This is a genomic window from Paenalcaligenes sp. (assembly GCF_030152715.1).
Taxonomy (GTDB): Bacteria; Pseudomonadota; Gammaproteobacteria; order Burkholderiales; family Burkholderiaceae_B; genus Paenalcaligenes; species Paenalcaligenes hermetiae.
Map to the genome: position 1 here is coordinate 1 of NZ_JASLIX010000052.1, position 53,626 is coordinate 53,626.

The 53,626-nt window shown below is 48.3% G+C and carries 54 protein-coding genes and 1 riboswitch; of the genes, 33 read left to right on the forward strand and 21 right to left on the reverse strand.

Annotated features, from left to right (window positions below; translation table 11 throughout):
* Positions 1-481, forward strand: a 481-nt coding sequence (locus tag Q1V74_RS04355; RefSeq protein ID WP_300647220.1) for a glycosyltransferase family 4 protein, incomplete at its 5' end; no start/stop codon positions are given.
* A gap of 62 nt (positions 482-543) precedes the next feature.
* On the opposite strand, the gene speE is transcribed toward Q1V74_RS04355, so the two are convergent.
* Positions 544-1,776 (reverse strand): polyamine aminopropyltransferase, encoded by a 1,233-nt coding sequence (gene speE / locus Q1V74_RS04360; protein WP_260651025.1) that lies wholly within the window; start codon positions 1,774-1,776, stop codon positions 544-546.
* A gap of 218 nt (positions 1,777-1,994) precedes the next feature.
* Positions 1,995-2,564: a TMEM165/GDT1 family protein gene (locus tag Q1V74_RS04365; protein ID WP_260651024.1), complete on the reverse strand. Its 570-nt coding sequence runs from the start codon at positions 2,562-2,564 to the stop codon at positions 1,995-1,997.
* 7 nt (positions 2,565-2,571) lie between these two features.
* Positions 2,572-2,753: riboswitch (yybP-ykoY riboswitch) on the reverse strand.
* Between the two features lie 160 nt (positions 2,754-2,913).
* Here Q1V74_RS04365 and dsrO point away from each other — a divergent pair.
* The 5 genes from dsrO (at position 2,914) to Q1V74_RS04390 (ending at position 9,068) form a co-directional block, all read left to right on the forward strand.
* Positions 2,914-3,681: a sulfate reduction electron transfer complex DsrMKJOP subunit DsrO gene (gene dsrO, locus Q1V74_RS04370; RefSeq protein ID WP_300647221.1), complete on the forward strand. Its 768-nt coding sequence runs from the start codon at positions 2,914-2,916 to the stop codon at positions 3,679-3,681.
* Between the two features lie 12 nt (positions 3,682-3,693).
* Positions 3,694-4,734 (forward strand): NrfD/PsrC family molybdoenzyme membrane anchor subunit, encoded by a 1,041-nt coding sequence (nrfD, locus tag Q1V74_RS04375; protein WP_300647222.1) that lies wholly within the window; start codon positions 3,694-3,696, stop codon positions 4,732-4,734.
* Positions 4,735-4,761: 27 nt separating this feature from the next.
* Positions 4,762-7,911 (forward strand): tetrathionate reductase subunit A, encoded by a 3,150-nt coding sequence (locus tag Q1V74_RS04380; protein WP_300647224.1) that lies wholly within the window; start codon positions 4,762-4,764, stop codon positions 7,909-7,911.
* Positions 7,912-8,043: 132 nt separating this feature from the next.
* Positions 8,044-8,640: a GTP cyclohydrolase II gene (ribA, locus tag Q1V74_RS04385; protein ID WP_345369478.1), complete on the forward strand. Its 597-nt coding sequence runs from the start codon at positions 8,044-8,046 to the stop codon at positions 8,638-8,640.
* Between the two features lie 50 nt (positions 8,641-8,690).
* Complete coding sequence (locus Q1V74_RS04390) at positions 8,691-9,068, forward strand: hypothetical protein (protein ID WP_300647225.1); 378 nt, start codon at positions 8,691-8,693, stop codon at positions 9,066-9,068.
* A 40-nt stretch (positions 9,069-9,108) separates the two neighbouring features.
* Here the strand turns inward: Q1V74_RS04390 and purB are convergent, their stop codons facing one another.
* A complete protein-coding gene (purB, locus tag Q1V74_RS04395; protein ID WP_300647226.1) occupies positions 9,109-10,485 on the reverse strand; it encodes an adenylosuccinate lyase in 1,377 nt (458 codons plus the stop codon).
* Positions 10,486-10,748: 263 nt separating this feature from the next.
* On the opposite strand from purB, the gene Q1V74_RS04400 reads away from it, so the two are divergent.
* Positions 10,749-11,369, forward strand: a complete 621-nt coding sequence (locus Q1V74_RS04400; protein ID WP_260650927.1) for a glutathione S-transferase N-terminal domain-containing protein — start codon at positions 10,749-10,751, stop codon at positions 11,367-11,369.
* A 39-nt stretch (positions 11,370-11,408) separates the two neighbouring features.
* Here Q1V74_RS04400 and Q1V74_RS04405 read toward each other — a convergent pair whose 3' ends face one another.
* The 3 genes from Q1V74_RS04405 to aroG all read right to left on the reverse strand — a co-directional run bounded on the left by Q1V74_RS04405 (position 11,409) and on the right by aroG (position 14,566).
* Entirely contained in the window at positions 11,409-12,227 is an 819-nt protein-coding gene (locus tag Q1V74_RS04405) for a sulfite exporter TauE/SafE family protein (RefSeq protein WP_300647227.1), read from the reverse strand.
* Positions 12,228-12,243: 16 nt separating this feature from the next.
* Positions 12,244-13,359 (reverse strand): tRNA 2-thiouridine(34) synthase MnmA, encoded by a 1,116-nt coding sequence (mnmA, locus tag Q1V74_RS04410; RefSeq protein ID WP_300647228.1) that lies wholly within the window; start codon positions 13,357-13,359, stop codon positions 12,244-12,246.
* 145 nt (positions 13,360-13,504) lie between these two features.
* Positions 13,505-14,566 (reverse strand): 3-deoxy-7-phosphoheptulonate synthase AroG, encoded by a 1,062-nt coding sequence (aroG, locus tag Q1V74_RS04415; protein ID WP_260650924.1) that lies wholly within the window; start codon positions 14,564-14,566, stop codon positions 13,505-13,507.
* A gap of 451 nt (positions 14,567-15,017) precedes the next feature.
* Between aroG and ehuB the strand changes: the two genes are divergently transcribed.
* From ehuB to ehuA, 4 genes are read left to right on the forward strand one after another with little or no spacing between them, the layout of a single operon-like run.
* Positions 15,018-15,845: an ectoine/hydroxyectoine ABC transporter substrate-binding protein EhuB gene (gene ehuB / locus Q1V74_RS04420; protein ID WP_300647229.1), complete on the forward strand. Its 828-nt coding sequence runs from the start codon at positions 15,018-15,020 to the stop codon at positions 15,843-15,845.
* Between the two features lie 11 nt (positions 15,846-15,856).
* Positions 15,857-16,528 (forward strand): ectoine/hydroxyectoine ABC transporter permease subunit EhuC, encoded by a 672-nt coding sequence (gene ehuC / locus Q1V74_RS04425; RefSeq protein WP_300647264.1) that lies wholly within the window; start codon positions 15,857-15,859, stop codon positions 16,526-16,528.
* A 2-nt stretch (positions 16,529-16,530) separates the two neighbouring features.
* Positions 16,531-17,229, forward strand: coding sequence for an ectoine/hydroxyectoine ABC transporter permease subunit EhuD (gene ehuD / locus Q1V74_RS04430; protein WP_300647230.1), 699 nt, complete (start codon positions 16,531-16,533; stop codon positions 17,227-17,229).
* Entirely contained in the window at positions 17,222-18,013 is a 792-nt protein-coding gene (gene ehuA / locus Q1V74_RS04435) for an ectoine/hydroxyectoine ABC transporter ATP-binding protein EhuA (RefSeq protein ID WP_260650921.1), read from the forward strand. The genes ehuD and ehuA overlap by 8 nt, the downstream gene beginning before the upstream one ends.
* Before the next feature lie 81 nt (positions 18,014-18,094).
* On the opposite strand, the gene thpD is transcribed toward ehuA, so the two are convergent.
* From thpD to Q1V74_RS04470, 7 genes are all read right to left on the reverse strand, one after another.
* Entirely contained in the window at positions 18,095-18,985 is an 891-nt protein-coding gene (thpD, locus tag Q1V74_RS04440) for an ectoine hydroxylase (RefSeq protein WP_300647232.1), read from the reverse strand.
* Positions 18,986-18,999: 14 nt separating this feature from the next.
* On the reverse strand, positions 19,000-19,389 hold the full coding sequence (locus Q1V74_RS04445; RefSeq protein WP_260650919.1) for an ectoine synthase: 390 nt from the start codon (positions 19,387-19,389) through the stop codon (positions 19,000-19,002).
* The gene (ectB, locus tag Q1V74_RS04450; protein WP_300647233.1) at positions 19,386-20,693 is read right to left on the reverse strand and encodes a diaminobutyrate--2-oxoglutarate transaminase; all 1,308 of its coding nucleotides are present in this window, start codon (positions 20,691-20,693) and stop codon (positions 19,386-19,388) included. The genes Q1V74_RS04445 and ectB overlap by 4 nt, the downstream gene beginning before the upstream one ends.
* A 27-nt stretch (positions 20,694-20,720) precedes the next feature.
* Complete coding sequence (gene ectA, locus Q1V74_RS04455; protein WP_300647234.1) at positions 20,721-21,239, reverse strand: diaminobutyrate acetyltransferase; 519 nt, start codon at positions 21,237-21,239, stop codon at positions 20,721-20,723.
* Positions 21,239-21,760, reverse strand: coding sequence for a MarR family transcriptional regulator (locus Q1V74_RS04460; protein ID WP_300647235.1), 522 nt, complete (start codon positions 21,758-21,760; stop codon positions 21,239-21,241). The genes ectA and Q1V74_RS04460 overlap by 1 nt, the downstream gene beginning before the upstream one ends.
* 123 nt (positions 21,761-21,883) lie before the next feature.
* A complete protein-coding gene (tldD, locus tag Q1V74_RS04465; RefSeq protein ID WP_300647236.1) occupies positions 21,884-23,341 on the reverse strand; it encodes a metalloprotease TldD in 1,458 nt (485 codons plus the stop codon).
* Positions 23,338-24,186, reverse strand: coding sequence for a carbon-nitrogen hydrolase family protein (locus Q1V74_RS04470; RefSeq protein ID WP_300647237.1), 849 nt, complete (start codon positions 24,184-24,186; stop codon positions 23,338-23,340). The genes tldD and Q1V74_RS04470 overlap by 4 nt, the downstream gene beginning before the upstream one ends.
* A gap of 141 nt (positions 24,187-24,327) precedes the next feature.
* Here Q1V74_RS04470 and Q1V74_RS04475 point away from each other — a divergent pair, with 141 nt between their 5' ends.
* The gene (locus Q1V74_RS04475) at positions 24,328-24,660 is read left to right on the forward strand and encodes an H-NS histone family protein (protein WP_260650911.1); all 333 of its coding nucleotides are present in this window, start codon (positions 24,328-24,330) and stop codon (positions 24,658-24,660) included.
* Positions 24,661-24,693: 33 nt separating this feature from the next.
* Here Q1V74_RS04475 and Q1V74_RS04480 read toward each other — a convergent pair whose 3' ends face one another.
* Positions 24,694-25,338 carry a DUF4136 domain-containing protein gene (locus Q1V74_RS04480; RefSeq protein WP_300647238.1) on the reverse strand — a complete coding sequence of 215 codons (645 nt, stop codon included), beginning with the start codon at positions 25,336-25,338 and terminating at the stop codon, positions 24,694-24,696.
* A 77-nt stretch (positions 25,339-25,415) separates the two neighbouring features.
* Between Q1V74_RS04480 and pepN the strand changes: the two genes are divergently transcribed.
* Both pepN and Q1V74_RS04490 read left to right on the forward strand, forming a co-directional pair.
* Positions 25,416-28,082 (forward strand): aminopeptidase N, encoded by a 2,667-nt coding sequence (gene pepN, locus Q1V74_RS04485; RefSeq protein ID WP_300647239.1) that lies wholly within the window; start codon positions 25,416-25,418, stop codon positions 28,080-28,082.
* Between the two features lie 4 nt (positions 28,083-28,086).
* Positions 28,087-29,103: a class 1 fructose-bisphosphatase gene (locus Q1V74_RS04490; protein WP_260650908.1), complete on the forward strand. Its 1,017-nt coding sequence runs from the start codon at positions 28,087-28,089 to the stop codon at positions 29,101-29,103.
* A 64-nt stretch (positions 29,104-29,167) separates the two neighbouring features.
* On the opposite strand, the gene Q1V74_RS04495 is transcribed toward Q1V74_RS04490, so the two are convergent.
* Positions 29,168-30,154: a quinone oxidoreductase gene (locus Q1V74_RS04495; protein WP_260650907.1), complete on the reverse strand. Its 987-nt coding sequence runs from the start codon at positions 30,152-30,154 to the stop codon at positions 29,168-29,170.
* Between the two features lie 29 nt (positions 30,155-30,183).
* Entirely contained in the window at positions 30,184-31,119 is a 936-nt protein-coding gene (locus Q1V74_RS04500; protein ID WP_300647240.1) for a glyoxylate/hydroxypyruvate reductase A, read from the reverse strand.
* 166 nt (positions 31,120-31,285) lie between these two features.
* Here Q1V74_RS04500 and Q1V74_RS04505 point away from each other — a divergent pair, with 166 nt between their 5' ends.
* From Q1V74_RS04505 to Q1V74_RS04540, 8 genes are read left to right on the forward strand one after another with little or no spacing between them, the layout of a single operon-like run.
* Positions 31,286-32,017, forward strand: a complete 732-nt coding sequence (locus Q1V74_RS04505; protein ID WP_300647243.1) for a YebC/PmpR family DNA-binding transcriptional regulator — start codon at positions 31,286-31,288, stop codon at positions 32,015-32,017.
* A 37-nt stretch (positions 32,018-32,054) separates the two neighbouring features.
* Positions 32,055-33,341, forward strand: a complete 1,287-nt coding sequence (gene purD / locus Q1V74_RS04510; RefSeq protein ID WP_300647244.1) for a phosphoribosylamine--glycine ligase — start codon at positions 32,055-32,057, stop codon at positions 33,339-33,341.
* 2 nt (positions 33,342-33,343) lie between these two features.
* The gene (gene hemF / locus Q1V74_RS04515; protein ID WP_260650903.1) at positions 33,344-34,270 is read left to right on the forward strand and encodes an oxygen-dependent coproporphyrinogen oxidase; all 927 of its coding nucleotides are present in this window, start codon (positions 33,344-33,346) and stop codon (positions 34,268-34,270) included.
* Positions 34,243-34,839 (forward strand): nicotinate (nicotinamide) nucleotide adenylyltransferase, encoded by a 597-nt coding sequence (gene nadD / locus Q1V74_RS04520; RefSeq protein WP_300647245.1) that lies wholly within the window; start codon positions 34,243-34,245, stop codon positions 34,837-34,839. The genes hemF and nadD overlap by 28 nt, the downstream gene beginning before the upstream one ends.
* An 8-nt stretch (positions 34,840-34,847) precedes the next feature.
* The gene (gene rsfS / locus Q1V74_RS04525) at positions 34,848-35,222 is read left to right on the forward strand and encodes a ribosome silencing factor (RefSeq protein ID WP_260650901.1); all 375 of its coding nucleotides are present in this window, start codon (positions 34,848-34,850) and stop codon (positions 35,220-35,222) included.
* A gap of 28 nt (positions 35,223-35,250) precedes the next feature.
* On the forward strand, positions 35,251-35,721 hold the full coding sequence (gene rlmH / locus Q1V74_RS04530) for a 23S rRNA (pseudouridine(1915)-N(3))-methyltransferase RlmH (protein WP_300647265.1): 471 nt from the start codon (positions 35,251-35,253) through the stop codon (positions 35,719-35,721).
* 4 nt (positions 35,722-35,725) lie between these two features.
* The gene (gene pyk, locus Q1V74_RS04535; RefSeq protein ID WP_300647247.1) at positions 35,726-37,168 is read left to right on the forward strand and encodes a pyruvate kinase; all 1,443 of its coding nucleotides are present in this window, start codon (positions 35,726-35,728) and stop codon (positions 37,166-37,168) included.
* Positions 37,162-37,764 (forward strand): Maf family protein, encoded by a 603-nt coding sequence (locus Q1V74_RS04540; RefSeq protein ID WP_300647248.1) that lies wholly within the window; start codon positions 37,162-37,164, stop codon positions 37,762-37,764. Before pyk ends, Q1V74_RS04540 begins: the two co-directional genes overlap by 7 nt.
* Here the strand turns inward: Q1V74_RS04540 and Q1V74_RS04545 are convergent.
* Genes Q1V74_RS04545 through Q1V74_RS04560 form a run of 4 tightly spaced genes read right to left on the reverse strand, consistent with a single transcriptional unit; the run spans position 37,756 to position 41,506 of the window.
* Positions 37,756-39,144: a YdgA family protein gene (locus Q1V74_RS04545; RefSeq protein WP_300647249.1), complete on the reverse strand. Its 1,389-nt coding sequence runs from the start codon at positions 39,142-39,144 to the stop codon at positions 37,756-37,758. The genes Q1V74_RS04540 and Q1V74_RS04545 overlap by 9 nt on opposite strands.
* Positions 39,141-40,004 (reverse strand): NAD(P)-dependent oxidoreductase, encoded by an 864-nt coding sequence (locus Q1V74_RS04550; protein WP_300647250.1) that lies wholly within the window; start codon positions 40,002-40,004, stop codon positions 39,141-39,143. The genes Q1V74_RS04545 and Q1V74_RS04550 overlap by 4 nt, the downstream gene beginning before the upstream one ends.
* A 51-nt stretch (positions 40,005-40,055) precedes the next feature.
* The gene (gene ispH / locus Q1V74_RS04555; RefSeq protein WP_300647251.1) at positions 40,056-41,033 is read right to left on the reverse strand and encodes a 4-hydroxy-3-methylbut-2-enyl diphosphate reductase; all 978 of its coding nucleotides are present in this window, start codon (positions 41,031-41,033) and stop codon (positions 40,056-40,058) included.
* On the reverse strand, positions 41,030-41,506 hold the full coding sequence (locus tag Q1V74_RS04560; protein WP_260650893.1) for an FKBP-type peptidyl-prolyl cis-trans isomerase: 477 nt from the start codon (positions 41,504-41,506) through the stop codon (positions 41,030-41,032). Before Q1V74_RS04560 ends, ispH begins: the two co-directional genes overlap by 4 nt.
* A gap of 60 nt (positions 41,507-41,566) precedes the next feature.
* Here Q1V74_RS04560 and radC point away from each other — a divergent pair, with 60 nt between their 5' ends.
* From radC to Q1V74_RS04575, 3 genes are all read left to right on the forward strand, one after another.
* Positions 41,567-42,244: a DNA repair protein RadC gene (gene radC, locus Q1V74_RS04565; protein WP_300647252.1), complete on the forward strand. Its 678-nt coding sequence runs from the start codon at positions 41,567-41,569 to the stop codon at positions 42,242-42,244.
* A gap of 164 nt (positions 42,245-42,408) precedes the next feature.
* The gene (locus Q1V74_RS04570) at positions 42,409-42,672 is read left to right on the forward strand and encodes a type B 50S ribosomal protein L31 (RefSeq protein ID WP_260650891.1); all 264 of its coding nucleotides are present in this window, start codon (positions 42,409-42,411) and stop codon (positions 42,670-42,672) included.
* A gap of 116 nt (positions 42,673-42,788) precedes the next feature.
* A complete protein-coding gene (locus Q1V74_RS04575; RefSeq protein ID WP_300647253.1) occupies positions 42,789-44,540 on the forward strand; it encodes a glycosyltransferase in 1,752 nt (583 codons plus the stop codon).
* On the opposite strand, the gene Q1V74_RS04580 is transcribed toward Q1V74_RS04575, so the two are convergent.
* A complete protein-coding gene (locus tag Q1V74_RS04580) occupies positions 44,537-45,793 on the reverse strand; it encodes a class I SAM-dependent methyltransferase (RefSeq protein ID WP_300647254.1) in 1,257 nt (418 codons plus the stop codon). The genes Q1V74_RS04575 and Q1V74_RS04580 overlap by 4 nt on opposite strands.
* 128 nt (positions 45,794-45,921) lie before the next feature.
* Between Q1V74_RS04580 and Q1V74_RS04585 the strand changes: the two genes are divergently transcribed.
* The 8 genes from Q1V74_RS04585 to Q1V74_RS04620 form a co-directional block, all read left to right on the forward strand.
* Positions 45,922-47,127: a Bcr/CflA family multidrug efflux MFS transporter gene (locus Q1V74_RS04585; RefSeq protein ID WP_300647255.1), complete on the forward strand. Its 1,206-nt coding sequence runs from the start codon at positions 45,922-45,924 to the stop codon at positions 47,125-47,127.
* Positions 47,128-47,297: 170 nt separating this feature from the next.
* Positions 47,298-47,534, forward strand: a complete 237-nt coding sequence (rpmB, locus tag Q1V74_RS04590) for a 50S ribosomal protein L28 (protein ID WP_300647256.1) — start codon at positions 47,298-47,300, stop codon at positions 47,532-47,534.
* Positions 47,535-47,576: 42 nt separating this feature from the next.
* Complete coding sequence (gene rpmG / locus Q1V74_RS04595) at positions 47,577-47,744, forward strand: 50S ribosomal protein L33 (protein WP_077733623.1); 168 nt, start codon at positions 47,577-47,579, stop codon at positions 47,742-47,744.
* A gap of 157 nt (positions 47,745-47,901) precedes the next feature.
* Positions 47,902-50,556: a leucine--tRNA ligase gene (gene leuS, locus Q1V74_RS04600; protein WP_300647258.1), complete on the forward strand. Its 2,655-nt coding sequence runs from the start codon at positions 47,902-47,904 to the stop codon at positions 50,554-50,556.
* A gap of 6 nt (positions 50,557-50,562) precedes the next feature.
* Complete coding sequence (gene lptE / locus Q1V74_RS04605; RefSeq protein WP_300647260.1) at positions 50,563-51,168, forward strand: LPS assembly lipoprotein LptE; 606 nt, start codon at positions 50,563-50,565, stop codon at positions 51,166-51,168.
* A gap of 6 nt (positions 51,169-51,174) precedes the next feature.
* Complete coding sequence (holA, locus tag Q1V74_RS04610) at positions 51,175-52,179, forward strand: DNA polymerase III subunit delta (protein ID WP_300647261.1); 1,005 nt, start codon at positions 51,175-51,177, stop codon at positions 52,177-52,179.
* 45 nt (positions 52,180-52,224) lie between these two features.
* On the forward strand, positions 52,225-53,505 hold the full coding sequence (locus Q1V74_RS04615) for a glutamate-5-semialdehyde dehydrogenase (protein WP_300647262.1): 1,281 nt from the start codon (positions 52,225-52,227) through the stop codon (positions 53,503-53,505).
* Positions 53,505-53,626: CopD family protein (locus Q1V74_RS04620; RefSeq protein ID WP_300647266.1), on the forward strand; the 122-nt coding region annotated here is incomplete at its 3' end. The genes Q1V74_RS04615 and Q1V74_RS04620, both read left to right, overlap by 1 nt.

The following is a 53,626-nucleotide window of genomic DNA, read 5'->3' on the forward strand; positions in this document are numbered from 1 at the left end:
GAAACTTTTAGTAGTTGGCCCCCCTCTAGCCTTTATTGAAAGTTATATAACACAGCTCTCACCTGAGCTCCAAGCCCGTGTACAGTTTGTTGAGCAGACTGAGTCCATCCACCCTTACTACGAGGCGGCCGATCTTTGTGTACACCCAACCTTAAACGATAGTTTTGGTATGGCTCCCCTAGAGGCAATGAGTTATGGGCTACCAGTGATTCTCAGCCAAGCCAAGTACTGTGGCTTCGCCCATCATGTACGACACCTGTACCAGGCGTGGGTATTAGAAGACCCCACGGATGCCCATGCTTTAGCACAAGCACTACAACAAGTGACACAAAACTCTGACTTACGACAAGACTTAGCCAGAAATGGACAACAGCTGGCGCTCACATTTAGCTGGCCACAAATTGCCCAACACTATCAACAACTCTATATCGAGATCTTGGCACACCGCCAGCATCACACAAAACCTAACCCTTTTGCTTGAGCAGCACAGCACATAAAAAAAGCCCACGGTATGTACCGTGGGCTTTAAACAAAGAGAGCGTATTAAGGCAACAGTTTTTGGTAATACGTAGGCAGTGCAAATAACGCCCCATGCACAGCAGGGTTGTAATATTGCAATGCATCCACACCACGCTCGGTTAAACGCTTTTCAACCTCTGCACTACTTAGCTGCGCTGGCTGTAATTGATCTGACACCACCGCCATCGCCCAATAAGCACCATATAAAGGAATATGTAAACCATAGGCACTGACATGTTTAAACACAGACTGCAACTCTGTGCTCAAACGCGTAATCTGCTCTGGCTCATAAAATGGTGCGCCCAGATGAATCACCATGGCTCCGCCTTCAGCAAGCACTTGGCGACAATCCTCAAAAAAAGCTTTAGTATACAGCGGACCAGCAGGCGTTTCAGGGTCTGTCAAATCCAATAAAACAATATCAAATTTGTCTTGGGTTTGTTTGACAAACTGAGCCCCATCACCCACGAGTACACGCGCTCGTGGATTATCCAACGAACCATGGTTAATGGCTTGTAAATGCGCTTTAGCTACTGCAATCACCTCTTCATCCAAATCTACTAACGTAGCGGACTCAATGGTGCTGTGCTTAAGCAGCTCCTCAAGCGCTCCGCCATCCCCACCGCCTAAAATTAAGGCATGACGCGGATTAGGATGAGCGACTGTAGCAGGATGTACGAGGCTCTCATGGTAGAAGAACTCCTCTTTTTCTGCGGTCATTAAGCAGCCATCCAAGCGCAATGTGACGCCCATATCCTCTGACTCGAGCAATTCCAAATGCTGGAATTTAGTCTGCTTGGATAATAGACGGCGTTTAAAGCGGAACCCATATACGCTATTAGGATTAAGATTTTCCCAAAGCAATTCCGCTTCGCTTGGCGCGTCATGATCACCACGAATCAACTGGTTACGTTGCAACTGCGTGGGTTTAAACGCTGCAATAATGCCATCAAGCAATTGCTGAGCTTTGCCAGAATTGTCATCGGTAAAATTACAAACGTAAACGTCTAGAGTGACGCCCCCACGTTCAGGCCAAGTATGAATGGCTAAGTGAGATTCGGCTAATAAAATCGCCCCTGTAACACCACCGGGTTCACCTTGGTATTCAGGAAACGTTACCCATTTTTCGCCCACAATCGTGAGCCCCGAACGCTCTGTCTCAGAACGACAGAGAGCGGCCAATGCATTTTCATCCACAAAGATGGAAGTGTCACCGGTGCATTGGTATAAATCTGCGGTAAGGTGCAGGCCTTGCATAGGAACAGCGCTCCTTGGTTAAAGGATCCCAGCCCCGGGATGGGGCTGAAAAAAGCCCGAAGCCAGTTGTTAACCGAAGTTAGACGATGACTTCACGAAAAACGTAGCATCATACAGCAATATATGCTTGGCATATATGCTTATGACATCAAAACAATAAGATAGCGGCAAATACGCCACGAATCGCTGCGTTTTATAGGAGTTTGAGCTATTTTGGATTACCACCAACCGATGGCACGCCCTAAAGCCAATACCCCTAACACAGCAAAAATCAGAGCGGCAATTGCATGTACAAGTCGTACAGGAATGGCGCCTGATATACGATCGCCCAGCACAACGGCTGGAACATTCGCAATCATCATGCCCAACGTCGTACCAATAACAACTTGAGCAAAAGATTGAAACTGTGCCGCTAAGGCTACGGTAGCAATTTGGGTTTTATCTCCCATCTCTGCTACAAAAAACGCTAGCAAGGTCGTAGTAAACACACCAAAACGAGCTAACTGAGCGTCTTCTTCGTCAAATTGATCGGGTATAAGCATCCAACCCGCCATCAGGATAAAACCTATCCCTAAAATCCAAGCCAAAGTCGTTGGCTCAAATAAACCAGGTAGCCACGCCCCAAGAGCGCCAGCTAACGCATGGTTAGCGAGTGTAGCAACTAAAATTCCAAGAATGATGGGCAAAGGGCGTCGGAAACGCGCTGCCAAAATAAAAGCGAGAAGTTGGGTTTTATCACCGATTTCAGCCAATGCCACAATACCGGTGGAAACGAGTAGGGCTTCCATTTGAATCATCTCCTGGCCGGTTTGTAGACGATTGACCGTATCGTTTCCCCGGCCAACATGGAAACGATACGGTCAAAGGTCTTGCCAGGCAGGGTGCTGCTAACGCCATGATCCAGTTGGGATCAAGTATGTTGACGTTAGCCTCTATACAAATCTGTTGTAGAGCGGCTACTCCCCAATGACGAAAGGGACTATAACGGATTATTTGCCCAATGTCTAATCAGCTCTTGACAAGTATCAAGGGCCATTAGGGTTTTTATGTATAAGCTTATAGCTGAAACTTAAATGAAAACCCGAAACGAAGACGCTACACACACATCGTTTCATTCTGCTTTCCAAAGGTAGAACTATGAGAAAAACGGTAAAAACAGAACAACTTCAACCGGGGAAACGTGGCTTTTTAAAGAACCTACTTGGCGTAGGAGCTGCAGCCACTGTTATCCCGATTAAACCCGTAGAGGCTGGTATTAATGATCAGCCCCCGCGCCGCCCCGGAATGACCGGAAAACGATTTGGCATGGTGGTAGATCTACGAAAATGCATTGGCTGTCAAGCCTGTACTGTCGGCTGCTCAATGGAAAACCAACCTCCTATTGGGCAATTTCGCACCACCGTTTTGCAATACGAGGTAGAAGAATACGATGATGGCTTACCTGCCATGTTTAACTTACCTCGTCTATGCAACCACTGTGAAAACCCACCTTGTGTGCCAGTTTGCCCCGTACAAGCCACTTTCCAACGCGATGACGGCATTGTATTGGTTGACAATGAACGCTGTGTGGGCTGCGCTTACTGTGTGCAAGCTTGCCCTTATGACGCTCGTTTTATTAACCATGAAACTCAAACTGCAGATAAATGTACTTTCTGTGAGCATCGCTTAGAAGTCGGTTTACTGCCCGCTTGTGTAGAAACCTGTGTAGGCGGCGCTCGTATTATTGGTGATCTCAATGACCCAAACAGCACCATCAACCAGATCCTTCAAGACAATGCGGGCGATGTAAAAGTCCTTAAACCCGATATGAAAACCGCACCACGTGTGTATTACATTGGCATGCCAGATGAGTTCGTCCATGGCGTTGAAGGCCAAACCAGTGTGCGCTTGGTCGCAGAATACTAAAAGGGTGGCACTATGAATATCATTGAAATCTTAACTCCCTCTTACGATGCCGCGTGGCTACCCTGGGCGGTACAATATTTTTTCCTCGTCGCCATGGCAACCACTGCTGCTATCACCGCCGCTTGTGTCGCTTTTACCCCTACCCACGCTGAAGCACGACGCTTACTACCTGCGGCGGTAACCGTTTTAGCTATGAGCGCTATTGCCGCCCCTGTAGCTTTACTTGCTGACCTACATCAACCCGCTCGTTTCTGGCATTTTTATGCCTATTTTACGCCTTGGTCATGGATGTCTATCGGTGCCGTATTGCTACCAATTTTCGTCACCCTCTCTTTGGCTTTTTGTTTGTTTTGGTGGCTACGTAAAGATCGATTGATGCAAATCACAGGTCTTGCCCTAATCCTATCTGCCATTTCCATCTTGGTGTACACCGGCGCTGAAATCATGATTGTGCGCTCGCGCCCCCTTTGGAATACCATTTTCTTGCCGATTAACTTTGCCTTAACCGGTTGGCTTTCAGCACTAGGTGCCATGCTCTTTGTTGGCCGCTGGTTACCCGGAGGCATGGCAGCTCTTCCTTCCTTGCTTATTCGTCGTTTAGGCTTGACCGCTTTACTACTACTCGGTTTATGTGGTGCGGGCTGGGTTGTCAGTGGTGTCGCTGGCCTAGATGCTTCTTTTCCAGCGGCTATGGAGTTATTTAGCACCTATCCTACTTGGCGTCTTAGCCTGCTAGCCTCTGTGATTCTCGCTGTTTTTTTACTCATTATGCTACGCGTACATCCTCATCGCTTATGCAGTCCAATGCACTCTTTAGTGTGCAGTATCACCATGATGGCCGCCGCTTGGGTCTTCCGCTGGATTGTACTCATGAGTGTCCAAGGCGTGCCTAAATATGGCGCAGGTCTCTATCTGCATAGTATGCCCTGGGGCAGTAATGGTCTATTAGGCATCATTGGCGTCTTTGGGCTTTGTACAGCCCTCCTTGCCATGATCACCTGGTTCTTAGACCGCTACCCAACGCTCAGTGCTTTACGCCCTACCGCTGCTTAATAAATCACTACACACGGAATTCATAACATGAGTAAGCAAAACAAACCCAATAACGACCGCCGCAAATTGCTGAAACACGGTTCTTTAGCTGCAGGCGGGGTCGCTGCCTTTGCCGCAGGTTATGCTGATACAGTCGTCAATGCAGTGAAAGGCTTCACCCAAGGCTCTGCCGGACACCCACCTAAACACGCTGTTCGAGGCAACTCTCTAACCCCCGAATTCACCATTGATGAAAAAACCGGTGAGTTACGCACCCAACCCGGTCAGGTTGTCAGCCCTTCCTTATGCTTAGGCTGTTGGACCCAATGTGGGGTACGGGTTCGCGTGGATCAAGAAAATAACCAAATCTTACGTATTGCAGGTAACCCATACCACCCTCTGGCCACCACCAAGCCCGCTCCCATGGAGCTACCCGTACGCGAGGTCTACGCTAAACTAGGCACAGAATATGGTCTAGAAGGCCGCGCTACATCTTGTGCACGTGGTAGTGCCATGCAAGAACAAGTGGACAACCCCTATCGTGTGCTCACTCCTTTAAAACGTGTTGGTAAACGCGGCGAAGGCAAGTGGCAAAGCATTAGCTTTGAACAGCTGATTGAAGAGGTGTGCGAGGGGGGTGACTTATTTGGCGAGGGTCATGTTGATGGCTTACGCGCTATTTTTGATCGCGAAACCCTTATTGATCCCAATAACCCCGAGTTTGGTCCACTTTCTAACCAACTCATTGTGACCGATGCCGGTAACGAAGGTCGAACACCGCTCATCCGTCGCTTTGCCGAGCAGTCATTTGGGACAATGAACCGCGCTAATCATGGCTCTTACTGTGGGCAAAGCTTCCGTATCGGTGCAGGCCAAGCTCTAGGCGATGTTCGTGGTATGCCCCATGGCAAACCCGATTGGTCCAATGCCCTTTTTGGCTTATTTATTGGCGCAGCGCCGGCCCAGTCTGGTAACCCTTTCCAACGCCAAGGTCGCGAACTAGCCGAGGCTCGCTCTCGCAAAGAAAACACATTCAAATACGTGGTTGTCTCGCCCGTTTTACCCACCTCGTCTAGCCTTGCCTCTGGCTCTGGCAACCGTTGGTTAGCGATCAAACCCGCTACCGACTTAGCCCTAGTAATGGCAATGCTACGCTGGATGTTAGAAAACGAGCGTTTTGATGCCGTGATGCTGTCACAACCCGGGCCAGAAGCCATGAAAGCCGCGGGCGAAGCCTCTTGGTGTAATGCCACACACTTACTCATTAACGATCCCAACCACCCTCGCTATGGTACTTTTTTACGTGGCTCAGACTTAGGCTGGCCCATTAATGAGGTCGCCGAGGGCGAGGAGCAACCTGAAGACGTCTATGTGGTTCAACGCGCAGACGGTTCTTTAGCTCCCCACACAATCATTGAAGCCGCCGAGCTCTTTGTAGAAAAAGAAATTACCGCTATAGGCTTGGGTGCTCAGCCTGTTAAAGTGTGTACCTCTTTAGCCAAACTACGTGAAGAATCACAACGCATGAGCTTCGAAGAGTACAGCGCCATTTGCGGTGTCTCCGTGCAAGATATCCAAGAGCTTGCCGAGGAGTTCACTAGCTATGGCAAACGAGCTGTGGTCGATGCTCACGGGGGCACCATGAGCGGCTCTGGCTTTTATACTGCTTATGCAATCGCCATGCTCAATACTCTGGTAGGTAACCTAAACGTAAAAGGGGGATTGGTTTTAGATGCAGGCCCATTTGGCCCATTTGGCCCAGGCCCACGCTATGACTTCCGCTTCAAAGGTCAAGCTCAACCCAAAGGCTTAGCGCTTTCACGCAACCGCATGGCTTACGAACAGTCCTCTGAATATAAGCGCCGAGTTGCAGCCGGAGAAAACCCCTATCCCGCCCCAGCACCCTGGTATCCAATCGTTGGGGGGGCGCTCAGTTCCGAACTGATCGCTTCTGGTATGGCTGGCTACCCATACAAAGCTAAAGCTTGGATCAACCACATGGGGAACTTTCTCTATGGAGTAGCGGGCATGCGCAACGCTATGTATGAAGACCTTTGTGACCCCAAAAAGCTTCCTCTGATTGTTTGTATTGAGCCCTTTATCAACGAGACCAGTGCCATCGCTGATTATATTGTGCCCGATACCGTTACCTACGAAAGCTGGGGGGTTTCCGCACCATGGGCTGACGTGATCGCTAAAACCTCCACCGTACGCTGGCCTGTGGTCGAACCCAAAGTAAGCCGCACCGCCGATGGACAACCTATTTCATTAGAAAGCTTTCTCATCGCTGTAGCTAAGCGCATTGGTATGCCCGGCTTTGGAGAGGATGCCATTGGTGAGCCCAATAGCGACAAACGCTATCCCTTAAATAGTGCTGCTGACTTCTATATTCGCGGCTTTGCAAACATCGCCTATGGCATGAAACGCCCCGTGCAAGACGCCACTGACGACGATATGGCGCTAACAGGGGTCGATCGATATGCGGACACCATTAAAGATCGCGTCAAAGACGAAGAATGGCGCAAAGTGGCTACCGTTATGTGTCGCGGGGGACGCTTTGACAAAGTCGAAGACGCCTGGGATGAAGGCAAAGGGCATCTGAAACATGCGCATCCACATATGCTACCGGTTTGGGATGAAAAACTATTCCAATCCAAGCATGCGCTTACTGGCGAAAACAACAGTGGCTGCCCAACCTGGTACCCGACACGTTTGGCCGATGGCACACCGATGCGTGAGGCGTTCTCTGAGTCCGAATGGCCATTTTTAATGAGCTCTTACAAGTCTAATCTGATGAGTTCTATTTCCATTGCCGTCGACCGTCTACGCCAAGTCCACCCACATAACCCTATCTCCATTAACCGCGAGGATGCAAACGAGTTAGGAATTAAAAATGGGGAGCGCATCCGCCTGGTGACCCCAGGAAACTCTGTCGAAGGAGTGGCCATGATCCGAGACGGCGTGATGCGTGGTGCCATAGCCATTGAACATGGATACGGACACAAAGAACTTGGCGCACGAGCCCATACAATCGATGGCAAAGCCATGCCCCATAATCCTGCCTTAGCAGCGGGGGTAAATATCAACGACCTGGGGTTCCGCGATACCACTCGTGGTGATCATAATAACGTGTGGATTGATTGGGTATCTGGAGCCGTAGTGCGTCAAGGCCTGCCCGCCCGCATCGAAAAAATCTAATATTTCCCCAGTCTTACCATGGAGAAGCACCCCGAGCCCCTGTCGGGGTGCTTTTTTATCTCTCATAATGCTATATTAAGCTCAAATCAAGAATCCGGCATCTTCTCTTTTTGCTTTCATTGGACCACTGTTTTGTTAAATTACGTCACATCTAGTCGTTTACCCACGCCTTGGGCTAATTTCACCCTTTCTGTTTTTTTAGAAAAAGCGACACAAAAAGAACATTTGGTGATTTCGCTCGGAGACTTAAGCACTCCAGAGCCGGTTTTATTACGTCTGCACTCAGAGTGTCTCACCGGGGATGCGTTATTCAGTTTACGTTGTGATTGTGGCCCACAACTGGAAAAAGCCTTACAACGTATCGCCGACGAAGGCAGAGGGGCAATTTTATATTTACGCCAAGAAGGTCGAGGCATTGGTCTTATCAATAAAATACGTGCTTACCATCTGCAGGATCAAGGGGCCGACACAGTCGAAGCCAATGAGCAGCTAGGCTTTCATGCCGATGAAAGAAATTACGAACTCATACGCCCCATGTTGGATTATTTCAATATCAAAACCATTCGGCTAATGACTAATAATCCTCGCAAAGTCAAAGCGCTTGAGGATTTAGGTTATACCGTCACAGAGCGTATCGAGCATCGTATTGAGCCAAACCCCTATAATCGCTATTACTTACACACCAAAGCGCTTAAGCTTGGCCATTTTTTAGACGAGCCCGAGGCCTAAGCGCTCTGTCTTCATTCTCACCACCAATCCAAGTCCATAAGGAGACAAGTATGTGGCTACGTTGGATAAGTCTTAGTAGTGCGGCGCTACTGCTACAAGCCTGTGCCCTACCTACTACCACCGAAACCATCCCTTTACCGTTTCAAGCACTAGGCAATGAGCCAGGTTGGTCTGTTGTCATTAGCCCAGACCACCAAGCAACCATTACACTCGACTATGGTGAACAACAGCTTGATCTGCTCTTACCCCCTGCTCAAGTCACCTACGCAGGTACACATTATCGTGCCGAATACCAAGATCAACCCTTTGCTTTAGATATTATCTTTAATACCTGTAGCGACACCATGAGTGACGCCTCCTATCCTTATGAAACGCGACTCGAAATTTTAGGTAAGCAGTATCAGGGCTGTGGCCGCCCTGCCCCATAAAAAAAGCCCAACTCCATGGAGTTGGGCTTTTTCATAGGATTTAAATCTGCCGTGCTAACTGCGCTGCCAATCCGATGTAACTACGCGGTGTCATTGCCAGTAATTCTGCTTTGGCTTGTTCTGGTAGATCTAAGCCAGAGATAAATTCGCGCAAACCCGCTTCGTTGATCCCCTTACCACGGGTGAGCGCTTTAAGTTGCTCATAGGGGTTCTCTAAACCATAACGACGCATTACCGTTTGCACAGGCTCAGCTAAGACTTCCCAACAACTGTCTAAATCAGCATCAATAGCTGCGGCATTTAACTCCAGTTTACCTAAACCACGCAAACAAGCGTCGTAAGCCACAAGGCTATAACCCAAACCAACGCCTAAATTACGTAATACGGTGGAGTCGGTTAAATCACGTTGCCAACGCGAAACTGGTAGTTTTTCAGACAAATGGCGTAATACCGCATTCGCTAAGCCCAGATTCCCTTCAGAGTTTTCAAAATCGATGGGATTGACCTTGTGTGGCATAGTGGAAGAGCCAATCTCACCCTCTTTAAGACGCTGCTTGAAATAACCCAGCGCAATGTATCCCCAAATATCACGGTTAAAATCAAGCAAGATCGTATTCGCACGAGCGATCGCATCAAAAAGCTGTGCCATCCAATCGTGGGGTTCAATCTGGATCGTATGCGTGTTTTGTACCAAGCCCAAACCGCTTAACACGTTTTGGCTAAAAGCAGGCCAATCGATTTCAGGATACGCACTCAGATGAGCATTATAGTTACCCGTAGCACCGTTCATTTTTGCCAAAGGCTCAACAGCCGCTATGGCATCGATAGCACGTTGTAAACGAGCAGCGACGTTCGCGAACTCTTTACCCATGGTAGTGGGGCTGGCTGGCTGGCCATGTGTACGAGACAGCAACGGCTGATCTGCATAATCATGGGCCTTAGCTTTGATATCATCACAAACACGCTGCAAAGTCGGTAGAATCACTTGCTCCCGGGCACGAATCAGCATTAATGCATGTGAGGTATTATTAATGTCTTCAGACGTGCAAGCAAAGTGAATAAATTCCGCCGCCGCCTTTAGTTCAGCGTCATCCTGAACTTGTTCCTTTAGCCAGTACTCAACCGCTTTTACATCATGGTTGGTCACACGCTCGATGTCTTTGATGCGCTGGGCATCGGCTTCGGAAAACTGCGTCACAATCGCATTAAGGCGCGCCGTAGCCTCAGCACTAAACGCGGGCAACTCAGGTAGCCCCGCCTGCGACAAAGCAATCAGCCAAGCAATTTCGACTTCTACACGATGGGCCATGAAACCCGCTTCAGACAATAAACCACGTAAAGAGTTACCGCGGCTTGCATAACGCCCATCAAGTGGGGACAACGCATTTAAAGGAGTTAGTTGATCTGCGATTTGCATGATAGTTAGGGATAAAAATAACGAAAACCTTATTCTACCATTGCCTCCCTCTAAAAAACCGTTCCTCTCTTTGATAGCCCTAGAAACCAAAAGCACAAAATGGCATAAAAATCCAGCTCTTAATCCTTTTAAAGACAATTCATGACATATAAACCACAAAAATCGCCTAAAGCTTAAACCCAAGGCAAAATACTGCTATTACACCCAGTTTTTTAGGTGGTTCTTGCTATACTTTTTGTGCTTGCAACTCACTCTTTCTTTCTATGAAACTTCTAGGTTCACTTACCAGCCCATACGTGCGTAAGGTTCGCGTAGTGATGGCAGAGAAAAAACTCGACTATGAGCTCGTCCTCGAGGACGTGTGGGCCGATGATTCGATCATTCAACAACACAATCCTCTGGGCAAAATCCCTTGTCTAATTATGGACGATTACGGCAGCTTATTTGATTCCCGCGTGATTGTGGAATACTTAGACACGCTATCGCCCGTAGGCCGGCTGCTGCCTCAGTCGGGACGTGAGCGTGCCACAACCAAAGCATGGGAAGCGGTAGCTGATGGCATCATGGATGCTGCCGTCACTATTCATACCGAATACACTCGACGCACAACTGCCCAACAAAGCACCGACTGGATTCGTCGTCAAGAAAGCAAAATCCAAGCGGCGCTGGATTATATGGAAAATGAGCTACCCGAAGACATGCCATACTGCACGGGTATTAATATAAGCCTAGCCGATATCGCCGTTGGCTGCGCTCTGGGCTATTTAGATCTACGCTTCCCTAAGCTTGAGTGGCGCCAACACTACGAAAAGCTTGCCCTGTTAATGGAAAAACTAGAAACACGTCCCTCTTTCCAAAGCACAGCAGCCCCCGTCTCAAATTAAAAAAAAGGACTATGTGAACATAGTCCTTTTTTCCTTTATTTACCCCACATGCACACGTATGGTCTCTATAAGCATCTGTATAGCTAAGACTAACAACATAGAGGCAAAGATCCGCTTTAACGTTTTTACGGGTAAGCGATGAGCAAGCTTAGCCCCAAACGGAGCCGTTAACATGCTTAACGCCGTTAAAACCAATAACGCAGGCCAGTAAATATAGCCAATCATTTTTAAATCAGCACTGGTATACTGCGCCCCCGACCAGATATATCCAATACCGTTTGCTACCGCAATAAAAAAACCAAGCGCTGCGGATGTAGCAATGGCCTTAGGCATGGGAATGTTGGCTCTTACCATAAACGGCACGGATAAAAAGCCTCCGCCTGCCCCTAACAAGCCGGACACAAAACCTACCACCCCACCAAAAGCGGTAACTACCCAAGGCTTGGGCAGCGTATTGGCTGCAGGCGGGGGGGTATTACGAAACATTTTCAAAGCCGAATACACCACAAAAGCAGCAAAAATAATCGCCAATACTAAGCCATTAATATAAGCAAACACGGCGCCACCAGAAAGCAAACCACCAATCAGTAGCCCAGGCACCATTAAGCGCACAATATCCCAGCGAATTGCACCATGCGCGTGGTGGGCACGCATGCTCGATAACGACGTAAAAACAATGGTGGCCATCGCCGTGGCAATGGCGGCATGTACCGCAATCAAAGGCGGCACACCAAGTTTAGGTAAAAGAAAATTCAGAAAAGGCACAAGAATCATGCCACCGCCAATCCCAAGCAATCCAGCGGAAAATCCGACAAAAGCTCCTAGGACAGCAAAACCAACTAAAAAAACCGGATCCATTTTTATTGACTACCCACTATTGAATAATACCGCCGCCTAAACACACATCACCATCGTAAAGCACCACAGATTGACCCGGCGTCACCGCCCACTGAGCTTGCTCAAAATACAAAGCTAGGGTTTGTTGATCGGCGGAGATAAGGCGACATGCCGCATCGTTTTGGCGATACCGCGTTTTAGCAGCATAATCGGTTCCTTGCGGCGCCGACCCAGCAATCCAGCTCACATTTTCTGCTCGTAGCTCGTGCTGTAATAACCAAGGGTGGTCATGCCCCTGTACCACATATAAAGTATTATTTTTTAGATCCTTACGCGCGGCATACCAAGCTTCTGCCGTTCCGTCTTCTCGCTGTTTGCCTTTAATGCCGCCTATGCCTAAGCCTTTGCGTTGCCCATAGGTATAAAAAGCCAAGCCAATATGCTCGCCAACAATTTGCCCCTCGTCTGTTTTAATGGGACCTGGCTGAGTGGGTAAGTAACGATTCAAAAACTCTCTAAAAGGACGCTCACCAATAAAACAAATCCCAGTGGAGTCTTTTTTCTTAGCATTAGGCAACTGTAGCTGTGCAGCGATATCACGTACCTGTGTTTTTTTAATTTCCCCCAATGGAAACAAAGTGCGTGAAAGCTGGTCTTGATTTAAGCGATGCAAAAAATAACTTTGATCTTTGGTCGCATCTAGACCTTTCAGCAATTGATATTGCTTGCCATTAGGTGTGTCCACTGCGCGCACACGTGCATAGTGCCCCGTCGCGATGCGCTCGGCGCCTAAGCTCATAGCATGGTCTAAAAAGGCCTTGAATTTAATTTCAGCATTACACAACACATCGGGGTTGGGAGTACGACCAGCCGTGTATTCGCGCAAAAACTCTGCAAAAACACGATCTTTATATTCCGCAGCAAAATTCACGGCCTCGATTTCTATACCGAGCAGATCCGCGACACTGGCCGCATCCAGCCAGTCTTGACGACTGGAGCAATACTCACTGTCGTCATCATCTTCCCAGTTTTTCATAAAAAGGCCTATCACCTCGTAGCCTTGTTGCTTGAGCAGCCAAGCAGATACCGAAGAGTCCACCCCTCCGGAAAGACCGATGACTACACGCCCTTTAGCGCCTGTTGAAGCTTTCATTATTCCTACTCACATAAAAGGCAACGCTGCCCTAATATTATTAAATGCCACCTATTGTACTCGCATCCTAATCTGGACTGCAGCCTTGCCCTAATGAAAATAGGGCTGTAAAGATACAGCCCTATTTCACATCAAAAACAAAGATCTAGCTACGTTTTTGGCGACGAACCCGTACGGCTTCTGCTAAGCGTTGCAAGACTTTCTCGGAGTCCTCCCAACCAATACACCCATCGGTAATACTCTGCCCATAAGTAAGTGGTTGGCCTTCGACCAAATCCTGACGCCCTGCGACGAGATGGCTTTCTACCATCACACCAAAAATACGCTCATCACCCGCTTCGATCTGTGCGCAAATTTCATCAATCACAATCGGCTGACGACGGTAATCTTTATTACTGTTAGCATGGCTTGCATCAATCATAATACGTGGCAATAAACCAGAGGCCTCTAAGTCTTTGCCGGTTTGATCCACACTTTGGGGATCATGGTTAGGCGCTTTACCACCACGCAAAATAATATGGCAATCCTCATTACCCTTAGTGGAAACAATTGCCGAGTGCCCACCCTTGGTTACGGATAAAAAATGGTGCGGTTGTGAAGCCGCTTTAATGGCATCAATCGCTATGCGTGTGCTCCCGCCTGTACCATTTTTAAAGCCTACCGGACAAGAGAGCCCAGAAGCTAGCTCGCGGTGAACTTGGCTTTCTGTCGTACGTGCCCCAATAGCGCCCCAAGAAACCAAATCAGCAATGTACTGAGGCGTAATCATATCTAAATACTCACACCCCGCAGGCATACCAAGCTCGTTGACCTCGAGTAACAGCTGGCGCGCCGTACGCAAACCCTGATTAATATTAAAGCTACCGTCTAGATCAGGGTCATTGATCAAGCCTTTCCAACCCACTGTGGTGCGCGGCTTTTCAAAATACACCCGCATCACAATTTCCAGCTCATCTTTTAAAGACTCACGTAATGGCAGCAGACGACGGGCATACTCCAAAGCCGCTTTAGTGTCATGAATAGAACAAGGACCAATCACGACAACTAAGCGATCGTCTTTGCCATGTAAAACCTCATGAATCGCATCACGGGTGTTATGGACCACAGCAGACACCTCGGCCGAGCAAGGAAACTCTCGCATTAAGTGCGCTGGAGGGCTTAGCTCTTTAATTTCCCGGATACGTAAATCATCAGTATTGTGTGACACGACTAGACTCCATTTTGGTTGTGCCAGGCTTGAGTGGCGGCACAAAAAAAGCCGCCTTGTGCGCTGGCGGCTTTAGTTGGGAATTTTTTGCTATGTGTTTTATGTACAAGGCATCCCTTCCTGCGCCAGCGGCATAGGAAAAGCATAAAAGTAAAAGAAGAAAAAAGAAATCGCTTTGTACATAAAACTTATCCTAGCACATATTTTATAAAAAAAACAATCATCCCCTTATTAGAAATTTAAATATGTACAACTCTCACCACATACAACAAAGCTAACCCATCACCCATTTCAATAGTTTTTATTAAAATGATTTGAGTTGAAATGATTTAATACGGTATGATTCAGAATCAAATCAAGTGGTGCTTGCACATCCCTCGTACTACTTCTTCTTTATCATGTAAAAAGGAATGTGATGCTAAAACCGACTTTTTTTCTTCGTACTATCAGTATGATGACCGCTAGCGTAATAGGTATAACGGCGCATGCCGCGTCGCTGGCAGACATTCAAGCAAAAAACACCATTCGCATTGCCGTTGCGAATGAAATCCCGTATGGCTATACCGACCTAGACGGTAGTGCTAAAGGCGTAGGCCCTGAAGTAGCGCAGCATCTTATACGAGCTTTAGGCATAGAGAACATTGAATGGCATACCACCAACTTTGGCTCGCTTATCCCGGGTTTACAAGCCGATCGTTTTGACATGGTAGCGGCTGAAATGGCTATCTTGCCCCAGCGCTGCCAGCAAGTACTTTTTTCTGAGCCCAATAGTTCTTATGGCGAAGGCTTATTGGTAGCAAAAGACAACCCTAAAGATCTTCATCGCTATGAGGATTTCATCGAAAGTGAGCATACATTGGCTATCATGGCTGGAGCCGATCAGCTTGAAATCATGCAGCAATTAGGCATGGATGAAAGTCGTCTGGTCACTATTGCCAATAATGCCGATGCGATTTCTACCGTCGCTACAGGCCGTGCCGATGCGTATGCCGCAACGGGGTTAACCGCCGCTCAGCTGGCGCAACAAAGCCCTAAAGTAGAAGTTGCTGCAGAGTTTGTCGATCCGGTTGTTAACGGTCAACCTGTACGCAGCTGGGGTGGCTTCACCTTCGCTCAAAACAATACGGAGCTACGTGACGCCATTAACACTGAGCTGGCTAAATTCAAACAAACCCAAGCCTGGCAAGACATTTTGTCACGCTACGGTTTTAGCGACACCGATCAAAAAGAATCCAATGCTCAGCAGACGGCCGATCTCTGTGCCGCTAAGACCAATTAGTCTCTGTCATGATGCTCTGGTTTCAATACAGTGACCCTCTGCTTGCTGGCGCCTGGGTCACCATACAACTGACTTTTTACTCAACAGTATTAGGTGCTATTTTTGCTTTCGCCTTTGGGATAGGCCGCTTATCGGCAAACCGACTCATCAACGCGGTAAGTGTGACATTTATTGAGGTATTTAGAGGAACCTCGCTACTGGTACAACTGTTTTGGCTGTTTTTTGCTTTACCTTTATTAGGCCAATGGCTAGGCATCGATTTGCGCTTGCCACCTGTGCTCGCAGGAACCTTAGCCCTTGCCTTAAATATCGGTGCCTATGGTGCAGAAGTCGTACGCGGCGCTTTACAAGCGGTACCTCCTACTCAATATGAGGCAGCCAAAGCACTGGATTTAAGCCCTCGCCATACTCTATGGCGTATAGCTTTACCCCAAGCCTTGCCAGAAATGATGCCTAGTTTTGGTAATCTAGCGATTCAAAACCTAAAAGATACCGCCTTAGTTTCGCTCATCGGTTTAGCCGACATGACCTTTAGAGCTGAGCAAATCCGTAACCTAACCCAAGACAGCACAACCATCTATACCTTATTGCTTTTTATGTATTTCGGTATGGCCTTGGTTATTAGCGCTCTCATGAAGCTCATTGAGCGTTATACCTGCCGTTGGCGCACAGGAGCCCAATAATTATGTTATTTGGAATCAGCTGGGATACAAGCAGCACATGGGCGTTTATCTGGTCTATTTTGCCTATATTAGCTCGCGGACTATGGGTGACATTACAAGCCACATTTGTTGGCTTTATGATTGCTGCCATATTTGGCTTGGTCTTAGCCGCCTTAAAAAGCAACCGTTATCGGATCATTGCGTGGCCCGCACGCTTTATAAGCGAGTTTATCCGAGATACACCCTTATTGGTTCAACTTTTTTTCTTATATTATGTGCTTCCCGACTATGGTCTTGTCTTACCCGCATTTTTAACAGGGGCGTTAGCATTAGGCCTACAATATAGCGCCTATACCTCGGAAGTTTATCGGGCAGGTATCGACTCCATTCCTAAAGGACAAATCGAAGCGGCTCGAGCGCTAGACCTTAGCCCTTTTCGTTTGTTTTTTTTCATTATTATTCCTCAGGCGATCCCAAGAATCATCCCCGCTTTAGGCAATTATTTAGTCTCTATTATGAAAGACGTCCCCGTGCTTTCCGTAGTCGCCGTCCTAGAGCTGCTCAATGTGGCCAAAATCATTGGTGATCGCAGCTTTAATTATCTTATCCCTCTATCGCTGGTGGGGCTGATTTATTTGATCATGACCCTCATTGCCGCCGCGGGCATCCGCTGGTTAGATCAGCGCCTACCTAAAGAGGGGGTTCATCTTAGTCATGACTAACTCAAACAACAGCATAGCATTTCATCAAGTCACAAAGAAATTTGGCGATCAAGTCGTACTAGATCAACTGGATTTCTGTGTACGTAAAGGTGAAAAAGTCACCATTATCGGCCCTTCCGGCTCTGGAAAATCCACAGTATTGCGGATTTTAATGACCTTAGAGAACATCAATGCGGGAACCGTCTATGTAGATAATGAGCCGCTTTGGCATGAGTACCAAGCGGAGCAGCTAGTCCCCGCCTCAGAAGCCCATCTGCGCCAAATGCGCAAAAAGATGGGCATGGTCTTTCAACAATTCAATCTATTTCCCCACATGAGTGTACTTCGTAATATTACTGAAGCACCCATGCATGTATTAGGCCTTTCAAAGCAAGAGGCAAAAGAACGGGCGCTTGCATACCTTGAGCTTGTTGGTCTGATGGATCATAAAGACAAGTTTCCAAGTCAGCTCTCTGGAGGGCAGCAGCAGCGAGTGGCCATTGCACGTGCTTTAGCGATGCGCCCTAAAATTCTTTTATTCGATGAGCCAACCTCCGCCCTAGACCCAGAGCTGGTGGGAGAAGTGCTACAAGTCATTGAACAACTGAGCAACCAGCAAGATTTGACCTTATTGCTAGTCACTCATGAAATGCAATTTGCCAAAGACATTTCAGACCGCGTCTGCTTTTTTGATCGGGGAAAAATGGTAGAAGAAGCGCCCCCACAGGAATTATTTGCAGCCCCTAAACAAGCTCGTACCCGTGATTTTTTAGCTAATTTCATGCAAAATCAATCATTAAGCTAAACCCAACCATTGCTCATAAATTAATTGCCCCCAAAGCCCATATTGGACCTTGGGGGCTTTGCTTAACCTATGATCCCTCCATTAACCGACCGCCTTAAAAGACTGTCGATGCGCCAAAAAATCAGGTCGAGGAGCCAACCCGTATTTAGGGGCCTGTAAAGGATTTTTCACACTGTTGTAAACCATAAACAGATTCGATCGTGCCATAGGACTGATATTTTCGGTGGAGGCATGTAGAGTATTACAATCAAAAAATACCACCGATCCGGCAGGCGCCTCAACCGTGTGAATCCCGCCCTGTTCCACGAGCTGGCTGAGATGCTCCTGACTCGGCACACCATACTGCTGGCGTTTTAATGATTGTTGATGATGCTGTTCCGGCGTTTGGCCTAAGCAGGGCACAAAATACCGGTGCGATCCAGGTATGAGCATCAAAGGACCATTATATGCCGCATTGTCTGTTAATAAGATTGAGCAGCTAACCGCCCTCATCCGTGGCATACCATCTTCCACATGCCAAGTTTCAAAATCCGAATGCCAATAAAAAGGTTTCCCCACAAATCCGGGTTTAACGTTTGCACGCGTTTGATGCAAATAAACCGGTGAACCTAAGATCGCCTGAGCCACACTCAATAAACGCGGATCTTGCACTAGTTGCGCTAATACCCCTGGCTGCTGATGAAAGGCAAACAATGAGCGAATAGCTCCACTGTCCGGCTCCGTAATCGCATTGGGTGCTTGTGCAAGCTCTTTATCAGCTAATAAAGCCTGTAAGGCCTGCTTATAATGAGCAGTTTCTTCACCTGAAAAATAGTGAGGAATAACTAAAAAGCCATTATCGGCATAGCTTTGCCACTGTTCTGGCGTCAGCCCTGCTTCCATTGGCTCCTGTCCATAAACCACAGGCTCCTGTCGCGCTACAAGCCCTTGTGGCGTTGATAAGCGTGACGGATAAGGGTCAAAAACGCCCATGTTCTTCCCCCCTCTTAATCCAAGTCTGCCGGATAAACGCCATCAGCATCATGAACTTCTTGCCCACTGACAGGTGGGTTAAACACACAAATCACCCGCAATGGCATTTTTCCACCACGTAAATAATGCTCATCATGCTCATTAAGTGCATACACAACCCCTGGACCTAATGCGTATTTTTTGCCATCAGCGATGGTTTCTATTTCACCATCACCCTCAACACACCAAACCGCCTCGAGATGATTTTTATAATGAATATGCGTCTCGGTACCAGGCAAAATAATGGTTTCATGAAATGAAAAGCCCATTCCATCTTTTTTAAGCAAAACTCGACGACTTATCCAAGTATCAGTACGAACCTCGTTTTCTGTGCCAATAACATCGTTTACATGACGAACTATCATGAGTGCGCTCCTAGTTTAACAATCTGTGCAGTGCGAGGGGCTTGAGCCATAACCGTAGCAACACTCTTTTCCAAGCGATTTAAGCCCTCTTCTAAAAGTGTTTGGCTAATCGTTAGTGCGGGAAGAAATTTCACCACCTCATCTTGTGCTCCTGAGGTTTCTATAATCAGCCCCGCCTCAAAACACGTTTGAGCAATCTCTGCTGCTAAGTCAGAGCCTGCAGGAGTCACAAGACCTTGAATTAGCCCTCGACCGCGTACACTGAGCCCTGAGCCTGGGTAACTATGCACTATGTTCTCTAACCAATCGCGCACGAACTGCTCTTTTTGTTTAATTTGCTCACTAAAAGCTTGATCCGCCCAATATTGCTTTAGGGCGTGCGTTGCTGTCACAAACGCCAAATTATTACCTCTAAACGTGCCATTATGCGCACTAGGCTGCCATACATCTAATTCCGGTTTCATTAAAACCAGAGACATAGGCAAACCGTACCCAGAAATGGATTTAGATAACGTAATGATATCGGGCTGAATGCCCGCTTTTTCAAAACTAAAAAAATCACCAGTACGCCCGCAACCCACTTGAATATCATCCACAATGACTAAAATGCCATATTGACGACATACCTGCTGCAAAGCACGAAGCCAACGCGGGCTTGCTACATTCACCCCACCTTCGCCTTGAATGGTTTCTACAATCACCGCTGCAGGCTTTTCTAAGCCACTACTCGGGTCTTCGAGCAAACGCTCTAAATAACCAATGGTGTCAATATCTGGCCCTAAATAACCGTCATAAGGCATAAACGTTGTGTTCTGTAAGCTAATCCCTGCCGCTTGCCGAAATTTTTGATTCGCTGTGGCCGCTAATGCTCCGCAGCTCACTCCATGAAAACCATGTGTAAATGAAATTACATTTTGCCGCCCAGTTACTTGTCGTGCGATTTTTAAAGCGGCCTCTACAGCATTTGTGCCTGTAGGACCGGTGAACTGCAAGGTGTAATTCCAATTACGAGGAGCCAGTACATATTGATCAAAGGCTTCTAAAAAGGACTTTTTTGCAGTGGTGGCCATGTCCAAGCCATGCACGACTCCGTCCTCTTGCATATACTCCAACAAAGCCTCTTTTAAGATTGCATTATTATGGCCATAATTTAAGCTGCCGGCGCCACTAAAAAAATCGATATAGCGCTTACCTTGTTCATCGTATAGCAGCGACCCTTTGGCGTGCGTAAACAAAACGGGAAAGGACCGTATGTAGCCACGCACCTCCGACTCCATACGGTCAAATATATGTAAGTCCGACATGATTATCTCCTCTTGACGTACAAAAAATTACCGCAAGGGGCCAATATGTAACAAAGGCTCTTCTTGCGGTTCGATAAAATGGTGGGATTCAAAAAATGGGGTTTCGTCTATAGACGTATGATAGTGCTGAGCAATTTTCTCAAAAACGCGGCGTGACGCCAGATTCTCTGGGTCCACCGTCGTTTGCAAATAACGAATATGTGCTAAATGCGGCCGCTGTAATAAATGTTCTAACATACGCGAAGCTAACTGCTTGCCTCGCGCAGATTTTGCTACAGCTACCTGCCAAATAAAAAGCGTATCAGAGTCTTGTGGTAATCCATATGCAGAAATAAAGCCGATTAGCTTTTGCTTGTCATACGCTACCACACAGCTTTCAGCAAAATGCGTACACAATAATAGATATAAGTAAGTGGAATTTCTATCCAAGGGAGGACAGTGCTCAATTAGTTGCTGAATAGCAATGCCGTCCTCCGAAGTAGGCGCCCTAAACTGAATAGGGCTGTCATCAGGGTCACTAGATATAAGGGGGTCAGAAATAATCATTAAACCACTAGGCCTGATTCAGGAGGCACGGCTCCCACAGGCAAATCTAATAGCGCGGAGTCGCTTGGCTCGGTGACGATTTCCGTCTCGGAGTCCAGCAAGGCCACGACCCGCTCTAACGCGGTAGTGATTTGCAACTGCTCCGACTCAGGCAACTGTTGCAAAGCCTCGCTAAGCTTTTGCTGCAATGGCGACGGCGTTTGCTGTGCTAGTGTGCGACCCGCATCGGTCGCACTCACAAACACAATACGACGATCCTCGCGACTGCGCTCTCGGTTAACTAACTGTTTATCCTCAAGACGATCCAAAATCCCTACGACAGTGCTTGGGCTCACATGCATTTCTCGACTGATTGCCGTTGCGGTTAATGGACCTTTTTCTATCACCGTGCGTAAGCACACCAATTGCGGTGCCGTAATATTGCTGCCAGCAGAAAGCTGACGCGAATGCAAAGCAATAGAACGAGTGATGCGGCGTAGCGCCCGCAAAATGCGTAGGTCGTATTGGTCTTGGGTTTTCATTTATCGTTCATATCCACAACAAAGAAAATGATTTCAACTCAAATCATATCTATTGAAATCATTTAAGTCAAACAAAAAAAGACCGCTCTGTAAGCGGTCTCAATAAAAAAGAACTCGTACTTGTTAAGCCGTCCCCCCTACGGTTAAGCCATCAATGCGGATAGAAGGCATGCCCACGCCCACTGGAACGCTCTGCCCATCTTTACCACATGTGCCCACCCCAGAGTCTAAACACATATTATTTGCAATCATGGAAACTTGATTCATGGCTTCGATACCAGAACCAATTAACGTCGCGCCTTTGACGGGATGCACGAGTTTTCCATTTTCAATTAGCCATGCCTCAGAGGCGGAGAACACAAACTTACCACTGGTAATATCTACTTGACCACCACCAAAATTGGCCGCATAAATCCCTTTGTCCACCGAGGCAATGAGCTCATCGGGATGATAAGTACCGTTTAACATATAGGTATTAGTCATGCGTGGCATAGGCAGATAGGCGTATGATTCTCGGCGCCCATTCCCAGTTACAGGCATACCCATCAAACCCGCATTGAGCTGATCTTGCATATAGCCTGTTAAAATACCGTCCTCAATCAACACATTATGCTGAGTGGGGTTGCCCTCGTCATCGATGTTTAATGAGCCACGACGATCTGCCAAGGTTCCATCATCAATTACCGTAACGCCCTTAGATGCTACCTGCTCCCCTATGCGCCCAGAAAACACGCTCGACCCTTTACGGTTAAAGTCTCCTTCTAGGCCATGTCCTACCGCCTCGTGCAATAAAATCCCCGGCCAGCCCGCTCCTAGCACCACTGGCATTTCTCCTGCTGGGGCAGGTTCCGCATCTAGGTTAACCAAAGCCTGATTTACCGCCTCATCGACATAATGCTGCAAAATCGCTTCATCAAAATACCCTAGATCAAAGCGACCACCCCCACCAAAGCTCCCGCTTTCACGACGACCATGACGCTCAGCAATTACCGTCACTGATAAACGAACCAGAGGACGGATATCCGCTGCTAAACGTCCATCGCTGCCCACAATGAGCACTGTGTCACATGTCGCCCCTAAGCTCGCCATCACTTGCACCACCTGTGGATCTTTGGCGCGAGCCATTTTTTCTACTTTTTCTAAAAGCGCAACTTTTTCTGGAGCGGTCAAACTATCGACTGGATCATTCGGTACATACAAAAGGGGGCGATCCACAGTACGCGCCAGCAATGCTGGCACGCTGCCCTGCTGCCCTTGGCGCGCAATCGTACGTACAGCATGAGCAGCGCCAAGCAAAGCATCTTTACTCAGCGTATCCGAGTAAGAGAATGCTGTTTTTTCTCCACTGATAGCGCGAACACCAACCCCTTGTTCTATGTTAAAGCTGCCCGTTTTAACAATCCCTTCTTCAAGGCTCCAGCCCTCGCTTCGGGAATACTGAAAATATAAATCGGCATAGTCCACGCGATGCGCAAAAATTTCAGACAAGCTCTGTTGTAAGTCTTGCTCTGTTAACCCCCAAGGTGTTAACAACACCGATTTTGCCGTAGCTAGCGTATCGATCGCCAACTGTGATGTCATGTAATGTCCTTTTCTTTCAATAAAGCGACTTGCCGATGCTGTAAAGCGGGCAAGTTTTGACGTATTTCTTGGATGCGTTCTCGGTTAATGGAGTGACAAATAAAACCTGCTTCGGTTTCCCATACGCCCAGTTTTTCACCCCACGGATCAATCAGCATAGTATGCCCCCAAGTACGACGCCCGTTTTGATGGCGCCCCCCTTGTGCGGGAGCCAGCACGTAGCATTGATTTTCTATTGCTCGTGTCCGCAATAAAATATCCCAGTGGGCTTGGCCAGTGGTATAGGTAAAAGCCGAGGGCAATACCAACATATCAATCGCCCCCATCGCTCGAAATAGTTCAGGAAAACGTAGATCGTAGCAGATTCCCAGCCCAATGTTTCCATAAGGGGTAGGTATTACAGTGGGGGCAATTTCTCCAGGCACAATGGCTTTCGCTTCATCATAGCTTTCCTCGCCGCGCCTAAAACTAAAAAGATGAATCTTATCGTAGCGACCAATGCACTGTCCTGCTGGGTCATAAACCAAGCAACTATTATAAAATCGCCCCGCCTCTTCTGAGCGCAAAGGCAACGTTCCACCAATTAAATAAATACCATGTTGTTTTGCTGCCTGGGCCAAAAACTGCTGAATCGGCCCTGAACCAAAGTCTTCAGCATAGGCATTTTTATCTTGGTCACGTAATCCCAAAAAACAAAAATATTCGGGTAATGCCACGATTTTTGCACCGGCTTGTACAGCTTGTTTAATCCAATAGTGCGCCTGCTGCAAATTATCCATCAAATCTGCAGAGGAAACCATCTGTATCGCGGCAACGGCAAATGAAGAGGGGGTATGCTGGCTCATGATTGACTCGATATAAACACTTTGCAAAAAATTAAAAAATTATATATATTTTCATGTTTATAGAAATAGCGTTAAAATACGCATTATGGCGATAAAGCCAATTTATTTTTTAATAATGATATAACTGACACAGGAAAACTAATGCCTCAAGAATCCTTTCTTACTGAAAAGCAGGAAATCGAAAAGCAAATTCAAAAGCTCCAACGCAAAATGCGTACCCTGCACTCTCGTCAGCGTCGACCCGTGATCAACTCCATCGTACGCTCCATGCAAGAATACGAGATCACTCCCGAAGAAATAGCTCAAGCCTTTGAGCGTCGTCAAAAACGTGCAACAACGGCTAGTAAGGCTCCGGCGCGCTATCGCAACCCACAAACAGGTGACACGTGGACTGGTCGCGGTCGCCCCCCACGCTGGATCACCGATGCTGAGCAAAACGGTCAGAGCCGTGAGCAGTTTTTAATTAAAGATTAATAAGATTCTTTAATAACCTCTTATAAGCGCAATCTAATTATGATTGCGCTTTATCTTTATATATTGAGTTTTCCCATTGAGCCCCGGAAAATCCGTAAATGCCGCTTTGGCTAAATAAGGCATCACCTGGATTAAATCATCACTATTGCTTTTGTTTATAACGCGAACACGATATATCTCAGCCAAATGATTTGCCTTATCTCGAATCGTGACCTCTAAAGTATTAGCATATATACTCGTGGGCACCGTAACCAGACGCGGGCCAAACACCACTCCCCCACCAAAACCACCAAAATGGCCAAAACCACCCCACACAGAGCCATAAGGATAGACGCCATCATAAAAAGGATCAGCATAACGCTCCACCCACTCCTGTTGCATCGGGTTGTCATAATCCAGCTGTACTACTAAGCGACTGGTATTATCCCCTTCTACTAAGCCTACGGCACCTAAAGCTACACGTACGTTATCCGCAACACTTTGAAATATTAAGACACTTCTATCATCCTTGGGAGGTTCAATAAAATAGCGCGCAGTAAAAGCGTCTGCTGGCCACTGCTGAAACGTCGTGACTTTAGCCGACCAAGTATTCGCACACCCACCCAGCAATACCAGTGTTGCTAAGAGCATCATCAAACGCCAACGCCATCTACGAAATACAATAAAACGACTCAGCATCGTTACTCCTTTAATTGAGCGAAGGGACTACAATACTCATACTACCGTTTTTTATTTTTTCTACCTAATACTTGACTATGAATCAAACCATTTTTCGTGATGCATACCGCCCTTATCCCTACCATATTCCACATCTTTGGTTACGCTTTGATCTGGGCTTAGCAAAAACCACGGTGCGTAGTCGGTTCACAGTACAAACAGAGCAACCGGGCACGCCATTATGTTTAGATGGCGAAGACATCCAGTTACTAGGTATTTGGGTAGATGGGCAACCCCTCAAGCCCGAGCAATATGATCTTGATCATCATGCGCTGCGTATTCCCTTAACACAAGCCTCACACCAAATCGAAATTGAAAGCATCTGTGAGCCGGCAAAAAATACGACGCTCATGGGGTTATATCAATCAGGACAACAGCTTTTTACGCAATGTGAGGCCGAGGGTTTTAGACGTATTACTTGGTTTGCCGACCGCCCCGATGTGCTGAGTCGCTATACGGTCGAGCTTGTAGGGGACAAAAGCCAGTTTCCTTATTTATTATCTAACGGTAATCTCATCGAGCAAGAAGACCTTGCCAATAACCAGCATCGTGCACTCTGGGAGGACCCTTTCGCTAAACCCTCTTATTTATTTGCAATTGTAGCGGGCGATTTTGATTGTCGAGAACAAGTGATTCAAACCCAATCGGGGCGCTCTGTCACCCTGCAACTATATAGTGATAAAGGCGACTATGACAAAACCGAATGGGCAATGCAAAGTTTAATTCAAGCCTTACGTTGGGATGAGCAACGCTTTGGCCTAGAGCTAGACTTGGATCGCTATATGGTGGTTTCTGCGGCAGACTTTAATATGGGTGCCATGGAAAATAAAGGGCTCAATGTTTTTAATGCGGCCTACGTACTCGCTCAACCCGAAACCACAACTGATCAAAGCTACCAAGATATCGAAGCCGTCATCGGCCATGAATATTTCCATAATTGGACAGGTAACCGTGTAACGTGCCGAGACTGGTTCCAGTTATCCTTAAAAGAAGGCCTCACCGTTTTTCGGGAGCAAGCATTTAGTGCAGACCGCATGGCTCATGGTTTAACCGGTGCCGCAGCCCTAAGCGCACAGGCGGTAAAGCGTATTGACGATGTCAGCCTATTGCGGCTTGCTCAGTTCCCCGAAGACGCCGGCCCTATGGCGCACCCCATTCGCCCGAACAGTTACGAAGAAATCAGTAATTTCTATACCGCTACAATTTATGAAAAAGGGGCAGAAATTATTCGCATGTTTCATACACTGCTGGGTGAAACAGGATTCCAAGCGGCCCTGCGCACCTATTTTGATCGATTTGATGGTCAAGCTATTACTTGCGATGATTTTATGCAGGTCATGGATGAGCAGTACCAAGCACAATTTCCGGGTTTAACATTGGCTGCCTTTCGTGGCTGGTACGAGCAAGCCGGCACGCCTAAAGTCAGCGTTCATTTACATTATGATGCGGCCCAACAACGCGCCTGCTTAACGCTCACACAACAAAACCCACCCGTAGGCATCGAACTACTCGAACAACCTATTCGCCCTAAAGCCCCATTACTTATCCCTTTTAAGCTAGGCTTTTTGCAACCCAATGGCACCCCCTTAGTCGTAGAGCACGAAGGGCAACGCCAGCATGAGTTTCTTTTGCGTCTGGATCAGGAACAACAACAGTTTCATTTTGAACAGGTCAGCGCTCGCCCCATTTTATCGCTCTTGCGTGATTTTTCCGCACCGATAAAAGTGGACTACACTTACTCCACCTCGGATCTCATGACCCTTGCCAAAGCGGACGATAATGCTTTTGCCCGCTGGCAAGCAATCCAAGAGCTTGCGCAGCAAACCTTATGTGCGCCCTCTGCGACAGAAGCCAATTTACAGGTCTTAATTACGGTTTGGGAACAACTACTGCAAGATAAACAGCTCTCCCCAGCCTACCTAAGCCGTGCTTTAGCCCTCCCATCGGTGCGCCAACTACTGACACAGCAACGCCCCATGGATCCGCATGCTCTGACTCAAAAGCATCGTCACATTGAACAGCAACTGGCACAACATTTTCAGCAGACATGGTTAACGTTATACCAGCAGCTCACACAACGCCTACCCACTCAGTATCGTCCTTGTGCAAGCGATGCCGGCTTACGCGCCTTACGCAACCTTGTTCTCAAGCAGCTTGTTTTAGCTCAGCATCCTGATGCCTTCGCCCTCGCTCAAGAGCAATATCAAAAAGCAAATAATATGACCGATCAATGGGGAGCCTTTAATGTGCTAGTTCACTATGCCCCACCAGCGTTACGCCAGCAGCAACTGCTCCAATTTTATGAGCAGTGGCAGCACAATGCCTTAGTGATCGACCGCTGGTTTGGTGTCCAAGCCACAGCCCCCTATTTTGATGTGGCACAAGCGCAGGCCTTGAGCCAACACCCAGCGTTTCATTTGCGTAATCCGAATCGCGCACGTGCCTTGATTTTCCAGTTTTGCACTCATAACATAACAGCTATACACACCGAAGCCGGTTATGATTTTTGGCAACAGCAGGTTCTGGCTTTAGATGCGCTCAACCCCGAGATCGCCGCTCGCTTATGTCGTGTCTTTGATAATTGGGCTCAATATGTGGAGCCCCTACGCAGCCAACTAAAACAACGCCTACAATCCATCGCCGCCCACCAGCCGCTCTCAACTAATGTGAGCGAAATCGTGCGTAAAGCACTTACTATTGAATAAGACTATGTATTTGAAAAAAAACCTCACTCATTATCTTGTGGAGCAACAACGTCAACATGGTGTCGTCACCGCTGACGTACGCTTGTTATTGGAAACCGTTGCCCGTGCTTGTAAAGCCATCAGTCATGCTGTCAGCAAAGGAGCGCTTGGTGGTGTGTTAGGGAGCCTAGAGAGCGAAAACGTTCAGGGCGAAGTCCAAAAAAAACTGGATGTGATTTCGAACGAAATTTTGCTCGAAGCCAATGAGTGGGGGGGAAACCTTGCCGCCATGGCCTCCGAGGAAATGGATACTCTGCACCGTATCCCTGCCCATTTTCCTAAAGGAAAAAACCTATTGTTATTCGATCCTTTAGATGGGTCTTCAAACATCGATGTCAACGTTTCTATTGGTACGATTTTTTCCGTGCTACAGCTCCCCGAAGAAGCGAACACTCGCGATGTACAAGAGGCTGACTTTCTTCAACCTGGAGTCAAACAAGTCGCTGCCGGTTATGCGGTTTATGGTCCACAAACCATGCTGATTTTAACGGTTGGAGCAGGTGTAGTCGGCTTTACTCTGGATAAAGAAACCGGCTCTTGGGTGCTAACCCACCCTGCCATTCGCATCCCCGAAGAGACCGCCGAGTTTGCTATTAATATGTCAAATCAGCGTTACTGGGAACCTGCTATTCGTCATTACATCGAGGACTGCTTAAAAGGCAAAGAAGGGCCTCTGGGTAAAAATTACAATATGCGTTGGATAGCTTCGATGGTGGCAGATGTGCATCGTATTATGTGCCGTGGCGGGATTTTTATGTATCCACGTGACCAACGCGAATCCGTGCGTCACGGTAAACTACGTCTTATGTATGAAGCAAACCCCATGAGCTTTTTAGTAGAGCAAGCGGGTGGTGCTGCTATCGATGGCGAGCAGCGTATTTTAGAAATTGAGCCCAATGCTTTGCATCAGCGCGTAGGCGTTATCTTAGGCTCAAAAAACGAGGTTCAACGTGTACAGCAGTATCATCTAAAACACTCCTAATCCTCTTTACGCAAAAAGCTTTGCATCAAGAAAAAACCCATTCCTTGGAATGGGTTTTTTGCTTTTAGTCCAAAGTTAATATGGTTGCTCCTGTGGTTTTGCCTGCGGCCAAAGCCTCATGCGCTTTAGCAACCTCTTGTAGTGCAAAACGCTGTCCAATATTAATTTTAATCTGCCCCGCTACCACTAGATCAAACAGCTCCGTTGCCGCGGACTGCATGCTTTCTTGGGTTGCCACATAGGTTCCAACCATTGGACGCGTCACATACAATGAGCCTTTTTGTGCCAGAATCCCTAAATTAACCCCAGTAACAGGCCCCGAGGCATTGCCATAACTCACCATTAAACCGCGTGGCTGTAGACAATCTAATGAGCGCTCCCACGTGGCCGCCCCTACCCCATCATAGACCACTGGTAGCATTTCCCCTTGGGTGAGCTCACGCACCCGCTCAACCACATCCTCGGTTTTATAGTTAATCACTTCCCACGCCCCATGCGCTTTAGCTAAGGCAGCTTTTTCCGCACTAGATGTGGTGCCAATCAGTTTTACACCTAGCGCTTTGGCCCATTGGCAAGCAATTAAACCCACGCCCCCAGCCGCTGCATGAAATAAAATGGTCTGCCCCGGTTCTAAGCGATAGGTTTGTCTAAACAAATACTGCACGGTTAAGCCTTTGAGCATCATGGCCGCCCCCTCTTCGAAGCTGATCTCATCTGGTAACTTCACCACTCGATCAGCAGGCAAGCAATGCATTTGTGCATAAGCGCCTAATGGCCCCTGTCCATATGCCACACGCTCCCCCACCTGCACATGGGTCACATCCGCTCCTACGGCCTCTACTACGCCGGCCCCCTCAAAACCCAATCCATGCGGTAGTTCCCCAGGGTAAAGCCCGTCTCTATAGTAAATATCAATAAAGTTCAAGCCCACCGCTTTATTCCGCACCACGACTTCATCTGCTTTGGGGGTTGGTACGGGTACATCCACCCATTGCATGACTTCAGGGCCACCGTTTTTTTCAATACGAATTGCTTTCATCGTGCTCGTCATCGTTTTCTCCTGATGTTGTCTATTGGCGATTAATACATACGACTTCTATCCACTAAACCACTGACTGGCTGATTTTGCAAAAGGGCTTGCATTTTTTGATGGATCTGTTGTGCTGTGGGCTCACGCAGTGACACTCCAGAAATATGAGGTGTGACATGGATACGGGGGTGTCGCCAAAAAGGATGTGTCTGCGGCAATGGTTCTATATCAAAAACATCGAGCAAAGCACCCGTTACATGCCCAGAATCAAGCATATGAATCAGGTCTTGTTCTACAATATGAGGGCCTCGCGCCATATTGATCACAAAGCCTTGGGGCTGTAACTGCGCCAACGCCGCCTGATTAATAATACCGCGCGTCTGTGGTGTCAATGGCAACACATTTACCAACACACGGCTTTGTTGTAAAAAGGCTGAAAACTGCTCCTGCCCTGCAAAAAACTGGATTCCTGAGTCCGCAGCGCGAGCCGTACGTGTCCACACAGATACGGGATAGCCCAGCTGATGTAGTACTTGTGCGACCTGACGCCCAATTTGTCCATAACCCATTACGCCCACAGGCCATTGTTTTCTATAAATAGGCTCTTGTTGTAACCATTGTTGCTGAGCCTGCTGCTTTACATAAGGTGCAAAGCGTTGTGTCGCAAGCAACATGCCATAGACCGCATATTCAGCCATTTGCACTGCCATACCCGCATCCTCAACGCGATAAACGGGCACAGAGTCTGGAATTTGGCTAAAATCAATACCATCCACGCCAGCGCCAATGTTAAATATGGCTTGTAAACTGGGTTGGTCCTGAAACAGTTGTACCGAAGGCCGCCAGACCACGGCAAAATCAGCTGGTGCTTGATCTGCTTGTGGCTCCCAAGCGAAAAACGACCAGTCTGGCTGTAACTGTTGAAAAACCTCCACCCACCGTTGGTTGGACTCAGCCCGACCCACTGCCACGACTACGCTAGGCATATAACCTCCTTAAAGTGTTACCATAATGGATTTTATCCATCTCGTTATACAATAAGATCATATTTACTACACCGCTTTTATCAGTGTAGTCCACACTCGGGCTTAAGCACGGATTCCCTTACCGCGCTTAACACTTTTCTATCCACTTTTACTTTTGGTACTTGTTATGGCTGGTCACAGTAAATGGGCTAATATCCAACATCGCAAAGGACGTCAAGACGCAAAGCGCGCGAAAATCTGGACTAAAATCATCCGCGAAATTACGGTCGCGGCACGCGAGGCAGGCCCTGACCCCGAGTCGAATCCACGCTTACGTTTAGCCATGGATAAGGCCACTGCCGCCAACATGCCTAAAGACAACGTTAACCGCGCCATCCAGCGCGGCGCAGGTGGTGCCGATGAAGGCAACTACGAAGAAGTACGTTACGAGGGTTATGGTGTAGGCGGCGCTGCCGTCATTGTGGATTGTTTAACCGATAACCGTAACCGTACAGCTCCCGAGGTCCGTCACGCTTTTAACAAACATGGTGGCAACCTAGGGGTAGATGGCTCCGTTGTTTTCCAGTTTAAACATTGTGGACAGTTTATCTTTGCCCCTGGCACCAGCGAGGAGGCCGTGATGGAGGCAGCCCTAGAGGCCGGTGCCGAGGACGTAATTACCGACGAAGAGGGCTTGATCGAGGTCATCTGTGCCCCCTCTGATTTCAGTGCCGTAAAAGATGCATTTGCCGCAGCGGGGCTAACACCAGAGGTCGCCGAGGTCACCATGAAAGCAGAAAACGAAACCGAGCTCGAAGGCGAAGATGCCATCATGATGCGCAAGCTGCTTGATGCTTTAGAGTCTCTTGACGATGTCCAAGAGGTCTACACCACAGCTGTGATGGACGAAACCGAATAATATTGACTGATCAATCTACTACCCTCTTTATTCCATTATGAAGCTATTAGTTATCGGCGGTGGCGGCCGTGAACATGCCTTGGCATGGCGCCTCACTCAATCACAACGCGTACAATGCGTTTTTGTTGCTCCTGGCAACGGCGGCACCGCCCTTGGTGAGCGCATGCAAAACATAGCAATCACCGAGGTTGCCGAGCTGGTTCAGTTTGCCCAAGACAATCAGATCGCCTTTGCTGTCGTCGGCCCCGAAGCCCCCTTAGCCGCTGGAGTAGTTGATGCGTTTCGTGCTGCTGGACTCAAAATCTTTGGTCCTACCCAAGCCGCTGCACAACTAGAAAGCTCTAAGGAGTACGCTAAAGACTTCATGCAGCGTCACCAGATTCCCACAGCAGCCTATGCCACATTTACCGATTTAGAGCAGGCTAAAGCTTATATCCGTGAACAGGGTGCTCCTATCGTGGTCAAAGCAGACGGTCTTGCCGCTGGTAAAGGGGTAATTGTCGCCATGACCGAAGCCGAGGCCTTAGCTGCGGTTGAAGATATGCTTGGCGGAGGCGTTTTTGGCTCGGCGGGGGCACGCGTCGTTATCGAAGAGTTTCTTACTGGTGAAGAGGCTAGCTTTATTGTGATGGCCGATGGCAAGCATGTCTTACCCATGGCCACCAGCCAAGACCACAAACGCCTTAAAGATAACGACCAAGGCCCAAACACAGGTGGTATGGGCGCCTATTCACCTGCCCCCATCGTCAGCCCCACCTTGCACAATCGCATTATGCGCGAAGTCATTCATCCCACGCTACAGGGTATGGCTAAAGAAGGCATTCCTTATACTGGCTTTTTATATGCAGGGCTAATGATTGGCGATGGTCCAGATGCCACACGCCCTCTTAAAGTACTGGAGTACAACTGTCGCCTTGGTGATCCCGAAACGCAACCCATTATGATGCGTATCAAAAACGACCTAACAGAGGTCTTTGAGCTTGCTTTAGCAGGCAAACTGGATCAAGCCCATATCGACTGGGATCGACGTACCGCTATCGGCGTCGTCATGGCCGCGGCTAACTACCCAGAATCCCCCCGTCTTGATGATACGATCCAAGCTTTACCGGCCGATTCAGATAGCTGCATGGTCTTTCATGCGGGTACTACCTTAGATAATGGGGTACTAAAAACCTCAGGTGGGCGCGTATTGTGTGTCACGGCACTGGGCGACTCCATTCGGCGTGCACAACAAACCGCTTACGCCACAATATCTGACATTCATTTTGATGGTAAACAGTTCCGCAGTGATATTGGCTGGCGCGCTTTACCAACCAACGAATAATTATGACAAGTTTCTCTGTACAACCGGTTTATGACTATCTAACAGGGTTACAAGAGGCCATCATCCGTCAACTCGAAGCGGCGGATGGGGCTTCTTTTGTTACCGATCGCTGGGAACGCGAAGAAGGCGGTGGTGGCATTTCTCGCTATCTAGAAAATGGGCAGCTTTTTGAGCGCGCCGCCGTCCTATTTAGCCATGTAAAAGGCTCTCAGCTTCCTCCTTCTGCTAGCGCACAGCGACCTGAACTAGCCGGTCGCCCTTGGGAGGCCATGGGGGTATCTTTGGTGATTCACCCACGCAACCCCTATATCCCCACTACCCATATGAATGTGCGCATGTTTGTAGCACACCCCACCAACGAGACGCAGGAGCCTGTGTTTTGGTTTGGTGGCGGCATGGATCTCACCCCGTACTATCCCTTTTTAGAAGACGTAGTACATTTTCATCAAACTTGCGCAGACTCACTGGCCCCTTTTGGCCCAGATAAATACCCCGCTTATAAAAAATGGTGTGATGATTACTTTTATTTAAAACATCGCCAAGAAACCCGAGGGATCGGTGGTATTTTCTTTGATGATTTAAATACCCCTGACTTTGAACAAAGCTTCGCTTTAATCCGTTCAGTCGGTGACCATTTCACCAAAGCTTATATGCCTATCGTTGAAGCACGTCGTCATCTGGAATACGGCGAGCGCGAGCGCGATTTCCAAGCATATCGCCGAGGCCGCTATGTGGAATTCAATCTGGTCTTTGATCGCGGCACCTTATTTGGTCTGCAATCTGGCGGGCGCACTGAGTCCATTCTTCTTTCTATGCCTCCGATGGCCGCTTGGCGTTATTGTTGGAACCCTGAGCCCAATAGCCCTGAGGCTAAACTGTACGACTATTTAAAACCACGCGAATGGCTAAAAAACGCATCGGACTCTTAGGCGGGAGTTTTGATCCGGTACATGTTGCGCATCTGGCTTTAGCTCAAGCTGCGCAACAGCAGCTGCGCTTGGACGAGGTCCAATTCATCCCCGCCGCCCAGCCTTGGCAAAAATCACAGCTCGGCGCAAATAGCACACATCGTGTAGCGATGCTCGAGCTTGCCACCCAGCCTTACCCGACATTTAGAGTCAATACAACCGAAATCCAACGGGGTGGGCCAACGTACACATACGATACGGTGGCAACCCTTCCTGCTTCGGCTCACTATTTCTGGTTGCTGGGTGCAGACCAACTCCAAAACTTTACCAGCTGGCATCGTTGGCAAGATATTTTGCAACATGTGGATCTTGCTGTAGCGCAGCGCCCGGGTAGTGCGCTCACCCCGCCAGAGCAATTGTCTCACTACTTAGCCGAACACAATAAAAACATTCACTATATAGACTTTAAACCCAGCCCAATTTCCGCTACGCTGATACGAGAACGGCTACATCAAGATCAGTCCGTGGCGCAACTAGTGCCAGACAGCGTTTTGCACTACCTGACTCAACACCAACTTTATCAGCCATGAAAACACTTATGAACATAGAAGATCAACTCCGTCTTGTGGTCGATGCCCTCGAAGACGTCAAAGCCAAAGACATTAAAGCTTTTAACACCTCTAAACTCACCGGTTTATTTGATCGTGTTGTGATTGCTAGCGGAAACTCCAATCGCCAAACAAAAGCCTTAGCTGAAAGCGTGATTGCTGCCGCCAAACAAGCTGGTTTATCTGTGCTGGCCTACGAAGGAGCAGACACAGGAGAATGGGTTTTAGTCGATCTAGGTGACGTGGTTATCCATGCTATGCAACCGGCAATACGCGATTACTACAACCTAGAAGAAATTTGGGGTGAGGATCCCATTGAGTTGGACCTTAAGGTCGATCAAATGCCTAACCTATCGGATGACTAACTCAACGCCCTTAGGGGCGTTTACTGTAATGAAAATCACTATTATTGCCGTTGGTCAACGCATGCCAGACTGGGTAACTACCGCATGGCAAGACTATAGTCAACGTCTTCCCGCGGATTACGCCCTAGAGCTCAAAGAAATCAAACCAGAACCACGTACGACGGGTAAAACCGTCGAGCAAATGATGGCTGCCGAAGCCAAGCGTATTGAGCAAGCCATTCCAACTCATGCCCACGTCGTCGCCTTAGATGAACGCGGTCGAGCCCTTACCACTATGCAGTTAGCAGAGCAGCTCCAACGCTGGCGCGATCAAAGTCAAGATATTGCAATTATTATTGGGGGGCCAGATGGCCTCGATGCCAACCTTAAACAACGCTGTGCTCAAAAAATTCGCTTATCGGATTTAACCTTGCCGCACCCCATGGTGCGTGTTTTGCTGGCTGAGCAGCTCTATCGTGCTTGGTCGATTAACCATCATCACCCCTATCACCGGAGCTAACTCCATGGCAAAAAGACGCACTAAAATTGTTGCTACCCTTGGTCCTGCTAGTGATCATGAACAAGCCATTGAAAAACTCATTCTTGCAGGCTTAGATGTTGCTCGTCTCAATTTTTCACACGGAAGTGCAGATAGCCACCGTGAAAAAACTGAGCTCGTACGGAAAATTGCCGCTAAGCACGGTCGTTTCGTGGCCATTATGGGGGATTTACAAGGCCCTAAAATCCGTATTGCGCGTTTTGCCGACCAAAGCGTACAGCTAAAAGCTGGGCAATCCTTCACTTTATCGACCACGCATCCGATCGATGCCGGAACCAACACTATAGTAGCGGTCGAATACCCACCCCTTATCCAAGCTTGTCATCCTGGAGACGAGCTACTCTTAGATGATGGCAAGATCGTGCTGCAAGTCGAGCAGGTCGATGAGCATCAGGTGCAAACACGAGTGATCAACGGGGGCGAGCTCTCTAACAACAAAGGCATCAATCGTCGTGGCGGTGGCATCGCCGCACCGAGTCTTACGCCCAAAGACCGAGAAGATATCCAGCTTGCTGCCGAATTAGCACTCGATTATGTCGCGGTGTCTTTCCCTCGCTATGGCACCGACATGCAGCAAGCTCGATCACTTCTACAAGCGGCTGGCTCCGATGCTTGGTTAATTGCAAAAATCGAGCGTGCCGAAGCTGTTGCTGATGATGAAGCGCTTGATGATATTATTTCAGCTAGCGACGGCGTCATGGTAGCGCGCGGTGATTTAGGTGTAGAAATCGGCGATGCAAGATTAGTAGGCATTCAAAAACGGATTATCCAACATGCGCGTCGTTTAAATAAAATTGTGATAACCGCAACACAAATGATGGAGTCCATGACCCATAGTCCCGTACCAACGCGCGCAGAGGTCTCTGACGTGGCAAATGCGGTATTAGACTATACGGATGCCGTGATGCTATCGGGCGAAAGCGCCACCGGCCAATATCCAGTAGAGGCTATTACCGCCATGGCGCGCATTTGTGTTGGCGCTGAGGCCGAACCTACCAGCGGTATCTCTAAACACCGACTAGGGGAACATTTTGCTCGTTGTGACGACACCATTGCGCTTTCTGCTATGTATGCAGCTAACCACTACCCTGGTATCAAAGCCATTATCAGCTTAAGCGAAAGCGGCCGCACCCCCCTGATCATGTCACGCATCAAATCCTCTGTACCCATTTTTTGTTTTACACGCCATGCTAGCACCCAGCGCCGTGCGGCCTTATTTCGGGGGGTATATAGTGTAGCGTTTGATGCCAGCCAATATAACGATGCCGATATTGCCCCGGCAGCCATGCAAGAACTCTGCAAACAAGGGGCAGTACAACCCGGAGACTGGGTCATCCTAACCAAAGGCCAACTGGATACAGCCGGTGGCACAAATAGCCTACATATACTTCAAGTACCATCATGTTGATACAACAGCCTATTTATTTAGCTTCGGCAAGCCCGCGTCGGCATGAGCTACTTAAGCAAATCGATATCACTCACGAAGTCTTAATCGTGCCCACTCCCGCTGGCGAGGATGAACCCATTCATGCAAATGAATCTGCCATTGACTATGTACAGCGCACGGCGCACGAAAAGCTTGAGCATGCCAAACAATGGCATGCTCAGCAACCACAACTCTATCCCTGGCCCATTCTTTGCGCTGATACAACGGTCGAACTACAGGGGCAGATTCTGGCTAAGCCCAAAAACCTGCAAGAGGCGAAAGCGTTTCTCCAATTATTATCTGGGCAAGAACACCATGTCCACACGGCCATGTGCTTAAGCGTAGGGGAAAATCACTATAAAGCGCTCTCGACCAGCACCATTCGTTTTAAACCTCTAAGCCCAGCGGAAATAGACATATATTGTCAGAGCCAAGAGCCTCTGGGCAAAGCGGGTGCTTACGGCATCCAAGGTATGGCCGCCGCCTTTGTCACCCATTTAACAGGTAGTTATAGCGGCGTCATGGGTTTAGACTTGCACCAAACCTATCAATTGCTATTAAACGCAGGCCTAAAATAAGCCCCCCATTTGCATCGCAATAATCAAATACGCTAGCTCTTCGGCTGTAATCGGCTTTTGATTTAACAGTAGCTGATTGCTCTGTGCATCAAACTGTAAAGCAAAACGCAATGCATCCCCATCGTATTCAACTAGGTCCACCTCTTGCAGTTGTTCGGCAGAACGTGCTATGAGCATATCTGCTAAGCTACTCAAAATCGACTCCTCGGCAAAATACCCCTGAATCATGGAGCGAGATGTTTGCAACTGCATCTGCAACGAATCAACATAATGCGCAAGATCGATCCCTGAGCTCACATCCTCGTCCAGTGCGGTTGGAGCTAAATGCATGCGTAAAACCAGCTCACTGGTACCAGCTGGATTACTGAGTGTTAATTGATTTAGGTTTACCTCGGGCCGATGGGCTAAGAGCTTTTGTGCATAGGGCCGTATCGCCTCTTCGTCCATTTGCTCTAAATCAGGGTGCTGGCTTAGGGCATTTAATACCTGATAATCCAAACGCTTCACATCCACAGCCAACACGACTTGCCCTAAGTCATGGTCATCAATATAAATCTGCCCCAAGTCGTACTGCACAGCACTATCCAAGAGCTCATTATGCAATGCATAATCTGAAATCATTTGCAGATTATCCACCACCACCTGTGTACTCTGTCCCCAATCCATACGTAGCTGTGTGCTTTGAATACGAGCAGAAGCCTGCTGAGCAGAAGAAAAGCCACTTAAATTGCTTTCCAGCGTCGTTCCCAACAGCTGTATTTGTGTTTTATCTTCACCCTCTAACCAGCTAAGACTGGGCAAATCAGCCTGAACCTGTAACTGTTCTTTTTGGGACTGATACTGGATTTGTGCTTGGGCCGCGGTGGCTGTCAATTTATTCCCCGCCGCATCACTATAGTCCAAAGCCGCAAAATCCAACTGGCTCTGCGTTGCACCATCTAGCCCAATTACAGTTTTTGCCACCAAAGGTGCTTGATTTTGTGCAGCCTCAAACCACATCTGTACCGTATCCGTCGGCAATAAAGTGAACTCACTATAGGCTAACATGGGGCGCCAATGCCCATGCCCCAATGCAGTCAAGGGCAAAGGTCCATGCCGCAAATGGTCTTGGAATAAAATTTGATGCTTATGCTCTGCATCCTGCACAACCAATTCATAATTAATTTTGGCGCTAAACCAGTGGCGATCATAACTCACTACCCGCAGCTTGGCTTGGCTTTCCTCTAAGTTCACGGCTAAATGTGTTGCCACAGCAGCGTTTAACTGCTCTATCTGATGAGAAATTTCAGCCTCTGCTTTTTTCCCTAAATACCATGCTGACCCAGCATATACTGCGGCGAGCAGTGCCACCCCAGCTACGATCTTATGCGTTGCTTTCATTGTTTTCCTTGAAGTGTTTGAATAATATGCGACACATCGGCATGCACCAGACCTTGTTTGGCAGCCAGCTGATAAAGCTGATATACCGTGTGACTCACCGGCATTGCTGTCTGCTGCAGAGTAGCTAAATCGGTAATCGCTGTTAAATCTTTTAGCATTGTTTGCACTGTAGCTGTCGCCTCGCTCGGTAGATTATGCATACGCTCTACAAAAATAGGCAAGAGCGTCGAATCAGCCCACCCTCCGGCCAGCGCAGTTGCTAGCTGCTTGCTATCAATATGTGCTTCTTGGGCTAAGCATACTGCTTCGGCAATCGCTGCAATGGTGGCCGTAACAATAGTTTGATTGCATAGTTTTGTCACCTGCCCTGCCCCCACTGCACCCATATGGGTAATACGCGCCGCATAGGCCTGCAAGTAAGGCCGTACCTGTTGTAACGCTGATGCTTCCCCACCGACCATCACCGCCAAAGTTCCAGCTTCCGCCCCCGCCGTTCCACCTGAAACAGGGGCATCTAACCATATCCACCCTTGAGGCAAGCGCGCGGCCAGCTGTTTAGTTTGCTGTGGGGAAACCGTAGCATGATCCACGATAATTTTGTTTGCACTCGTGACTGACGCTAACCCTTGCTCACCATACATAACCGTCTCAATAGCGGCAGCATCAAATAAGCACATTAAAATAATATCGGATTGCGCAGCTAACTGCGCAGGAGTCGTTGCTAGCTGTGCACCTTGTTTAATTAAATCATGGGCTTTTTCTGAACTACGATTCCATACAGTGAGCGTATGACCTGCTTGCAAAAGCCGCTGACACATAGGCAACCCCATACGGCCCAAGCCTACAAAACCTACTCGCATCCTTGTCTCCATAAAAAAGCGCGCTATGAGCGCGCGCTTTCATGGCCCCTTTTAAACTGAAGGGGCATTTTGAGTTTTTCTTGATAGTTCTCGCGGCAAAGGAAAAGCAATGCTTTCTTCTACACCATCAAGATTACGTACCGATACCGCACCCAGGGCTTTAATACGCTCAATAACCTGCTGCACTAGCTCCTCTGGTGCCGAAGCACCTGCCGTAATGCCCACACGCGGACGGTTTTCTAGCCACTCGGGCTGAATCATCTCCGGATCGTCCAGCAGATAAGCGGGAGTCCCCATGCGTTCGGCAACCTCGCGCAAGCGATTCGAGTTTGAACTATTAACACTTCCTACGACCAGCACCACGTCTGCCTGTGGCGCCATAAATTTCACTGCATCTTGTCGGTTCTGTGTGGCATAGCAAATGTCGCTCTTTTTGGGCTCAACAATATTAGGAAAACGCTGACGTAAAGCATTGGCAACTTCAGCCGCATCATCAACCGATAACGTGGTCTGCGTCACAAAAGCCAAATTATCTGGATCTGAGACCTGTAAATTGTGCACGTCCTCTACGGTTTCCACTAAAAACATGCCCTCGGTCGCCTGCCCTAATGTGCCTTCTACCTCAGGGTGACCTTTATGACCGATCATAATGATCTCTCGACCATCTGCTCGCATCTTTGAGACCTCGCGGTGGACTTTGGTCACCAAAGGACAGGTAGCATCAAATACGGTTAGGCCACGACGTGCGGCTTCCTCTCGGACCGCTAGCGATACCCCGTGAGCTGAAAATACCACAATGGCTCCTGCTGGTGCCTCGTCAAGCTCTTTAATAAAAATCGCCCCTTTATTGCGCAAATTTTCAACAACATAGCGATTATGTACAATTTCGTGACGTACATAAATTGGCTTGCCATGTAGTTCTAAAGCACGCTCTACAATATCAATAGCTCTATCTACACCAGCACAAAAGCCACGGGGCTGGGCCAGCATAATTTCCATATTTTCTAATGATTCAATCTGAGGCTTCATAGTATTCCTAAAATCTGTACGTCCAAACGAATTTGAGCGCCGGCTAAGGGATGATTAAAATCAAATAGGGCTTCGTGCTCACCCCACTGTTTTAGCACACCAGCGTAACGTATTCCGGTTGGAGCTAAAAACTCCACCATATCCCCGGGCTGATAATTCGATTCGGGGTCTGTTAAGTCTTCTAACATGCTTTTGCTTACCCACTGCACTAAAGCAGGATTGCGCTCGCCATACGCTTGCTCTGGCTCTAAAACACAGCCAAATGTCTCACCCTCTTTTTTACCTAATAGGGCCTGCTCCAAACCTGGCGCCCACTGCCCGACCCCCATCTGTAAGGTGGCGGGCTTGCCGTCAAAGGTATTCGCAAAGATTGTTCCACCGGCCGGCCCCGAGAAAATCTGAATGCAATAGTGCAAAGTTAAGTAAGAATCCGCATGGACAATTGGCGGTACTTCATGGTTATTCGCGCTCAAGGTCTGTCACCCTAATAAGTCATTAAATCCTAATTTCATTGGCTTATTTTAATGCTTACTATGACTTATAACAGTAAATCCCTAAATGATGTGCGGCCTCGTGAACGTTTATTGCAGTCCGGTCCTCAGGCGCTAAGCGATGCTGAGTTATTAGCCATCATTTTACGCACTGGCACTCCTCAATTGTCAGTATTGGCTTTAGCACAACAGCTTTTAGAGCAACTTGGTGGTTTACGCGGACTTTTAGCAGCGGAAACCCAATCCCTTTTACAACAAAAGGGCATAGGCGTCGCTAAAGCCTGCGAATTACAAGCAATAGGTGAAATCAATCGACGCGCTCTTCAGCAAAGTCTAAAACAAGGGCCTGTCATGAACCAACCTAGCTTGGTTAAAGATTATTGCATCGCTCGCCTAGGACACCTAACGATAGAGCACTGCATCGCCTTGTACCTAGACAATCAACTTCACCTGATTACCAGTGAAGAGGTTTCAAGAGGCACATTATCTCAAGCCTCCGTGTACCCAAGGGAAATTGTGAAATCGGCCCTCAAGCACCATGCTGCTGCGCTTATCTTGGCACATAATCATCCCTCTGGCGTACGCACAGCGAGTGCCGCTGATATTGCTCTTACTCAGCACTTACAAAAAGCACTCTCCTTAGTCGATATTCGGCTCATCGACCACCTGATTGTTACAGCTGGCCACGCCGCCTCTCTAGCAGAGCAGGGTGTACTCTAAGCCATTCGCTTTTCCACAACAAAACCCTTGACCGCCTTTAATTACGTACAAATAGGCTTTGCAAAATCCTTTCTAAATGATAAAATCTTTGGTTTTACAGGATACGTGGCAGATTGTTGTTATTCCATCTGTTGGCGGTCCGCTTTAAACAACAGGATAACATCATGAAAGTAGGCATCCATCCCGAATACCGCGAAGTGGTGTTCTTGGACCAGCAAACTGGTAACACATTTATCACACGTTCTACCGTTAACACTCGCGAAACTATCGAGCTCGACGGTAAAACTTACCCTCTTTTCAAATGTGACGTAACCGCTGAATCCCACCCCTTCTACACGGGCGCACAAACTCGCATCGTCGAAACAGGTCGTGTTGAAAAATTCCGCGCACGTTTCGCTCGTACTGCAGGTACACGCCAAAAAGCGTAATTGCTCCATCCAAAAAAGCAGCTGAACTCAGCTGCTTTTTTTATGCCTACCCCATTTCGCTATTCAACCCAATATGCTTTAAGATATGGCTCTTGTGTTAGCTTTATTATCATGTTGTGTTGAATACTACTCCTACCTCTACCCCCGCTCGCCTTACCACCCCTGCAGCCAGCAAGTTGCCGCGCGCGCTACTATGGGTTGTAGGCTTAATATATATTCTAGCGGGCTTGTTTTTCCGTGACCCTTGGAAAAGTGATGATGTTATTGGCTTAGCAGCCATGCTCTCTGCCCTACAGCAACCCAACTGGCAAGCCATCATCACGCCTCAAATCGGCGAACTTGCCTACGCCGAAGGCGGACCACTACATATTTGGCTAGGAGCCCTAAGTATCTATTTACTTAGCCCCTTTTTTCAATGGTTTAGCTCAGAGCTAGACGCCAACATCCTAGCATCACGTCTACCCAATTTACTCTATTTTTTAATACTCATCACCACCTTATGGCAAGGCGTATTTAGACTAGCCAAACAAAAAGCCGCACAGCCTTTACCTTTGCCATTTGGCGGTGAGCCCTCTCCCATTGATTATGGGCGCATGATCGCCGATGCCGCGCTTCTTCTGTGCGTGGCCACCATTGGTATTCTTTGGCGCCTGCATGAAACCTCTGCCGTACCATTAAGTCTAGCGCTCTACTCCAGTGCGCTATATGCGCTTAGCTTATATAGCAAACGCCCACGCACGGCTACTATTCTACTCACACTAGCCCTAGCCGGCACCTTGCTCAATCAGGGCTTAGGGGCTGCTTTTAGCTTAGGCGTTGGCATTATTCTCGCCTTCGTTCTATGTGTAAGCTTACGACCTTATGCCAAACAGCTCCTCTGGGTTATCTTCGGGACAGCACTACTCTGTAGTTTATGGATATTACCTGCCCAGCAGTCTAACTATTGGTGGCAACAATGGTGGCTCTGGCATCAGGCTCAGCTCCATTGGCCAGATCCCTCTTCTATCTTACGCTCTGGGCGTGATTTGCTCTGGTTCTTATGGCCAACTTGGCCGCTTGCCTTGATCGCTGTATGGCAGTGGCGTGCGTGGTTACGCTTTGCGCATATTGCTATCCCTCTGAGCTTAGCTATTGGTCCTTTATGCTATTTACTCTTTGCGCAACAAGCGTTTGAGCCTGAGTATACCTGGCTAGTCATCCCAAGCGCCACGCTTGCCGCGTTTTCTTTACCTACTTTACGTCGGGGGGCGATCAATAGTTTTGACTGGTTTGCAGTCATGTGTTTCTCATTAATTACTGCCACGATCTGGTTAGGTTGGATTGCTTTACATACAGGTTGGCCCCCAAAAATTGCCCACAGCATTGCGCGCCAAACCCAAGGGTTTGACACCAGCATCGCTTGGCCCGCACTTGTGGTCGCTATCATCGGCAGCTTGGCTTGGCTAATGCTAGTGCTTTGGCGCTTACGCACCCATCCCCCAGCTCTTTGGCGAGGTACGGTGCTTTCAGCTGGCGGCCTAATTACGGCTTGGCTGTTGCTTGTAACGCTTTGGATGCCCGCACTGGATTATGCGCGTAGCTACCGCCACGTTTCCCACCAACTTGCTCAACAAATCCATGCCTTAACGCCCAATAGCTGTGTACGCACCGTCAATCTAGGTTTAGGCCAGCGCGCCTCTTTTTATGTGTTTGATGCGCTTAACTTTAGTTTTAACTCAAAGTGCCGTTATATTTTGCAGCAAACCTCACCAAAGCTAAGCGCTAGCGAGCAAGACATCTTCCCATTCCCTACCACCGAAATCTGGCGCGGCCGTCGTGGTGGGGATCGTAATGAAATGTTCCGGCTCCTTGATACACAAGCTTTTTAGCGCGAACCATAAATATAAGCCCTACGCCATGGGTAGCTCTGGTCTTGAGGGTAGTCCAACTCATCAGAGCGCCCCCCTTGGCTAGGTTGGGCCAATACCTGATGCAAGGAAATCCAACCATGCTCAAAGCCCATCGCACATCCGGCCAAGTACACCCGATACGCTCGCAATGAGCGCTGCCCTTGCTCACCCTCTAAAAGGCGTTTAGCTTCATCCAAGTTTTGCTCTAACGCGTCGCTCCATGCCCACAAAGTGCGAGCATAATGTGGACGCAAGTTTTCTATATCTAACGCCTCTAGCCCCCCTTCAGCCAAATGACGCAAGACATAACTAATATGGGTCAGCTCACCGCCTGGGAAAATATACTTTTCGATGAACTCGCCCATACCCGCCCCGAGCTGGGTATGCTCCACGCCCCCTGAGGTAATACCATGATTCATAACTAAACCACCTGGGCGTAGTAAACCACGAATACGAGCAAAATAATCAGTGAGTTGAGCTCGCCCCACATGCTCAAACATTCCAACAGAAGCCATTTTGTCAAAAGGCTGATTCGTGGGGAGCCGACGATAATCCAAAAGCTCCATACGCACACGTCCACTTAAGCCTTTTTGCTCTATCAGCTGATTCACATAAGCATGCTGATTGCGTGACAAGGTAATACCGGTAGCCTGTACCCCATAATGCTCTGCAGCCCACAACAACAACCCGCCCCAACCGGCACCCATATCCAAAAAACGTTCACCCGGCTGCAAATTTAATTTACGACAAATCAGATCCAGCTTAGCTTCTTGCGCTTGCGCTAATGAAAAATCCGGCTCCGCATAATAAGCGCATGAATACACACGTAAAGGATCTAACCACAACGCATAAAAATCATCAGATAAATCATAATGAAATTCAATTTGCTTTGCATCACGCTCAATAGAGTGACGCCACACTGATCGCAAGCGGTGGATCAGTTGTGTAAACGCTCCCGCTTTTGCCTGATTAATCGGCGTATCAGGTAAAATCGCCGCCGCAGCCTGCATTAAATCACGCATCGAACCAGAGAAATCGAAATCCCCAGCCACATAATCCTCTCCAAGTAAGCCTACCTGACCTGCTGCCAAATGCGCCAGAGCCCCTGTGGTTTTAGCATGTACAGTTAGCCTTGGATCCGAATGGCCAACTTTAGAACCATCAGGTAACACCAACAAAGTTGGAATAGGTAAACGATCGATCACGGACTGGATCGCTGCATTAACGCTCATTTTTCTACCTCCATGATGTTGTACAAAATGGGGTTCCATGGCCGTACACACTGTCAGGAATCCCCGTATTGATTCATGCTGCGTGCTACTATGTCGAACTCTTACTGGTTGCTTATACTGTCTCTATTATGCCTGACACCTCCTCTCGCCACCTTACACGTCAATTCCCAGCCTGGCTGGTGCTCATGGGCTTATTGACCGCTCTTGCCCCTTTGGCTATTGATATGTATTTACCTGCATTCCCGGCTATTGCCAGTGACTTGCACACCACAGAAGGAAATGTAGAACGTACTTTAGCCAGTTATTTACTAGGCATGGCATTAGCCCAGCTTTTTTATGGCCCAATTGCAGATCGCTTTGGGCGTAAGCTCCCACTGATTTTTGGACTTGCTCTTTTTAGCATTGCCTCCTTTGCGGTGTCTTTTAGTCATGATATTGAGCATCTCATGTGGTGGCGTATCGCTCAAGCTTTTGGAGGGGCTGCTGGCGCTGTTATCCCTCGTGCCGTTATTCGAGATCAGCTTGATACGCGTGATGCCGCTAAAGCGCTTTCACTCATCATGTTAATTATGGGCGCCACCCCCATCCTAGCACCCATTATTGGTGGCCAAATCTTAGTTTTTGCACATTGGCGGGTCATTTTTTACGTTATTACACTCTGCGGCGCTTTACTCTTGCTAAGCGCAGCCTTTTTTATGCGCGAGACTCTAGCCCCAGAAAACGTTAACCCGTTGCGTGTAAGCACCATTGCTCATAACTACAAAGCATTATTTTTACATCGTGGCTTTTTCTTTTACTCTTTAGCTGCCGCTTTTGGTTCTGCTGGTATGTTTGCCTACATCAGTGGCTCCCCTCGTACATTTATTAGTGTTTTTGAAGTTCCTACTCACTGGTTTGGCTTTTTATTTGGGCTCAATGCATTTTGCTTGATATTATCCTCCCAAATTGGCGCCCGTTTACTTAACCACTTTACCCCCCAACAACTGCTATCTGTCGCTCAAAACCTACAGCTTGCTATTGTATTAACTGGGTTAATGTTTACGCTTTTCGGTATAATCAATGTCTATGGCGTCATGGCGATGCTCATGGGTTTTATGGCCTGCCAAGGCTTTATTAACCCCAATGCTGCCGCCCTTGCCTTATCCGAACAGGGTCACCGTCTTGGGGTGGCCTCTGCCCTAATGGGTACACTCCAAATGCTTTGTGGTGCTCTCGCTGGTCTTAGCGTCAGTCTATGGCAAGACCTCTCTGCTATACCGCTTGTTGCTGTCCTTGCGGGCTGCGTCAGTATTTCGTGGTTTTCTGGTCGCAGAGCACTACAACAATCAAGCTAGTACTTGATTTACGCTGGTTTTCTATATTAGAATACTTTGTTTTATGAACTACTATAGCCTAAATAGTGAATGGCTTAATTTCATTATTTAGTGTTGTGCTTTAATGCGCCCGTAGTAACCCATTTTACTGCAAGCGCGGAAGCCGATTTAGACTCTAAAGGGGTATAACCATGGCACGCGTATGCCGAGTTACCGGAAAACGCCCAATGGTGGGCAACAATGTTTCTCACGCAAACAACAAAACCAAACGTCGTTTTTTGCCTAATCTACAATCTCGTCGTTTCTGGGTAGAAAGCGAAAACCGCTGGGTACGTCTACGTGTATCCACCCAGGCTTTGCGTCTCATCGACAAAAATGGCATTGATGCTGTTTTAGCCGATATGCGCGCTCGCGGCGAACGCGTTTAATCGCTCGCTTATTTCTCACAGCTACTTAAAAGGATTTACATCATGGCTAAAGGTATACGCGAGAAAATTAAACTCGAATCTTCCGCTGGTACTGGTCACTTCTACACCACGACTAAAAACAAGCGCAATACGCCCGAAAAAATGGTCATCAAAAAATTTGACCCTGTGGCACGCAAACACGTCGAGTACAAAGAAACTCGTTTACGTTAATCACTATTCACTTTAGTGTACTAACGACATAAAGCCCTGCTCACGCAGGGCTTTTTTGTGGTCAGGAATTTGTTCCTACCTACTGGCGCAACTTTTTTTGCCCCGTATAATGTAAGGGTTATTCTTTATTCATTCCTTATTTGGTCTCTCATATCTCATGCAGGAAAGTTATCATCCACACGAAGTCGAACGTGCTGCCCAACAAAACTGGCAGGAACGTGATGCCTACCGCGTAGTAGAAAACGCTACCAATCCGGACGGCAGCCTAAAACCCAAGTTTTACGCATGTTCTATGCTCCCCTATCCTAGCGGCAAGCTGCATATGGGTCACGTGCGTAACTACACCATTAACGACGTCATGGCACGTCAACTACGACTGCGTGGCTATAACGTTCTGATGCCCATGGGATGGGATGCTTTTGGCATGCCCGCAGAGAACGCGGCAATCAAATCACAGGTTCCCCCAGCAAAATGGACCTACGACAACATCGCCTACATGAAAAAACAAATGAATGCGATGGGGTTGGCTATCGACTGGTCGCGCGAAATGTGTGCCTGCGACCCAGACTACTACAAATGGAACCAGTGGCTATTTTTAAAAATGCTCGAGGCGGGGATTGCCTATCGTAAAACCCAAGTCGTTAACTGGGACCCTGTCGATCAAACCGTGCTGGCCAACGAACAGGTGATCGATGGACGCGGCTGGCGCTCTGGTGCTTTGGTCGAAAAACGCGAGATCCCTGGCTATTACTTAGCCATCACCAAATACGCCGACGAGCTTCTGGAGCATACGCAACAGCTCGACGGCTGGCCTGAGCGTGTGCGTACCATGCAAGAAAACTGGATTGGCAAAAGCTTTGGGGTACGCTTTGCTTTTACACACACCATTCGCGACGACGCTGGTCAACTTATCCAAGACGGTCGCATGTATGTGTTCACCACCCGCGCTGACACCATCATGGGGGTTACCTTCTGCGCTGTCGCGCCCGAGCACCCAATCGCAACCCAAGCGGCTCAATCCAACCCTGAACTGGCTGCTTTCATTGAAAAATGCAAACTTGGCGGTCAAAGCGAAGCCGATATTGCTACTCGTGACAAAGAGGGAATGCCCACCGGCTTATTTGTCACCCACCCCATCACCCAACAAGCAATTCCTGTTTGGGTCGGTAACTATGTACTCATGAGCTATGGCGATGGCGCTGTAATGGGTGTGCCTGCTCATGATGAGCGTGACTTTGCCTTTGCACTCAAATACCAGCTTCCTATACAGCAAGTCATTCAAGTCGGTGACCAGGTCTTCTCTGACACCAAATGGCAAGACTGGTATGCCGATAAAGACAACGGTGTAACCGTTAACTCCGGTGACTACTCTGGGCTAAGCAGCACAGAGGCCATCGACCGTATCGCCGACTACCTTAAGCAACAAGGCTTAGGCGAGAAAAAAACCACTTACCGCTTACGCGACTGGGGCATTTCCCGCCAACGCTACTGGGGTACACCTATCCCCATTATTCACTGCGAGGACTGCGGCCCTGTACCCGTTCCAGAAAAAGACCTACCTGTAGTCTTGCCTGAACACTTAATCCCAGATGGTAGCGGCAACCCACTTAATAAAGACGAAGACTTCTTGCGATGCCAGTGCCCCTCTTGCGGCAAAGACGCTCGCCGAGAAACCGACACCATGGATACTTTTGTCGATTCATCCTGGTATTTTATGCGTTATGCCTCCTCTAATAACAACGAGGCCATGGTCGATGCGCGTAACGAGTACTGGATGCCTATGGATCAGTACATTGGTGGGATTGAGCACGCGGTCTTACACCTGCTCTATGCTCGATTCTGGACCAAAGTCATGCGTGATCTTGGGTTAGTAAAGTTTGATGAGCCTTTTACCCGCTTACTTACTCAAGGTATGGTTCTGAACCATATTTATACTCGTCGTACACCTCAAGGGGGTATTGAATACTTTGGTCCAGATCAAGTCGACAACATCTATGACGACAAGGGCAACATTATTGGCGCACGCCTAAAATCGGACGGCTCCGAAGTCAATTACGATGGCATCGGCACCATGTCCAAGTCAAAAAATAACGGTGTAGACCCCCAACATCTTATTGACGAGATGGGGGCCGATACCGCTCGATTGTTTATCATGTTTGCTAGCCCACCAGAGCAAACCCTAGAGTGGGCTGAGTCAGGCATTGATGGTGCAAATCGCTATTTACGCCGCTTATGGAATTTTGCTTATAAACACCAAGAGGCACTAAAGCAAGGCGCTGGCCAAGCCATACCCGCCGATCTAGATACTAAAGCCAAAGACCTACGCCGTGAAATTCACGCTATCCTAAAACAAGCGGATTACGACTACCAGCGTATTCAGTACAATACCGTTGTATCTGGGGCCATGAAAATGCTCAACACCCTAGATCATGCCCAGCTTGAAGCCAACGCCGCCCATCATGCGACATTAGCGGAGTGCTTTTCAATCCTATTACGCGTACTGTACCCTGTAGTACCTCACATTACGTGGAAACTCTGGACCGATCTTGGCTATCATGAGCACTTTGGCGACTTGCTTGATGCGCCATGGCCAAAGGTCGACGAAGCTGCTTTGGTGGCCGATGAAATCACGCTGACCCTACAGGTCAACGGCAAACTACGTGGCAGCCTGACCGTTCCCGCAGATGCCGACAAAACGGCCATTGAGCAAGCTGCGGTCGCTCATGAAGCCGCTCAGCGCTACCTCGAAGGCAAAGCGCCTAAACGTATTATTGTGGTTCCAGGCCGCCTCGTTAACATTGTTGTAGGGTAGTCCATTATGAACGCCAACTCGACTTCTATCTCAGCTTTCGCACGCTTCGCACTTGTCTTGTTGGCGCTCAGCCTGCTGGTCAGCGCCTGTGGCTTCAAACTCAAACAAGCCCAAGCGCTGCCATTTCACTCTCTCTACACCAATATCGCGGAAAACTCGGCTTTTGGCGCGCAATTACGGCGTATGGTGTCAGCTAATTCACCACAACTACGCTGGACTAACAGTCCAGAACAGGCCTCTGCCCAGCTTCTAGCAATCAATCAAAATCGCTATCAACGAGAGCTTTCCTTAGATCCTAACGGAAATGTGGAAAATTACGAGCTCCTCTTATCCATCGAGTTCACTCTTATCGATCAAAACGGGCATGAGCTAATATCACCCACTACACTCACAGCGATTCGAGAAATTCCTAATAATCCTAACGCCGTTCATGCCACTCGCATGGAAATTCAAAGCGTTTTTCAACATATGGAATTATCATTAGTAGAACAAATGATGCGACGCTTGAGTGCTGACGAAGTCAAACATGCTTATATGCGTAGCCAGCAACAGGACTCCTTACCCTTGTTACCAGACGCTAACCCGCCCGCCTCAGCAACCTCTTTTGATTAAGCGACTATGTCTCGTGGCTCTGCGCTTCAACCTCTCAAACCCATTTATGTAGTAAGTGGTGACGAGATACTTCTTCATATTGAGCAGTGTGATGCCATTCGGGCTGCTGCTCAACAACAAGGCTACACCGAACGCCATCGCTATGTCATGGATGCGCGCAGCGACTGGGCTACCATTTTTGAAAATACTCAAGCACTCTCTTTATTTGGTGATAAACGCTTTATCGATATTAGCCTTGCTACAGGCAAACCCGGTCGTACTGGTGCTGAAGCCATCGGACGCCTTTGCGAACAATCCCAAAGCGATGACCAAGTCCTTTTGTTTCAGCTCCCACGTCTAGACCGAGCTACTCGTAATAGCAAATGGGTTAAGCAACTACAACAATACGCGCAATGGATTGAGGTGCCCTCCATCCATAAAAACCAACTACCGCAATGGCTCCAGCAACGCGCACAACAGCAAAAGCAATCTTTACATAAAGATGCACTGTATTGGCTCGCCGACCAAGTGGAAGGCAATTTACTCGCCGCCCACCAAGAGCTCAAAAAAATGGAGCTCCTCTACCCTAGTGGTGAGCTCAGTCTCGAACAAGTACAGGCTGCCGTTTTAAACGTAGCTCGATATAATATCTTTGACCTGCGTGATGCCATGCTCGCAGGCCATGCAAAAAGAGCGCTCACCATTTTGCATGGTTTACGTGGCGAAGGCGAGGCCTTGCCCTTGATTTTATGGGCAATTGGTGACGAGATCCGCCTCCTTGCGGCTTTGGCCGCCTTACAACAAAGCGGGGCTAACCCCCAATCCTTTTTTAAACAAAATCGGATTTTTGGACAACGTGAGCAACAGCTGCGACAATGCGTACAACGCCTGCCCGCCTCTATTTGGCCAGCGGCGGTACGGCATGCTCACGATTTGGATCGACTTATTAAAGGTGTCCCTGCTCCCGGTCAAATTCAAGACCCCTGGGAAGAAGCCGCGCGCCTATGTTTACGTATTGCTCTGGCCGCTTAAACGCGCTACGGCGATTTTATTCGACTGATTTACTGGTGTACTGCTATGACAGAACAAAACCTTGACGCTTTGGCCCAAGATATGCTGCGTATTGGCCAACAGGCACGCACCGCAGCCAAAACCATCCGTAATGCCTCGGATGCACAAAAATCAAAAGCCTTACTTGCTATGGCTGATTTAATCGAGGCGAATCGATCTCAACTACAAGCAGAGAATGCCAAAGATATCGAAGCCGCCGAAAAAAATGGTTTAGAGACCGCTCTTGTAGATAGGCTAAAACTGTCGGATCACGCTCTAAATACCATGGCAACGGGCTTACGCCAAATCGCCGCCATGCCTGATCCCGTTGGTTCCCTAGGCCCCACTATCAAACGTCCTAATGGCATGGATGTCGCTCAAATGCGGGTGCCTTTAGGGGTGATTGGTATTATTTATGAATCCCGCCCAAACGTGACGATTGACGCCGCTGCGCTCTGTCTAAAGTCTGGAAATGCCACCATTCTTCGCGGTGGTAGCGAGGCCTTTCATTCTAATCAAGCACTCGGGGCAATTATTCGTCAAGGCCTTATTGCAGCGGGGTTACCAGAGCATACTGTACAAGTCATCGGCACAACCGATCGCGGTGCCGTAGGCCACTTAATTACAATGACCGACTATGTGGATGTGATTGTGCCGCGCGGGGGCAAAGGCCTTATTGCACGCTTAAGCGCAGAAGCCAAAGTACCCCTCATCAAGCACCTAGATGGTAACTGCCATCTTTACATTGATAAAGATGCGCATGTAGAAAAAGCACAGCGTATTGCGATCAATGCCAAAACCTATCGCTACGGTATTTGCGGCACCATGGAAACGCTCTTGGTACATAGCGAAATTGCACCAGCCGTATTGCCAGATTTAGCCCAAGCCCTTCAAGATAAAGGGGTAGAGCTACGCGGCTGTGAAAAAACACAAGCGCTGGTTAGCGGCATTCTGCCTGCAACCGAAGCAGATTGGGAAACGGAGTACTTGGCTCCCATCTTAGCTATACGCATTGTGAGCTCCATCGATCAGGCCATGGATCACATCGCTCAGTACAGTTCCGAACACACGGAATCCATTGTGACCGAAAACCTAGAGGCTGCACGTCGCTTTCAACGCGAGGTCGACTCCAGCTCCGTTTATGTCAACCTACCCACTTGCTTTGCTGATGGTTTTGAATACGGTTTAGGCGCAGAAATCGGCATCTCTACCAACCGTTTGCATGCACGCGGCCCCGTCGGCCTTGAGGGGCTCACCACCCAAAAATGGGTGCTTACAGGTAATGGTCAACTACGTGGACAAAACTAATGGCATTTTTGTGGCTTAAAGCTCTACATATTCTACTCGTGACCGCTTGGTTTGCGGGGCTGTTCTACTTGCCCCGCATCTATGTCAATATGGCACAACCACAGGATACGGCCACGATGCA

What these genes read in the sequence shown, in the direction of transcription:
- speE (WP_260651025.1), bottom strand. Translation starts at nt 1,776, where the DNA reads ATGCAAGGCCTGCACCTTACCGCAGATTTATACCAATGCACCGGTGAC.
- Q1V74_RS04365 (WP_260651024.1), bottom strand. Translation starts at nt 2,564, where the DNA reads ATGGAAGCCCTACTCGTTTCCACCGGTATTGTGGCATTGGCTGAAATC.
- dsrO (WP_300647221.1), top strand. Translation starts at nt 2,914, where the DNA reads ATGAGAAAAACGGTAAAAACAGAACAACTTCAACCGGGGAAACGTGGC.
- nrfD (WP_300647222.1), top strand. Translation starts at nt 3,694, where the DNA reads ATGAATATCATTGAAATCTTAACTCCCTCTTACGATGCCGCGTGGCTA.
- Q1V74_RS04380 (WP_300647224.1), top strand. Translation starts at nt 4,762, where the DNA reads ATGAGTAAGCAAAACAAACCCAATAACGACCGCCGCAAATTGCTGAAA.
- Q1V74_RS04390 (WP_300647225.1), top strand. Translation starts at nt 8,691, where the DNA reads ATGTGGCTACGTTGGATAAGTCTTAGTAGTGCGGCGCTACTGCTACAA.
- purB (WP_300647226.1), bottom strand. Translation starts at nt 10,485, where the DNA reads ATGCAAATCGCAGATCAACTAACTCCTTTAAATGCGTTGTCCCCACTT.
- Q1V74_RS04400 (WP_260650927.1), top strand. Translation starts at nt 10,749, where the DNA reads ATGAAACTTCTAGGTTCACTTACCAGCCCATACGTGCGTAAGGTTCGC.
- Q1V74_RS04405 (WP_300647227.1), bottom strand. Translation starts at nt 12,227, where the DNA reads ATGGATCCGGTTTTTTTAGTTGGTTTTGCTGTCCTAGGAGCTTTTGTC.
- mnmA (WP_300647228.1), bottom strand. Translation starts at nt 13,359, where the DNA reads ATGAAAGCTTCAACAGGCGCTAAAGGGCGTGTAGTCATCGGTCTTTCC.
- ehuB (WP_300647229.1), top strand. Translation starts at nt 15,018, where the DNA reads ATGATGACCGCTAGCGTAATAGGTATAACGGCGCATGCCGCGTCGCTG.
- ehuC (WP_300647264.1), top strand. Translation starts at nt 15,857, where the DNA reads ATGCTCTGGTTTCAATACAGTGACCCTCTGCTTGCTGGCGCCTGGGTC.
- ehuD (WP_300647230.1), top strand. Translation starts at nt 16,531, where the DNA reads ATGTTATTTGGAATCAGCTGGGATACAAGCAGCACATGGGCGTTTATC.
- ehuA (WP_260650921.1), top strand. Translation starts at nt 17,222, where the DNA reads ATGACTAACTCAAACAACAGCATAGCATTTCATCAAGTCACAAAGAAA.
- thpD (WP_300647232.1), bottom strand. Translation starts at nt 18,985, where the DNA reads ATGGGCGTTTTTGACCCTTATCCGTCACGCTTATCAACGCCACAAGGG.
- Q1V74_RS04445 (WP_260650919.1), bottom strand. Translation starts at nt 19,389, where the DNA reads ATGATAGTTCGTCATGTAAACGATGTTATTGGCACAGAAAACGAGGTT.
- ectB (WP_300647233.1), bottom strand. Translation starts at nt 20,693, where the DNA reads ATGTCGGACTTACATATATTTGACCGTATGGAGTCGGAGGTGCGTGGC.
- ectA (WP_300647234.1), bottom strand. Translation starts at nt 21,239, where the DNA reads ATGATTATTTCTGACCCCCTTATATCTAGTGACCCTGATGACAGCCCT.
- Q1V74_RS04460 (WP_300647235.1), bottom strand. Translation starts at nt 21,760, where the DNA reads ATGAAAACCCAAGACCAATACGACCTACGCATTTTGCGGGCGCTACGC.
- tldD (WP_300647236.1), bottom strand. Translation starts at nt 23,341, where the DNA reads ATGACATCACAGTTGGCGATCGATACGCTAGCTACGGCAAAATCGGTG.
- Q1V74_RS04470 (WP_300647237.1), bottom strand. Translation starts at nt 24,186, where the DNA reads ATGAGCCAGCATACCCCCTCTTCATTTGCCGTTGCCGCGATACAGATG.
- Q1V74_RS04475 (WP_260650911.1), top strand. Translation starts at nt 24,328, where the DNA reads ATGCCTCAAGAATCCTTTCTTACTGAAAAGCAGGAAATCGAAAAGCAA.
- Q1V74_RS04480 (WP_300647238.1), bottom strand. Translation starts at nt 25,338, where the DNA reads ATGCTGAGTCGTTTTATTGTATTTCGTAGATGGCGTTGGCGTTTGATG.
- pepN (WP_300647239.1), top strand. Translation starts at nt 25,416, where the DNA reads ATGAATCAAACCATTTTTCGTGATGCATACCGCCCTTATCCCTACCAT.
- Q1V74_RS04490 (WP_260650908.1), top strand. Translation starts at nt 28,087, where the DNA reads ATGTATTTGAAAAAAAACCTCACTCATTATCTTGTGGAGCAACAACGT.
- Q1V74_RS04495 (WP_260650907.1), bottom strand. Translation starts at nt 30,154, where the DNA reads ATGACGAGCACGATGAAAGCAATTCGTATTGAAAAAAACGGTGGCCCT.
- Q1V74_RS04500 (WP_300647240.1), bottom strand. Translation starts at nt 31,119, where the DNA reads ATGCCTAGCGTAGTCGTGGCAGTGGGTCGGGCTGAGTCCAACCAACGG.
- Q1V74_RS04505 (WP_300647243.1), top strand. Translation starts at nt 31,286, where the DNA reads ATGGCTGGTCACAGTAAATGGGCTAATATCCAACATCGCAAAGGACGT.
- purD (WP_300647244.1), top strand. Translation starts at nt 32,055, where the DNA reads ATGAAGCTATTAGTTATCGGCGGTGGCGGCCGTGAACATGCCTTGGCA.
- hemF (WP_260650903.1), top strand. Translation starts at nt 33,344, where the DNA reads ATGACAAGTTTCTCTGTACAACCGGTTTATGACTATCTAACAGGGTTA.
- nadD (WP_300647245.1), top strand. Translation starts at nt 34,243, where the DNA reads ATGGCTAAAAAACGCATCGGACTCTTAGGCGGGAGTTTTGATCCGGTA.
- rsfS (WP_260650901.1), top strand. Translation starts at nt 34,848, where the DNA reads ATGAACATAGAAGATCAACTCCGTCTTGTGGTCGATGCCCTCGAAGAC.
- rlmH (WP_300647265.1), top strand. Translation starts at nt 35,251, where the DNA reads ATGAAAATCACTATTATTGCCGTTGGTCAACGCATGCCAGACTGGGTA.
- pyk (WP_300647247.1), top strand. Translation starts at nt 35,726, where the DNA reads ATGGCAAAAAGACGCACTAAAATTGTTGCTACCCTTGGTCCTGCTAGT.
- Q1V74_RS04540 (WP_300647248.1), top strand. Translation starts at nt 37,162, where the DNA reads ATGTTGATACAACAGCCTATTTATTTAGCTTCGGCAAGCCCGCGTCGG.
- Q1V74_RS04545 (WP_300647249.1), bottom strand. Translation starts at nt 39,144, where the DNA reads ATGAAAGCAACGCATAAGATCGTAGCTGGGGTGGCACTGCTCGCCGCA.
- Q1V74_RS04550 (WP_300647250.1), bottom strand. Translation starts at nt 40,004, where the DNA reads ATGCGAGTAGGTTTTGTAGGCTTGGGCCGTATGGGGTTGCCTATGTGT.
- ispH (WP_300647251.1), bottom strand. Translation starts at nt 41,033, where the DNA reads ATGAAGCCTCAGATTGAATCATTAGAAAATATGGAAATTATGCTGGCC.
- radC (WP_300647252.1), top strand. Translation starts at nt 41,567, where the DNA reads ATGACTTATAACAGTAAATCCCTAAATGATGTGCGGCCTCGTGAACGT.
- Q1V74_RS04570 (WP_260650891.1), top strand. Translation starts at nt 42,409, where the DNA reads ATGAAAGTAGGCATCCATCCCGAATACCGCGAAGTGGTGTTCTTGGAC.
- Q1V74_RS04580 (WP_300647254.1), bottom strand. Translation starts at nt 45,793, where the DNA reads ATGAGCGTTAATGCAGCGATCCAGTCCGTGATCGATCGTTTACCTATT.
- Q1V74_RS04585 (WP_300647255.1), top strand. Translation starts at nt 45,922, where the DNA reads ATGCCTGACACCTCCTCTCGCCACCTTACACGTCAATTCCCAGCCTGG.
- rpmB (WP_300647256.1), top strand. Translation starts at nt 47,298, where the DNA reads ATGGCACGCGTATGCCGAGTTACCGGAAAACGCCCAATGGTGGGCAAC.
- rpmG (WP_077733623.1), top strand. Translation starts at nt 47,577, where the DNA reads ATGGCTAAAGGTATACGCGAGAAAATTAAACTCGAATCTTCCGCTGGT.
- leuS (WP_300647258.1), top strand. Translation starts at nt 47,902, where the DNA reads ATGCAGGAAAGTTATCATCCACACGAAGTCGAACGTGCTGCCCAACAA.
- lptE (WP_300647260.1), top strand. Translation starts at nt 50,563, where the DNA reads ATGAACGCCAACTCGACTTCTATCTCAGCTTTCGCACGCTTCGCACTT.
- holA (WP_300647261.1), top strand. Translation starts at nt 51,175, where the DNA reads ATGTCTCGTGGCTCTGCGCTTCAACCTCTCAAACCCATTTATGTAGTA.
- Q1V74_RS04615 (WP_300647262.1), top strand. Translation starts at nt 52,225, where the DNA reads ATGACAGAACAAAACCTTGACGCTTTGGCCCAAGATATGCTGCGTATT.